A 57,671-nucleotide genomic window follows, 5' to 3' on the forward strand; every position below is an offset into this window, starting at 1 on the left:
ATAATATTGACGTTCACCTTGATGCCCGTGTTTGGTGTAAAGTCCTCATCCACCATTTGCTTAATGATCTCCGCCCAATCACGTCCACGTGAGATCCAGACATCCAGCACCTTTTCATTTTTGTACGTATTTCCTATGCCGCTGTAATCCTTTGTAAAAGAACTAAAGAAGTCATACGTCATCGTCCCTACACGGGTATACCAAGGAGCCGCGTCTTTAGGCCATGGCTGATCTTCCGACTTCACTTCAATATAGTCCATTACAATACTCTGCTTCATTAATCCGTTGACCCATAAGCCAAGTGATGACTGCAGGTCCGTAAATTGCTGAAGACGACCTGGAATACTTGAGGTATCCTTCGCCATTTCAAGGAACCGGTCACGTGCTTCATAAAGCGTACTCAGCTCAGAGCTTCCATCAGCAACGCCAAAAGCATACATATCCTGCACAGCATCATCCAACGTCCGCGCCATCAAATGTAAACGTGGCACAAGATTAGGAATGTTCTGCTCCAGCTGCCAATCCCCGTTTGGATCAGGGTTCGTTCCCGTTACCTGCGTGATTTCACGTCCCAAAAGAGACATTTTATGTGTAGTGTTCAGCACAGCTTCAATCATTCCGCCAACGCCCGATACTTGAACTTCCATCCGCAACGTATGCTTACCTTGTTCTAGATAAAAGAAGTACTCTCCATCCTCATTCCCTAGCTTGTTTACTTGCCATTCCGCTTTGTAAGGGAATTTCAAGGCATTCAGCTCTTGGAACGGTACCTCGCCATCAATCATAATCCGGCGTTCCACCGGTATCCCGTTTAGGAACCACTGGCCGTAACGAATTGCGATATTGTAGAGCCCTGACTCAGGAATCTCGAAATCCCATTCCGCCCATTGTCCACCCGTACGCCACCCGACACCCCCAAAACTATTAAGCACAATAGCATCTTTGTTAAAAGGTTCGGTGAGTGGCTCCCGATCCTCGATCCGCTTCAGCGTTGGATCTGAACGAAGGGAGGATTCTTCTGCCTGAATTTTGATCACTTGATTCTGAACAGGCTTGTAACCCTTATTCTCATACTCCTGCTTCACTTCCGCATAAGTCGGGAGCGGTTCTGGAGAAAATATTCTCAGTTCACTAAGTGCAGCCGGTTCCCGGATGGCTTCCAGCTTCACCGTATGCTCCCCTTTGGTCAGATAAAAGCGAAAGGGATCCGCAGTTCTGGCCTCGGCATCTCGAAACTCCCGATATTGCCAGCCTGTTACCTCTTCCCGCTTGGGATTAAATTCATTCCCTTGATTGTCCAGCCATGGCTCTGCACTTTCCTTCCACATCCGCTGGAATTCCATTTTTTTTACTTGAGAGAATAAATACTCCCCATCAATCTTTACGCTTCGAATGATCGAGGATCGTTTACCAGGAAGGGCATAATACTCCATCCCCATCTGATACAACCCATCTGCCGGAACCGTAAATTTATATTCCACCCAGCTATCCTCTGCTTTAAGCGCTAGTACCTTGCCGGGTTTTCCACCAAGATCCGTCATTACCTCTGTACCTTCAGAACTAATGGCCTTATAATCCCCCGAAGGAATAGCAAGCGTAAAATCCGATGAGTCCTTTGCTCCATCCTGCTGTTTTTCCTCGTAATAGCTTAAGTAAGAGGCTTCGAGTTTTGAATTCACACTATCGCTTTCTAAAATAGAGCTTTCATCAACATCCGCATAAACGGGGATGCCATCCATCGCTGAATTATCAAACCCTCGTGATTGATTCCACCACACTAGGGAGACTCCTAAAAGTACCAGTAACAACAAACTAATCTTATATTTTCGCAGTATGCGTAACACGCATCGGTCTCCTCCCATCTTTACGGGCCTCTCGGACTTAAGTGAATACAAGCAGGGCAGCTCTGGCAATTGCAGGCTGCCCCTCCTGTTATTAGATTTCCTTACGGCTGCATTCCCATTGCCTTTTTAAAGGCAGCAATTTCTTTGGAAGCTTGCTTCAAGACATCATCACCAATTTTTTGAATAGCCGTCTTGGAATCTGTATTCTTAGCCAGTGCATCACCGATCGCCGTTATAAAGATTTCCCAGCCCTTGTTATCTACTGGTGTAAGGTGTTTGACAGGAATATCATTGCTTAATTGTTCATATAGTTTAAATTCCTCTTGCCCACCCAGATATTCATTTTTAGTGTTTGCGTACCAATCAAGACTGGAAATATCCTTGTAACCCGGCTGAATGGAATGTTTTGTCCAAATTTTCCAAGCATTTTCACTTCTCATGCTCCACTGAATGTAAGCCCATGCCGCTTCTTTATTTTTGCTTTGCGAAGGGATAACAAAGCTTGATCCGCCCATTCCCACGTTAATTCCTATTGGCAAACGGGTTACCTTCCATTTTCCGGAAAGCTCAGGGAATGTTTCCTGAAGTCCGCGCGCTCCGAATGAACCCGATACGACACCAACCAAATCACCTTTTAGAACTAGCTGTTTACCTTCGTCTGAGCCATAACCGATATGTGGTGCCCAGCCCAGCTGTTGTCCACGTTTTGTAATATCGAGAACCTTCACCATTTTGTCCGTATTACGTGTCCAGTTCATATCCTTATCAAAGTAACCGACTTCATCTCCTGCCCATACGATCGGGCCATCGCTCCACTCCATAAAATATTTACCGTTAGCTTTCAAAATTTGAGCCAAGTTCAAGAGATTCTCTTCATCTTGCATGTATTCACCGAGCTCAGCAGGATCACTTGGCAATCCAAGCTCTTCAAAAATGTCTGCACGGTAGTAATAAACCCCCGGGGTCATATCCCAAGGCATACCAAGCAGCTGTGAGCTGTCCGGTGTCATCCAACGTTCCCAGTTATACGGAACAACCAGATCTTTATATTTTCCAGCGTTATAAGGCTCTTCCAAAAGATTCTCCAAAACATTTCCCGCCATATAACGGTTCAACTGGTACATCTCTACTTCTGCTACGTCCGGTGCCCCGCTACCTGCGGCGATTGTGGTTTGCAGCTTGTCATGCAGGTCGCCAAAGGGCATAACTACCGTCTTCAGCTTAATACCAGGATATTCAGCCATAAATGCAGCGCCGACTTCATCAAATACTTTTTCATTAAAGGCCCAAACCGTAACTTCACCTTGAATGTCTTTGCTTGGCAGGTCGTTGGCAGGATCTGTTGCTTCCGTGCCCTCTGTAGCTGTTGCATTGGTTGGCTCACTAGCATTATTGGTTTTTTCAGTGTTCGTTTTTACGTTGTTAGATGCATTTTGATTCGTCGTTGAGCTTCCAGCGCTGCTACAGGCTGACAGAATAAGCACAAAAACCATTAACATACATACGACTAAACTGCTCGTTTTTCTTTGCGAAATCATAACCTAACCTCCCTATTAAATTGAACAAATAAATGCCTGTTTATAGTGAAGGAGTGAACTCCCTCCGTGACCAGCTATTTGCCCCCTTCCTTTAGTCTTAACACGGTCACGGAATATTTCGGGAATTCAAACTCCAGACTACCTTTGTCTACACTTATCTTTTGAGTTACAGGTGCCACCTTGTCAGGTTCAGCGAAGCTATTCTCAGCATTTAAATCGTCCGACTGAAGTACGGTAGCTGTTCCTCCCAGGCTTGATGTGGCAAGTCCGGCAAAAGAAACATCCGTGCGCTGAGCAGTGTCACCCGCATTAACGACTTTAACGATCAGCTCACCTGTGGCAAGATCACGACTCGCAGTTTGGAACAGCGGCCCTGCCGGACTTTCATCGTTCACCTCTTGTATAAGCTCATCGTCGAGATAGAGCCGGATATTAGCACCTGATAATTCAATGCGGATATCGTACAATTTCCCAGTCTCAATCCTTACAGGAACCGTTCTTCCGATGACTGCTCTTGTTCCACCTACTGATTTTTCAATCGCGCTCTGCGTATTTCCCCAGCCGCCAAGATTCCACCAATAGAAGTTGCCCTCATCTTTAGAGCCGAACATAATGAGCATGCCTTCTGCTCCGCCAGTCTTTTTCGCCTTAAGAGAAAGTGTATAATCACTCCATGAAGCCTCACCGGCAACTGCACGAATATCAATATCATTAGAAGTCTGCTTAAAAGTACCCTTGGATTGTTCCCAGTCCCCATTGTTTAGAGTCCAGGCTCCGGAATCCTTCTTGAAATGATCTTCAAAAAGAACGTCATCACCTTTCGCTACTCGTACATCGCTGTACTCTACCTGGGTGGCCCAAGTCCCCAAACCAATTCCACCTTGAATGGATTGCTTACCGGAGGTTTCTTCTTGTCCTAGAGCCACAAGTGAGGTTGGAAGAACTACATCCCCCTTATTGCTTCCGAACATCTGCTGCACATGATAAGAAGGTGTTCCGTAGCTAGTCGATGAATCAAACACAATAGCATCCGGGTTCCAAGTACGATCCTTCGTATTCACAAACAATGGAGCATAGGAGGACATTTTCACGATATCAGAATTCCGTTCCATGCCCATCATAAAAGCGGCCTCGCCGATTGCAGCGTTCAGATTGCCTTCTCCGGCACCCTTGGTCACCGCATACTCACCAACATAAATCTCAGGACCACTCCGGTCATAAGTATCGTATCTGTTCGAGTTGCTGAGGAACCATTCAGAGGTTTCATAGTAATGCTCATCAACCATTTCGATAGGTTCTCCTTCAACTGCCGCATTAGCAATGAGATGAATCTCTGGATACTGCTCTTTAATTGCCTTATAAAACAAGCCATAACGCTTAATATATTCACTCATCTGGAAATTGTTTTCGTTACCAATCTCTACATATTTCATATTAAAAGGCTCTGGATGACCATTGGCGGCTCTTTGTGCCCCCCATTTGCTAGTAACCGGTCCGTTTGCATATTCAATGGCGTCCAGCGCATCTTGTATCCACGGCTGAATTTCACTGACTGGAACGGTATTCTGCTTGGCTATAGGATCTCCGTTATGTGAAATCCCGATATAAGCTACATATAATGGTTCCGCTTTCAGATCTTCAGCCCATTGCAGATATTCGTGGAAGCCCAGCCCATCTGAGGAGCGATAATCCCAATATCCCTTATGACCGGGACGCGTCTCAATCGGTCCAATGGTATTCTTCCATTGATAAGCATCTGTTGGCGTTTTTCCTTCCACAAAACATCCCCCCGGAAAACGAACGAATGCGGGTTTCATCGCAGCTACCTTTTCAGCCAAATCGATGCGAAGTCCATTCTCTCTGTTGTTCCAAGTCTCAGGAAACAAAGACACCATATCGAGATAAACAGTACCTACATTTGCAGCAGAGATTACAATTCGTGCGTTTGCTACAGTACCTGTAGAAGTCAGTGTGTATGTATATGGATTCCATCCTTCTTTTAACTTATCAACGGTCTGTTCCGCATATAGCTCTTTGCCATCTGGGCTCTCTAACGTTATACGCAGTGGCATATTGTCCCCTGGCTCTGGCCGCGCATAGAAAGACAACTTGTAACTGGCATCCTTCGTCAAAGCAATCCCCCAGTAACCATTATTCACAGCAGATACCGAACCACCCTCGGCAGCAGATGATACTGTTAAAGCCATTGCCTGGGTCTGAGCCTCGTTCAAAAGCTTAGTGCTGGTCAGAGCAAGCTTCCCTTTACTCCCTCCTTTTTCATCAATCCACCAATTGAACAGTGTGACCGAACTATCCTCAAAGGAACGATTGGAAATCAGCTCTGCATATAGCCCTCCATCTCCCGCATGATTAATCTCTTCGAAAAAGGCTCCATACAACATCGGGCTGATCTTAGCTCCCGGATTGGCCGTATCCACAGTCAACGTATATGCGGTTCCACTACTTGTGTTAGCTGCTGTCGCCGTTGGAAGAATTTCCTTTCCCGATTCCCCCGTTGCTTCTTTGGCAGACTCCTGAGACAGTGTTGCTGGATTTTCGTCCTTAGAAGCCCAATAATACGTCAGCCCGCCAATCACAATCACGAAAATCAGCACCGTAAGCCATAGCTTCCGTCCATATTTATTCAAAAATAATTACCCCCAACCTTTTATTAGCGTTTTCATTTTTATGAAGTGAATAGACACTTCCATTCGCATTAACTTAAAATCATTCCACAAAACCTAAATGAATCCGTTTCCATTGATAAAATACCATACTAAAATCTGGTTGTAAATAAATTAAACTAAACCTTTTTATACTTTTATGAATATAATTTCCAATAGATTTGCAAGAAATTAAGAGATTTATTAGTTTTTTTAAAATAAATTCCCTCTTTTCATCTCACCATCTTTATATTCCTCTAAAATAAACGGGGGTTTACAGCTATAAGTAAGTTTATTTTTCATTTTTTCCTCCATTTATTTTACTGTTTTATTTTTCCATTCAAATAATAATGAAATTAAAATTAATTTTATTCTCACCAAAAAATCATATAAAAAAAGCTCCCCTTTGCCTAAACTCGGGCAAAGGAAAGCTATAGTTATATCTCAACTAAATTTAATTCCGCCACTTCATAAACTTGTAATCAAGAAAATCAACAAGCAAGAAGAGAATAAAACCGACCAAGCTGAACAACATAATTCCCGCATACATCTCCGGATAATCTAATCTTAACCACGCATCCATGATGAAAAAGCCCATGCCGTGCTCTGTTCCATAAATCTCCGTAAAAAACAGTACAGATATCGCTGTCCCTAGCGAAATACGAATCGTACTCAAAATCACTGACAATGCACCCGGCAGTGTCACATGCCAGAACTTCTGCACAGCGCTGGCACCTATACTAGTTAAGACATCATAGGTATTGTCCGGAATAGCCTTAACCCCATCCCTTACAGAGATGATGATCTGAAACAATAGAATCAGCATGATCATTAGGATTTTGGACGTTTCCCCAAGCCCGAAGAACAGCATCACTACTGGAAGCAGGGCAATTTTGGGAACCGGATAGGTCAAGTAAACCACAGGGTCCAGCAGTTTGTTCCAGGTCAACGAACGTCCCATTAGAAGACCTATAAGCAGTCCAATAATTAACGCCATTACCACACCTGCAAAAATTCTGAACAAGCTATACCCTACATTTATAGCAATATCCTGCGCCCCTAACTGAAACATCGCTTTATATACAGCAAAGGGACTTGGCAAAATCGAATGATTCATAAGTAAAAATGCGATATACCAGACTACATTCATACAGACAAATACAAATAGAAGCCTTACTAGATGATGAAGTCGACGTTTGTTTACCATATCTCCTGCATTACCTTTCTAATCCGCTTAGTCTGCTCAAAGAAATCTACACTGTCCCGCTTATCCTCATGCTTCATATGAAACACCAACTGATTATCAATAATCTCAGGTTTAGTTTCTTTGTTGGAAGGCATGACAATAATCTTTTGCCCCAGCAGAATCGCTTCTTCCACATCATGAGTGACAAATAACGTAGTCGTAGGGTTAGCCAGCCAGTTATCTAAAAAGAGGACCTGCAGCGTTTCCCTTGTTATCGCATCGAGTGCAGAGAATGGCTCGTCCAGCAACAGAATAGTAGGCAAAATGGCAAAAGCTCTGGCAATCGCCACTCTTTGCTGCTGGCCTCCACTAAGGGATAAGGGATAACGTTCTGCTAAATCAGAGATCGCCATCGACGAAAGCCACTGCTTAATCTGCGTCTCCCGTTCTTGCTTGGATGAACTTGCCGTATGCGTAATCTTCATCGCTATCTGAATATTATCATGTACAGTCTTCCAAGGAAGAAGCCCGTAGTTCTGCGGCACCAGCCCGATTACCGTTTCTTTCCCATGCACAGATTTCTCATTAAAAAGAATGTGTCCCTGATAGCTAGGCAGCAAGCCCGCAATCGCCCGTAATAAAGTTGATTTTCCGCTGCCGGAGGGTCCGATAATGGTGTAAATCCCGTGCTCCGGCAAAGTTAAATCTACCTGACCCAAGGCCAATTGTCCGCTCTTATATTCTACTTTCAGATCCTTTATAACGAGTCCTTTATTTCTTGAATTGGACATCAGAAATCACATCTTCAGCCGAGATATTTTTGCTGAGCAAACCTTTTTCCCGTGCCCAAGCAAATGCGGCCTCTACTTCCTTCACATCCACTTGATAAGCTGGTACATAATCTGGTACCTTGATTTCATCTTTTAATGTTTCCGGATATCCTACTTCTTTGATTACAAGATCGATATATTCGGATTGCTCATGGGATTTCATATAAGCTACTGCTTCATCATATGCAGCATACATACTGCGGATAGCCTCTGCTTTGGCATCAATTGCAGTTTGCGGGAAAGCTAAAACGAACGGATTTACTCCCGCAGTTAGCGTTGAGCTCAGTACACGCAGCCCTGAGGTTTTGCCCATAGTTACAAAAGGTTCCGGCAAAATAGCCGCATCCGCCTTATTATTCTTAAGCAATTCTAAACGGGTCGGAATCTGTGGAACCTCTGTGACTGTAATATCATCTTCGGTCAGGCCCGCTTGTTTCAGCATCATTGCCACTGTATATTGTGTGGAGGTATTTTTGGACAAAATCACGGTTTTACCCTTCAAATCCTTCACATCCTGGATGGATTCATTTCCAGTCAGCAAATCAAACTCTCCAAAAGTTGTACTGGCGATCTTCACATCCAGTCCAGCCTCATTGTAAATGGAGATCGCAACCAGGTCAGCGCTTAGACCATCCAGCTTGCCTGCTTGAAAAGCTACATCCCGATCTTTGGCGCTTTTAAATGTTTGGATATCCAGCTCCACACCGTGGTTTTTATCGAAACCTTGTTCATGTGCGATGATAAAAGGAATAGCATCAATCGAGGGCAATAAACCTAGCGACAAGGAGGTAACTTCTTTTGCAGCCTCTGGAGCAGCTGCCTCTGACGATTCTGTATTTGTATTATTTTTCGAACCACAGCCGACTGCAAGTGCAGCGATGACAACAACCATCATAGATAACAACAACATTCTCTTTAGACCTTTATTCTTCATTTAACTCTCCTGCCTCCATTATTCTTTCTATAGTGTAATTCTCTGTAATATTCTTTGCTCACTCATAAATGTGCATGCAAAAAAATCCTTAAGCTCTACAAAAAAAGCTTTAGGCATGTTAAGTTTACCACCAATCTTTATATTTTGTATATTTATAAATTTAGATATAAGTAAATAGAAGCGACGCAAAAAAAGCTGACAGCGGAATGGTTCCGCTACCAGCCTCAATCTCAATGTTATGGAGTTAGTAGATTTGTGTGGATTTTAATGACAGCCTTTTTAATCTGCTGCCCCGGTTGACCCATACCCGGTCTGTGAACATCATGAGGGAAAAAGACCGCGAACATGCCAGGCTTCAAAGATAACAATATTTCATCTGCTGATGGGGGATAAAGCGCATATTCTCCTTCGGCATCGTAAGGCTTAATGGGTTCGATCCCTTCTTGCAGGGTTGCCCAGCCAATCGTTTCTTCACCTTCGATCAGATAATGCACATCAATATAGGCCTCATGCTTCTCTGCGACTTGTTCCTCCAGCGATTTTGCCTCAAGAGCCATAATCGAAGCATACATTTCGTTCCCGCGAATTTCGATTCGTCCAAGATCAGGATCATGTTGTAAGATTACTTTCAATTCCTCGATAGCCTCAACAAAGACAGGATTCTCATACTTGATATGCTCTTCCCAAGATGACAAAGAACCTAAGATCATAGCTTTCCATTCCCCTCACATCTTAATGTACTAAACCAGTTTCTCACTGACTGCTGAAGCTGTTGTTTCTTTATTAATTATGGATTGCTCACTAGTCTTCTTGAAATATTCTACATATAAAATATCAAGCAGATAGAGCTGCGATATCTTTGCAGATAATGAACCCCCTTGCAGCGGTCCTTCATTAGCACCACATAGCAGGGTCAGATCGGAGTACGAGGTTAGCGGTGACTTTTCAAACCTAGTAATGGATATTACTTTGGCTCCTCTTTCCTTTGCTTTTCTCGCAACCTCAATGCTATCCTTGGTCGAGCCGGAATAAGAAATCACAACAGCGACATCCCGGTTAGACATCAGTGCTGCCGACATCATCTGCAGATGTGAATCCATTAAACATTCCGTTTTGTTCGTAATGCGCATAAATTTAATTTTGGCTTCCATAGCTGTGACTAGAGAAGAGCCCACACCGAAAAATAATACACGTTCTGCATTAATCAAATACTCAATAGCCTCACTGATCTTCTGTATATCAATTAAATTATAGGTCTCGTTGAGTGCACTTACATTCGTGGTCAGCACTTTAGAAGCAACAGCTTCAATCGTATCATCCATCAGAATTTGATCGGTAAGCTGCGGGATCTCATTCTCCACAGTGATGCTATGTGCCAGTGCAATCTTGAACTCTTGATACCCTTTATAACTTAAAGATTTGCAAAATCGAAATATACTTGACTCCCCAACATCACATGCATCTGCAAGATCAGTAATCGACATGTAGACTACACTTCTCGTGTTCTCCAGTACGTAGTCCGCTACCTTCTTCTCCGTATTCGTCAAATTATTGTATTTAGAATGAATTGAAGAAAAAATACTGATTGTCCGCAAAAAAGCCCCTCCTTTTCAATAAATTAATGTACGAATAAGGAGGAAGCTCCCAGCAGACCTGCCTTATTCCCTAATGAGGCTTTAACAATTCTCACTCCCGCAAAGCTTTCCATAAGCAAAGACTTCGTTCGTTCTTCTACCCTTCGAACCAAATCTTCTTGTTCCATTACGCCGCCACCAATAATAATCGCGGATGGATTGAAGATATGCGTGATAGAAGCTAAACCAACAGCCACTTCAGTAATCCATAGATCTAAAATACGTTCAAGCTGCTCATTTCCGCTCTGTATTTTATCAAATAAGGCTTTTCCATCCGTGCATTCGGGATCTGCCAGTTGAGCCATCTTGACTAAAGCTGTGGTTGAAGCGTGTTTTTCATAATATGGCAGTCCTTCTACTCCGGATGTGGCCGACAATGGGTGAGTAAAGATATGGCCAAATTCAGCCGCTACCCCATTAGCCCCTTTGTAGATTTGGCGATTAATGACGATTGCACCGCCAATGCCTGTGCCAAAGGTTAGACATAAGAAATTGTTAAAGCTCTGAGCAGCTCCATAATAAGCTTCGCCTAATGCAGCTGAATTCACATCGTTCTCTACCATAACAGGTTTATGAAAATGATGGGTGACAATATCCTTAATTTTCATTCCAGTATATCTAGGTATATTTTCGTTAGCATAGACAATAAATCCTTCTTCTGCATTAACTTGGCCCGCGGTGCTTATGGCAATGGCATCAAAATGATCGTATTCTGCAATCTTCTCCAGCGTTCTTGAGATTACATGAGGTCCCCCCAAGTAGCTTTCTGTTGCATACTCCTTGAAGTCATGTACATTCCCCTGTTTATCGCATATACACATCTTGGTATTGGTACCGCCAACATCTACGGCTACAATCCTCATTTCCATCTACCCTCTCTGGCGTTCTACTGAATAGCGTTCACAAACCGTTTCGTAATCTCCATCGGTCTCGTGATCGCAGAGCCAACCACTGCTGAATACACACCTAAATCAAACATGGTCTTTAATTCTTCAGGAGTGGAAACCCCACCTTCAGCTATAACGGGAACAGAGAAGTTGTTGACGATTTGTTGAACCAATTCAAAATCTGGCAAGTTGCGGCCTTTAGTAGCCTCTGTATAACCGCTCAAGGTAGTTCCAATCAGATCAAATCCCAGCTCAACAGCCTTCGCAGCTTCCGCAAATGTAGAACAATCCGCCATAAACAGTTGATCTTTGTAGGTCTCTTTTAAAAGTGGAAAAAGTTCAGAAATAGTAGATCCGTCCGGGCGAATACGGTCTGTAGCATCCATAGCAATGATATCTACCCCTTCGCGGTACAGCTCATCGACTTCCTTTTGAGTGGGTGTAATAAAGACTTCAGAGCCTTCATACACCTTTTTGATTATCCCAATGATCGGCAGATCCACTTGCTTTTTGATTTCTTGAATATCCGCTACGCTGTTTGCCCGAATTCCAGAAGCCCCGCCTAAGTAAGCAGCATAAGCCATTCTCCCCATAATAAACGGGCTATGCAGCGGTTCTTCTGGTAAGGCTTGACTGGAGACGACTAATTTATGTTTTATTTTTTTAAGTACATTATTTTCAGTATTCATCAGTAACCCACTCCACATTTTTATTTATTCTTTAACTGCTCCTGCCGTAATCCCATTGGTGAAGAACCGTTGGAATAACATGAACACTAGCAACATCGGAATTGCAGCGATGGTAGCTCCGGCCATTTTATAAGCGAAATTAGGATTCAAATCCTGCATTAAGGTCGCAGTACCAACCATTAATGTTTTCATTTTGTTCTCTTGGCCTATAACCAGCTGCCACAAATAATCATTCCAGACTTGCACGAAATTTAGAATAAATAAGGCTCCAATACCAGGTTTGACAATAGGCAACATGATGCGCGTGAAGATTCTCCATTCATTTGCACCATCTATTCTCCCGGCTTCTCTTAAGGCATTAGGGGTTAAGTCGAAGAATCCCTTTAATAGGAACACTCCAAATGCACCCGCCACGTTCGGCCAAATCATACCGTTATAACTATTTACCATTCCAAATTGTTGGGTGATCCGGAATAAGGGTACAATCATAATTTCTTTAGGAATCATCAAGCTTGATATAAAGATAATGAAGATTATATTTTTACCTTTAAAATTAATCTTTGAGAATGCATAGGCGGCCATAGAGCCTACAACAATAACCAAAATAGTAGAAACACCTGATACATAAATACTATTAAACGTCCATCTTAAAGCCGGCTGGTTCTGAAATACATCCACATAGTTGGAGAATGTAATCGATTTGGGCCACCAGTCTGGAGGCATCTTCACAACATCCGAGCTGTTCTTGAGTGAACTTGTGAATAACCAATATAGTGGAAAAAGATTAAGGAGTGCGAAGAGGATAATGATCACATTCGATATCACATCAAACTTCTCTCTCTTTTTCTTGTTTTTAATCTTCGACATGTTGTATTCCCCCTCACTTCACCTTAATCATGCTTCGTAGCTGTGGCACAGACAATATCAATGTAATCACGAACATGATAACCCCTACCGCAGAAGCTACGCCGAGTTGGTTATATTTAAAGGCATTATTATAAAGGTAGTACATCAGTGTTACGGAGGAATTGTTCGGTCCGCCACCGGTCAGTAACTGAATGACTACAAAGATTTTTAATACGGCAATAATATTGATAATCGTAATATAAGTTGTTGTAGGTCCTACCGAAGGAATCAGGATCTTTGATATCACTTGCCATCTGCTAGCACCGTCGATTTCGGCTGCTTCAAAAAGCTCTTTCGAGACACCAATCATCGCAGCTATATACAGAATAATTGCCTGGCCCACGTTAGTTGCGAAGGTTACAAATATCACGACTGGCAGAACCGTCTTTGGATTTCCCAGCAGATTAATCGTCCCTAGCCCCATATCTTTATATAGATAAGAGATAAGTCCGTTAGCCGGATTCAGCAAAAAGCTCCAGACCATACTCATAACCACCATGGACACCATTACCGGGATATAATAACTTCCTCTAATAAAGGAAACGTACTTAGCATTCTTATCAAATACCGCAGAGGCTACGAACAATGCAAACCCCACTGTAAGTAGAACGATAAATATTACGAACACAACGGTGTTGATGGTAGCCTTAAAAAATACCGGATCATTAAACAATGTGGTGTAATTGGCAAAACCCACAAATTTCTCACTGTCATAATTAATCTGGTATAGACTCAGCCGCATCCCTTCTAAGATCGGATAGACAAGAAAGGCTAAGAATACTATCATCTGAGGTAAAATAAACAGATAACCTGTAATATTCTCTTTTAGGTAATTACTACGTAGTTTCATATCGTTTACCTTTCTAATTAACAGCCCCAGAGTCTCTTCAGACCCTAAAGGCTGTCAATCGTGTATTGTTTATCTGGTCTTAGATTATTGGAAAATTACAGAGCCAGCTTTATTGGTCTCAATCACCTTGTTGCCACTTGCCTGATAATCTTGCACAAACTGTTCCGGTGTCTTAGCTCCCATGTAAAGTGCTTGTAGCTCTGGATATAAAACCTCTCTTAATTGGCTGTATCCTGGAACGTTGCCTGTGAAGTTGAACAAATATTTAGAGTTGGCATCGTAAGCTGCAAACAGTGGATTCTCCGCTTTAAGTGCTTCGGCTACAGAACTTCTTACAGGAATACCATTCTTAGAGGATTTAACTAACTCAGGATCGCTTGAGAAGAACTTCACGAAATCCTTAGCTACTTCAGTCTTCTTAGCATCTTTGGACTTGAATACACTAGCGCCTACTACATAAGTAAAGGATAGAGGATCTCCGCTTTCCGACGGAATATTAGCAAGTCTCATATCAAATTTCGCCGCCGTACCATCCGCCATATTAGCTTTCGTACCATTAAACAGAATCGGGTTAGTGAAACTGATCGCTAATTGCTGATTTTGGAACATAGCATTGGCATCATTAGAAGAAACAGATTCTGCTCCTGGATTTGTATATCCGCCGTCATATAGGTTTTTCAGCCAAGTTGCAGCTTTAACTCCGTTCTCATCGTTCAGGACAATGTTGCCTTGATCATCAAAGAACTTATTGCCGAACATTCTCATATAGGCAAGGTTCCATGTATCGCCCTGATTATTTACAGCGAATAATGCCATTGGATATGCATTCGAATACTTATCCTTCGGCAGATTGTTTTTCAGACCCTCAAGAATTTGTTGATATTCATCCAAGTTCCAAGTTTTGATTTCGGATTCTTCACCCACAAACTTTTCTAAGCCTGCTGCTTTAAACATGTCCGCGTTGTAAACCAAGGTGCCTGGGTTGTGCTGGAATGGATAGAAATAAATATCTTCTCCGAACGTTACAGCGTCCCAGTAGTTTTGAGCAATATCGCTTTTCGCGTCTTCATCAATGATGTCGGTCAAAGGAACCAATGCTCCACGGTGAACGTAATCCCCCATCGGGAATACACTCTCAAAGAACACATCTGGAGGTGTTCCTCCGCTTAAGTTAACGTTAAGCAATTGATCGCGCTGATCTCCAGCAATGACCTCTATTTGAATATCCGCATCATATTTATCATATTGTGCTTTGAATTTCTCAGCGGCGTGCTTTAGGAAGCTATCATAGTCCGCGCCTGCCTCCGTGGCATCCACAACACCCTTCCACTGTGGAGTCAGCCATACTCTGATCCCCACTTTTTCCTTCCCAGATGCAGAAGAATTATCGGATGTATTAGAGCTCGCAGCATTGTTACCTGAGCAACCTGAAATTAAAGAAATAATCACCATTAGCGCAAGCATTGTCGAGAGTAAACGTTTTTTCTTCATTTATAAACCTCCCTAAAAGTTTTGTAAGCATTAACTTCTCTGAATCGCGTCGTACAAAACTCGCTTCGAAAGCATACGCTTAAAGTTTTGTAAGCATTAACTTCTCTGAATCGCGTCGTACAAAACTCACTTCGAAAGCATAGAACCCTTAATTTAAAATCCGTTTGGTATGGTATTGCACTAAATCGGCCATGCTGCGATGTCCTTGCGGATCAAGATGCATATAATCAATTTCATTCATCGATACATGATCTCTGGAGTCTATAAAGTGGATGCCAGTTTCCGTTAGTAAAGCTGCAAGATGCTCAGCGAGCTCCATAGACTTCTCACTACATCCGCTACCCATTGGTTTGCCAATAGGGGTATGAATATACTCTGCTCCAATCGGAGGGGGCGCGATTACTAGAACCTCTGGAGCCTTCCCCTCGGGTCCTGCACCGCTATCTTTAGCTTTAAGAGCCAACCTAACAATACCTTGTGCGATGTTATAAGAAGTTAGTCCAAATCTTTCTTTTGTATCATTGGTCCCAAGCATGATCACAACCAAGTCTAATGGCGAATGTGACATCAGGCAGGGATAAATATAGGAGATTCCAGAAAGTCCTTCAAATAGAGGGTCCTCACTGACACTTGTTCTGCCGGGAAGCCCTTCTTCGATCATTCGGTAGGCGTCACCCAATTCTGTATGAAGAATTCCCGTCCAACGAATATCATCCTTAAATCTGCGGTCTGTCTCTGCGTCGTAGCCCCAAGTATTAGAATCGCCAAAGCATACGATGGATTTCTTCATTATCTTAACCGCAATATCTTTCAATAGCTTGATCAATCAATTTCATAATGTCTGCGATCGGACCAGCATCCTCAGCGGCTACTGCCTCAAGCGGTGCTCTTACGCTGCCAATGTTTACGCCTCTTAATTTTAGAATCTCTTTTATTCCGGCATACATGGCACCTTTCAGCGAACAAAGGGCGATGATAATATCGTTGATATCGCTTTGAATTTGTCCAGCTTCTTCGAACTTACCAGCCTTAACAAATTCATTAGCTTGCAGGAACAGCTCAGGCATAACCGCATAGGTTCCACCGATTCCCGCATCCGCTCCCATGATTCTTCCCGCAACATATTGTTCATCCGGTCCATTAAATACCACTACATCTTTTCCACCCACTCTTTTGAATCTTTCAATATCCATAGTCGGCATGGAGGAGTTCTTCACACCAATCACCTTTTTGTTCGCAAGCAGCTTCTCAAATAAGGAAGGAGTCAGTGTATATCCAGTAGTCTGAGGGATGTTGTAGATAATGAAGCTAAGAGGGGTTGCCTCCATAATCTCGCTCCAATATTTATAGACCGCACTATCAGGTAACTTGAAATATATAGGCGGGATTGCGGATAATGCATCGTATCCTAAGGTTGCAGCATGTTTCGCTAACTCAATGCTATCTCTAGTCGAAGGGGCACCCACGTGGGCAATCAGTGTCATTTTACCTTTCAGGTTACTAGCTACGTAGCTTAGTACCGCTTTGCGTTCGTCGAGACTCTGGTAAATACATTCTCCTGAGCTGCCTCCCACATATACACCTTGAACTCCTTTTTCAAATAAGTAATCACATAAAGCATGCGTCCGGGATTCCGAAATATTTCCTTGATCGTCATAGCAGGCATAAAAGGCAGGTATAATTCCGTGGAACTTTGTGAGTGTCATTGTTAATCCCCCTTAAGTTGTGAGCGGTTTCTTTTCTACATAACCAAAATATCATTATATTTTGGTTTTGTAAATTATTTTCTCTATTTTTAGAAAAATAAAATTTATTTCCACCAATCCTATTTATGATTAGCAAAATAATGGTTTTCAGTGCAACTCGCAGCTAATAATCATTTATTTTTCCATATTCATTAGAAAATAATCCTGTAAATATTCCACCCTAAATTTATTTCTTCAGGGTAGTATTTGTTGGATATACGGATGTAAAAAAATTTAAAAAAGTGGTACTAATGAGTATCCTTTCAGCTTCACTAAAAATGTCTCCTACAGGGAGACACTTCTCTCCAGATGAAGCACAAAACCTAAATAACACACAATGTTCACTGAATAATCTGTGTTTTTCAGACGGACACACCTTTTAAAAAATGGAGTTTAGGATTATAATGAAAGCGTAAACAAAGAACTACAAAATCTATTTTGTTTCTTCGCCAAAGGAGGCTGGAGGAAATGCTAGCAGGACTTAAGGAACTTAAAAATTGGGTGACAGAAAACTGGAATCCAACATTGAATACAGGTAATGAGGACTACCGGAAAATGGAGTACTCCGTGGAGCGTCATCTCCACACTCCGCAATCTCCGAAACCACTTAGCTATGAAGAAGAGGCTCGCATCAAGACCGTTAAATTTCATTAACTAACCCTTCAGATAAAGATTGATTCATAACGAAGACATCAGACCGCCAGTTCTGGAAGCAACTCCAGTGGATGCGGTCTTTTATTATGCCTTGTAGTTGTATACCGAAAAAACCTCCTCCACCCTAAAGGGTGAAGAAGGCTAATAGGTTACATTCAAGGACATGGCAGTAGGTTATCAACCCAAACGCCTTGTTTAGTTCATCCTTCGATAAACCTCAGCGCGCGTTCCGATTGATAATCAGCTAGGCCTTGGGCGAATTGTTGGTCAGGAAATCCTCTATGTAGCAGCTTTAATCCACCTGAAGTTAAGGAGATATGATGGTGGAATTGATAAAATAACAGCCTATCATGATCCAGAGCATCGTTCTTTAAGTACCGATAGAAATCCCCAAAACGCATCTGCAAAAAACTATGCTCATGCTCAATATCATAAAACATTGCCCCTTCGATATCGATCAAAAAGGGTTCCAGTTTATCATTAACCATAACATGGTCAGGACCCAGTTCCCCGTGAATAAACCCATATTGCTGTCTGGGTTGAATTTTTGATTCAAGCTCGTACAACTTATCGAGCAGTTTGCTTTGATTAGACCTGATCTTCTCAATATGTTGGGAGGCATAGGCTAGCTGCACTTTCGCATTTTCCATTTGTAATAAATGACATTCGCTCATGCTGCTCTCGTTAGCATTTGCTTTCCCAAAAACATGCCTCTCGTTGGTATGCATAGCAGTAAGCATTTCCCCCACACGCTGAAAAACTTTATCTTGAACACGTGAATCGGGATGATGAAAATAGGTTTCTGCCATTCTTCCATCTATATATTCAACCAGAGCATAATCGAAAGAGTAACGATCTCTTGCCTTATTCAGATCATAAAGAGCAGGGGTCTGAATTCCATGTTGTGTTAAGTACCTGTTATTTAATTCGAATAAATGACTTCCATAGGATTGTTCATTTATATCTTCATTTGCTTTTTCTTCTTTAAAATAATTCATCGAAAGATCCCACACATACAAAACGCAGGAAAATCCATTACTGCACTCAATCTTGTAGACCACCTTTTGTGCACCGCCATGCATGCGCGAAACACGAGCAACGAAATAACTGCTGCCAAAAACCCTACTAATATAATCCTGTAAGTCAGCCTTATCGAGATGACAAGTAACGTCCATTAACAACACTCCATTTATTAGGTTTTGCCGGCTTCACAATAGTAAATAAAATCCAGCCGAAAGTATAGACTTATTCTTTCCGATCAATTATGATGTTGAATAAGGTCTTGAAAAAAACAAGCATACAAAAAGCCGTTGGAATCAATTTCAACGGCTTTTTTTTATGAAATATCTAAACAAATATAGAGGAGTACTTTCACAACATGTTCAAACGACTAACTGCACTATTTTCGATTCCCTCTTATGGCTTACTCTTTTTATGTATGTTACTGCAGGGGATGGGGATTTCACTCAGCGCACCCTTTTTATCCATTTATTTTACGGAACAGCTTGGAGTATCTGTCGGGCTGTTTGGTGTTTTTCTGGCCACCACGTTAATTGCCGGAATATGGATCAGTACACTAATCGGGAGACGCTCTGACCTTGGCTTAAATCGAAGAAACATTTACCTTGTCTCCACGCTCTGTAATGCCCTTGCTTATAGCGGATACTTGCTCATTGGGGATTTTACGATCTTATTCATTTACATGATTGTGTTCACCGCACTCGGTGCACCAGGGATGCCTCAATTGTTCGCCATAGCTAGAGAAGCAGTGAATAAGAGCGATTTTACAGATACTGCGTTTGCAAATTCTACCTTGCGTTCTGCTTTCTCTCTCGGCTTTATTACAGGTCCTTTAATCGGTACTCTGCTAATTGCTGCTGTTGGGTTTAAGGGGATTTTCTCGGGCACCATCGGAGTATTCCTGCTGGTTGCCTTACTTATTTCACTATTCCTGAAATCAAATACAGAAGTGAAAAGCAGTACTGCAGAAGTAAAAGTAAAAAGTTTCCGGTTGTGTCAGAACCGTAATGTTCTGCTTCCTTTTCTGATTATGATACTCATGTATGTAGCCCACTGGACGAGTAGCATCAATACTGCCCTCTTTATCACCAACAATCTAGGGGGAACAACAAGCGATGTCGGTTTAGTCAGCAGTATTTGTGCTGCGCTGGAAATTCCTTTTATGATCATGCTGGGACTACTTAGTGCGAAATACAGTAACCGCATCCTGATGATGTGCGGAGCCATTTTCGGAGGAGCTTATTATCTCGTTGTCATTACTTCAGGCGCGATGTGGCAAATGCTTGCAGCCCAAATTTTGCTTGCCTTTTTTGTTGCCGTTATTTCAGCGATTGGCATTAGCTACATTCAGGATCTGCTTCCAAACATGCCTGGGTATGCATCCACGCTCTACTCTAACTCATCCACGATTGGCAGACTGATTGGCAGTCTTGTTGGCGGGTTATTAGCTAGTGTTGTTGGGTACCGGTATTCATTTGTGCTCTGTTTCATACTCGTCATTATTTCTACAATCATGCTTGCGGTAAGCGGACGTTACTCTGTAGATGATCCACAAAAACTAGCGATTTAATCTAGCGGTTTAATCCGCTTTTTCGGGTTTAATCCGCTTTTTCGGGCTTCATTCAGCCCTTGAAACTTCTCCATATCTTCTCGCGACTAACTAACATATCCTCAAAAAAAAGGTGGGGGTTAGATGTTAAAAACTATTGCAAGAATGGTCATGTTGATGTATTTAATCTTTCTGGCAGCATGTGCAGGGGACGTTAAACCAATCGAGGAGCCGAGCACAGGAGCAAATACGCCAACCCAAAGTCCAGTGATTAATACGCAGAAGCCGCAAAACACAGAACCCAAGCAGCCAAATGAAACCAGCTTTAAGGCAGAATTGTTGATAAATCTGAAATCATATGCAGATCAATTGACAGAGAATGATCTCCCCGCACTTGAAGTGCTGGAAAAAAACCTAACTGCTTTAGTTGAGCATGACCACACAATTTATCAATCCGGGTTCGTAAACAAAAAACTAGCAGAGGCTATGGAGCCTTATTATGACGAACAATATCAGTACAAATTCACAGACATCGAAAGCATCGATTCCATGTTACCCAACGAACATCAGGTGAATATAACGGTAATCGGACAACGCTTGGATATGGCAGCAAAGACCGTTGAAAATGTAAAAATGCTATACGCTATTCGGCCAAACGATCAAGGGGAATGGGTCATTTATATCATTGATTGATGGATTGATTGATTGATTGATTAATTAGCTTATGAAAATCGCCGTCCGATTCCCGACAGGGAATTCGAACGGCGATTTTTTTGTGAAAAAAACCAATTTCTCACCTTGCTAGCTCAGTTACACATTAATCGTTCGGAAGAGCACCGTGAAATGCCTTCCCATTATGCGAAGGATACCCTGCTACTAGCTACAGACAGCAAAAGTAATCTTCATCCTTTGCGAGATGCGGAGAATGGAATCATGTTTGTGGTAACCTTCTAGCTACCTACCCGATCTAATATTTAAGTAACGTTACGAACATCCTAAGACTTCTAGTCAAGAAAGCAGGTAAATCTTTGCATATAGATCCTATTGTCGTCAAAGCCAAAGCTGGGGACCCTGAAGCATTCGTGAAGTTGATGCAGGAGATAGAGTTACCTTTATACAGAACTGCAAGGTCCATCGTCAACAAAGAAGAAGATTGTGCAGATGCCCTGCAGGAGACGATGCTAAAAGCCTTTAAGAACATCCATACACTCAGAGAGCCCGCATTTTTCAAAACGTGGATCTTCCGGATTCTGATTAATGAATGCAATAAAATGCTCAAAAACAACGCAAGAACCCTCCCGTATGGAGAACTTCCCGAAGTCCCTTCCACTTCCAAGGATTATGAGAAAATCGAATTATGGGATGCCGTTCAACATCTTGAGGAGAACCTCCGGATTGTCATTCACCTTCATTACCTACAGGACATGCCGATCAATCAAATTTCCGACATTCTCGAAATTTCTACGGTAGCCGTGAAGACCCGGCTGCATCGCGCCCGCAAAAAGCTAAAGCATTCATCTCAATTCAATCAAGAAATGAGGTTGCGACATGGTAAACACTAAGTTAGAAAAACAATTAAAGAACTGCCAAAGCTTACTTCCCGATCAGTTATCGGATATTGCCCGCTCCAAGCTGAATGAGACTTACCAAATCATCAGGGAGACCGATAATTCTATTTCCCCCATTCAGAGAAAGATAGATGTATCAAGAACTTTTAATAAATGGTGGGTTTCCACTGCAGCCGCTGCAATCCTGGGAGTTACACTCCTTGCTTCCGGCTTTGTATCGCCCGCAATAGCTGATGCACTCAAGCAAATTCCGGTTCTGGGACAAATCTATTCATTATGGGGCGAAAAAAACTTAGATCCCGGTGTTCAACAAGCCGAGGATTTCATCACAAACGTAAACCAAAGCGTGACCCATGGCGATGTGACGATGAATATCCCAACATTGTTATTTGACGGAACCCGAATTCTTATGAACCTAACCACTCCTGGAAACCGTCTGGCTTCGGAGCCCAATTCGCCGCCTTCCGATGCCAATAAAGGGGCGGTGGATAAGTTTGAGGTTCTCTATAAAGGCCAACCTCTGCTCTGGAGTTACGAACACATGGATGGTGAGACTGCTTCCAGCATAATGGTTCAGGTTTTGAACACTTATTATGAGCCGAGCACAACAACACAGACTGTCCAGTTCCCTGATCAGTTTGACTTGACTGTAAATATAACGTTAAAGGGTTACGATGTCCCGTTCGAATTCGTTCTGCCTGTTACCACATCAACGCCTGTTACCGCCCTAACTTCAGAGGAGACCAAGCATCACGATAACATTAACTTGCAGATCAGTAAGGTAGAAATCACCCCAATCACAACGCAGGTATCCATTGAGTACAAAACCAAACCGGGCCAGAGCGTAGAAGAAATGCTCGCTTCTATCCCTTCGAAATATAAGGGTGCTAACGGGGGCGTCATCGCTCTTCAATTTGACATTGTGGATGAACGTGGCGTTCAACTGAAGCCTGTCGGTGCTCACCCCGTAAGCGAATCTTATAATGTTCATTTTGAACCCTTCAAGACTATACCGAGTACCGTAACCATCAAACCGTACTTAGTCGTTTCCGAAGGTCAAGCCCCAGCTGGGACTAAAGGACTGTGGGAAGACAACAATATGGTCAAGGAATATATCCCTGAGCTGGAGACTGTACTTTCGGTCCAATAGTTCATTTGTAACAGGGACCTTATTTTCTAGGATGAAAAGGGCATGCAAAACTACAAAAGACGAAGCCATAATAGGCTTCGCCTTTTTATTTAAATGACTTCAGGTAGGTTCAATCCAATAAGGTTATTTTGATGAAGCCAGCTTCGATAATTTGTCGGCAATATCTTCAGCTTGTAACAAGGAGGAGTATGAATCTGCTGCAAAATATTTTTCCATATCAATCTCAATAATTCGATTGTTTTTGACCGCATCCAACATCTTCCACGTTTTGTCAAATGATAGGTGGCTTGTCGAACACATTTGAATGGATCAAATCTGATGCCCCCGGAGAGTCTCCAACCAAGTCGATATAGCCAAGCCACCTCAGCTCTTATCTGCGGGATTTATCCCGTACATTTCACCGTCCCAGCCACTTCAGCTCTTTTCTACGGGATTTATACCGTACATTCCAGCATCTCAACCACCTCAACTCATTTGTACGGGATTTATACCGTACATTCCAGCATACTAGCTACTCCAGCTCTTTTCTACGGGATTTATACCGTACATTTCACTATTCCAGCCACCTCAGCTCTTTTCTACGGGATTTATACCGTACATTCCACTATTCCAGCCACCTCAGCTCTTTTCTACGGGATTTATACCGTACATTCCAGCATCTCAGCCACCTCAACTCATTTCTACGGGATTTATCCCGTACATTCCAGCATCTCAGCCACCTCAACTCATTTCTACGGGATTTATCCCGTACATTTCACTATTCCAGCTACCTCAGCTCTTATCTGCGGGATTTATACCGTACATTCCAGCATCTCAGCTACTCATGCAAAATAATTGTGAAGTAGGCACGCTACTCCAGTTTTCGTTGCTCTATATAATAAATTCGGCCTCTTGAATGGGAGTCCATTCCCATAGATAACCTACGCAAATTATCTATACCGAAAAGATTTAGGGCCATCCTTTTATAGGATGGCCCTCTCATTGATTAAGTTGCAATTTTGCTTACCTTAATACTCTCCTTTAATTACAAAAAACGAACCCCGAATTGTTCCAGCTAGCTTGGACTTCTGCCTAGCAAACTTAAACTTCTCTTCTAGCTCCTTTGGGATTTCCATCCCCTCAGAAAGCTTAAAACCAACGGCCCGCTTCTTAGGGTCATCAACCGTATACATAACGTTGACCGCAAGGCCATCCTCATAAAAGACATAGGCATATTTAATATTTTCCACTTGAAAACGCGACGTTTCTAAAAGATTGGCCGCAAACTCAATATCACGTTCTTCTTTTAAAATTCGGTTCACATAATCAAGGGTCTCCTGGCTTTCGCTGGCTTGTACAACCGTAAATTCATGCTTGTATTTGTTCATAAAGTAACGGGCCTCATTAGCACGCAGACCAGCAAGCGCATCTACTACAGGTGAAGATTCTAACCCAACCGTAGACACATTTTTAAAATCAACGATATAGGACATTTCCATCTCTCCTTTTCTCTCATTATTCCCAAAAAAAACTTATCGTTACTTAGGATACAGTTCGCGTGCTGTCTGTAACGGCAAGTTTCTGTGTTAACTGGTGTGCTCTTTTTCTATTAAAGTGACCATCTCACGCTTCCACTTTTCTCGCTCCTCTGGCGGGATCGGCTCTCCTTTGGCATACAGAAATCTAATCATATAGAACCCATCCTTCGTAAGCAGGCTGGTAACAAGTTCATGCTCTAATACATTATTGTTCATCAGCTGCGTCTCCACTATAGAGCTATTATCAGTCTGATGCAGTACTTGAGCGGTCAACAAGGTCTCTTGGGAGATATAATCCGCTGTATGCTTCTCTACAGAAGTTGCCTCTATCTTATCAAAATAATTAATCGTGAACGTATGCGAAGGTTCGTACCGATGATATTCTCCCAGCGGATAATATCCGATAAATTGACTGTTAGTGTAGACATGGAAGGTTGCAGGTACATAGCTATCAAGCTGAAAATACGGGATGAATCGCGCAATGCCTGAATTGATCTCTTCTCCAGGAGGAATGACCGCATCCACACCACTAAGGAAATCACCCTTCTTATCTACAAAAATCGTGCTATAAGGGCTGTACCTCGTAATCCAAATTGAACCATTCTCCTTCACAGCCTCAACGTAATAACTGATAATTTGATTTCTTTTTTCCTCACGTTCATCGGCGGGGTTGATACAGGTATGAATATGCTTCCGAGTGTATGTAAAGACTGCTTTAGTAGCATCCATTGACAGCAATTCAAATTCGAGAATTTCAGATTTTATATTATAGATTTGAAATGTCATCATTAATTGAAAGTGATTTAAAAAGGACATTCCCCTCTTATCTGGATGAAATCTTTTGCTCAAACCTTCTTCATCCTTATCCATATAAGCCTGCTCCAAGCCTTCAACCAGGGCCTGCAGTTCCTCTTTTGTGATGCCTTTATTTTTCTTAAAGAAAAACATGTCTTCTCTCCCCTCATCATCAGTCTACTTCCAATTACTTACTCCTATTTATTATACGGGCACACCTGTGTACTTTTCTAGGTATTAAAAAAACCATACCTGACAAAGGAATGGTTTCTTTGAGTAGGTATACCTTACAGTCATCCCTACATTTTAAAATGTTCACGAACTAACCTAAATTGTTCTTCTACGCTCATATTTAGTGTTCTTTCTATGGTTTTGATGCCCAGCTTAGTGCAAGCGCTCTTTATTTCATTGGAGAACTTAATCATAGATTTATTACTGTGTTTAATTGTTTCTTCTGGATTTAACGTATAAGCGTTAATGCAGTCCAGAATCATCTTATGGTCTTCTCTAAAGTAATATAATCTCTCTATCTCCGCATCGGACGTATAAAAACATATCATTCTCTTTTCCGGGATAAACGGTATCTCTTCGACCACTTGAAATAACCATTGGCAATGTTCATCTACAGGTTTATTAAACCACTTATTCCAATCTAAACTAGGATTAGGGAATTGAAGGGCAGGATATTCCATAGGGCTAGAGAATGGTCTATATTTTAAGAGATCATCCCCTAATGTTTGAAAACCTAATTCCTCTACAAACTTCTTGGTCATAGTAGTCTTTCCAGCACAAGGTCCACCATTTAGCCAATATACATGTTTTAATTGTTCTTTCAAATAATTATTATTTATCTTTATCCAACACACCCCATTTATATTTCAAAAAGCTTACTCTGACACGTTGGTTGTGAGGGGTTGGCGGATTCTTATCTTTCTAGACAAAAAAAGCCTTCCCCACCTAAAAGGGTGAAGAAAGCTTAAATGTGTATCCCCAAAATATGGGTAGCTATATTAGGTTTTCGTACCCGAGGGTGTCTTAGCCAACTGCTCCTCCAGCCACCTTATCGCCTCAGCCTCTCCGGAGAAAGCACCTCCGGGGCAGCCGTAGGTTCTTTTAGTGGACAACGCTGTAACTGGCTTGTAGACAGCAAGCAACTTAGCATTCTGCATTACGACCGCGATGCCTGAACAATATTGGGCGATTTCCCGCTTGTTCATCTTGCACCAGTTCATATACAGCTGTGTAACCGCACGCTCTGGACGTGTGTTTTTCTCAGCAGAATGCACCATCAGCAGGCCGAAGGCAGATCGGCGCGCGAGCAGCTCTTCCCAATAAGCGATATATTCTTCTACTGTCTCCTGATCAAACGCCTCCCCCAAACTAAGGCTTATGATCGGCCAAGTGGATTCATCCTTTGTTATAGGCATACGTTTCCCTCCTAAAATGTGCTGAGCATTGCCTAAGATGTGATGCGGAATCCAACGGACTGCTGTTGCAGCTTCCAGAGCCGGTCGTACAATCCGCCGCGCAGCAGTAAGGCATCATGTCGTCCCTGCTCTACCAGCTGACCGTCTTCCAGTACGATAATGTTGTCCGCACCGCGTATGGTTTTCAGCCGGTGAGCGATAACAATGACGGTCCTGCCCGTAATCAACGCATCAATTCCTTTCTGGATTTCGGCCTCATTCTGCGGGTCAAGCGATGCAGTAGCTTCATCCAACAGCACAATTGGAGCGTTCTTGAGAATCGCACGGGCAATGGAGATCCGCTGCTTCTCCCCTCCGGAGAGCGTGCTTCCGCCTTCGCCTACCGGCGTATCATAACCAAGCGGTAATTTCATGATGAAACCATGGCAGTGAGCCATTTCCGCTGCCTGCTGAATATCCCGCTGCGACGCCCCCGGCCGCCCAAAAGCAATATTGTTCCCAATGGTATCTTGAAACAGGTACACATCCTGAAACACCACCGATACGGATCCTAGCAGATGTTCTGGATCAATCTCCTTGATGTTGCGCCCACCTAGCAGAACACTCCCTTCTTCAGGATCATAGAAACGTGAGATCAGGCGCAGCACTGTACTCTTGCCGCTGCCTGACGGACCCACAATTGCAGTCAGTGAACCTTGCGGCATTTCCAGACTTAAATTTTTGAGAACAGGCTCTCCTCCATAGCTGAAGGTTACATTGTCAAACCTAATGGTGCTGCTTTTAGGAAGAGGACTCGTAGCACCTGTCATTACCGGCTGGCGCAGCAGGTCTACTATACGTTCACCCGCTTGTTCGTTGTAGCGGAATTCGGCATAATTGGCTAGCGCCGTGGTCAATGGATCATAGATTCGTGTGCCGACAATAAGGAATACTGCCAACTGCAAAATACCGAGCTCCCCGCCTAATAATAGATGAACACCTACGTATATCATTAAGGTCAGCCCCGCACGGAGAAGAGCCATAGCGGTTAGAATAACCGGACCGAACATCCCTTCCAGCTTCACACTTTCCTTCATCAAAGTTTTAAAAGAGTTATCCAGACGGACAAATCGTTCTCCCGTCAGATTATAGGCCTTCATCACCCGTATGCCGTTCAAGTATTCTTGCAATCGGTTCGCAGCGTTCAGCTTGGCCTTCATATGATCCGCTCCGAGTCTCCGCCGAAGCTTGCCCGATATATACATGATCAGAAGAGCAACCGGCAGCGCTACGAACATGGAAATCGCCATCCGCCAGTCCAGAAACAGTAAACCAGCAAGTGCAAATATCGGCAGTACAAAAGCCCCCGCAAGCTGTGGCAGCAGATGTGAAATGCCCGTCTCAACGAGCGTGAAATCGCCCATCATCATATTGGCTAAATCACCTGGGTCCCGGCGAGTCAGGTAACCCAGCGGAAGCTTCCGCAGATGTTCTGCTAATTCCGCACGTCCCTGTGCAGCAACATTGTATGCCCCGCGGTAAGCGGTGCGATAGGCGGGGATCTCACTCAGGAACATCAGCACCATGACGGCGACAAGCCCTGCGCAGATCCACCAAAGGCGTTCTGTCTGAAGTTCTGCGCCCACAGTAATATAAGGAGCAAAAATCAACCGCACCGCCTCAATTACAAGCGCGAACGGCAGCACACTAACTAGATTAGCCAGCAAGGAAAAAAGTACAGGCTTCAGCAACTGCTGCGGTTTGCCGGCAGTAATATTATGCAATACCTTCATAGCTGATCCCCTCCTTTTTCCATATGCCAATCTCCGGCGTCACTGTAGGCATGCCACATTTTGGCGTAAAGCCCGTCCGCCTCAATCAAACCTGCGTGCTCTCCACGTTCCACGATTTCTCCATCCCTCAGCACCAGAATTTGTGCAGCTTCACGTATAGAGGAGAGTCGGTGAGCAATGACAATAACCGTCTTGCCGCGCATAAGCTCCGTAAGTGCTAACTGCATATGAAACTCATTTTCCGGGTCGGCAAAAGCAGTCGCTTCGTCGAGCACGAGCACTGGTGCATTTTTGAGAATAGCCCGAGCTACCGCAATGCGCTGCTCCTCACCACCCGAGAGATAGACACCGCCTTCACCAATTAACGTATCGTATCCCTGCGGCAGCCGAGTAATGAACTCGTCGCATTGTGCCGCTCTGGCTGCAGCCTGGACTTCCTCCAGAGTCGCTCCCGGTTTGCCGACAGCAATATTCTCATACAAAGTGTCATAGAACAGGAAGGTTTCCTGAAATACAAAAGCAACTGTATTCATTAATTCATGGATTGCCATATGGCGAATATCGACTCCACCGATACGGATCGTACCCACTTGCGGGTCCCAGAACCGCGGCACCAAGCTGGCCACCGTCGATTTTCCCGAACCTGACGGCCCTACCAGCGCTGTAACCTTCCCTTGTTCCGCACGGAATGAGACTTCGCTGAGCGCCGCTGCAGTCCCTGCATCTTCACTGTAGGAGAAGGTTACATCCACAAATTCAACGTCAAAAGTATGCGGGGATAGCGGTTCTGCTATTTCTGGTACAGGCTGCTGTGCCAAGAGACGGTCCATCCGCTCCACGCCTTCGCCAATATCCCGAGTGCTTGAAGCCAGCAGAAGTAGCTTGTAGAGCGGAGATGAAACGCCGGGCGCCATAATTAGAAAGAACAGCAGCACAAGCGCAAAAGACATGGAATCCGGTCGACCGCTTAGCATGAAGATGCCCACCGGCAAAATAAAGGTAAACGGTGACGCCAGCAATGTTTTGAATAAGATATAACCTGTTTGATAACGGTCCGTATACTCCAGACAATAATCGCGGTAGCTGGTCATATCACTGTAGAACTTTCTGAAAGAATGCACCGTCTGCCCGAACACCTTAACCGCCGGCATCCCCCGTACATACTGCACCGCCGAAGTATTGATCTGCTCCAACGAATCATGATACTGCTTCACACTGGCCTTGCCTCTGCTGCTCATCATAAGCGCTGACTGCACACCTAATCCTATAATTATCGGCAGCAGGCAAGCTACCGCCAACGGCGGACTAAGCCAAAACATCGCCACGATCATCAGCACCGTAGAAGCCAGCACGCTGACTAAATCGGGAAGCTGATGCGCTACGAAATTTTCCACCTTGTCGACATTCTGCTCTAGCGTTTTCTTGACCACGCCAGTTGATGTCCCATTCAGGAAACCGAGCGGCAATCTGCCCAAATGCTCGGTCATTCGCACACGCAAATTATATTGAATTCGAAAAGCCGCAATATGCGAGCACATAATACCACAATACGAAGTCACCAGCCCTCCGATTAACCCTCCAAGTGCAATCCACCCCCAGCGGATCATATACGTACCGTCGACCTGTCCAGGCGATGAAGCATGGCGCAGCAGCTCTGCCAAAATGAAATAAACAGACAAAAACGGAATCAGCATTAATACAGCGCTGACAGATGACAATATTCCGGACAAGAGCAGCAAACCTCGCTTCTCTCCGGCGATCTCCAGCAGCCTTGGCATGCCGGTTTTGGTTTTACTCACAGCTGTTCCCCCACTCTTGGTAATTACGCGCAAAAAAAAGTGCACTGAGAATGATTCTCAGTGCACTAGTGTATAGGAACGTTGTTCACGATTGCTACCGTTTAAGGGATTATAATTAACCAAAACAGGAGCATCTGTGCAGGAGGATACGGACTTACAACTTAATACCGAAGAGACGCTGCCTGCCGCTGATCAGATATTCTCCTGGACGCACACCGAACTTTTTGCGGAAGGCTGCCGAGAAATGACTCACATTACCGTATCCAACCCTGGAAGCTGCTTCACTTACAGTCATACTCCCTTGTTCCAGCAGCTGCTGCGCTCTCTGCATCCGTTGTTCGATAACGTAAGCATGCACGGTATAACCAAACATTTCCTTAAAGCCCTTTTTCAGCTTAAACTCATTGAGGCATATAATGCGAGAAAGGCCTGCAAGCGTTGGCGGGTGCAAATAATCACGCTGCAAAATCTCCTTAGCGAGCCGCAGGCTCTCCATATCCTCTCTGGACAGCTTGACCGAGCACGGAATCCGCTCTGCTTCATATAAAGATTCATTGAGATAGACAGCCATTAGCTCCAGCATTTTGCCCTCCAGATAAAGTTCACGCATGCCATGGCTATAAGAACAATCCGCAATCTGCGACAGAATGAAGCGGATGGATGGTGTGATGTTATTTTTTCCAAAAAACAAACCCGCACCAGCTCCAATGCGAAGCCGTGTATCTTCGGTCAGACCACTGGTCATCCGCTCAAATTGTGCCGGGCTCATATCTATGCTGATGAATCGGTACCCCGCCCCACTCAGGTATGTGCAGTTTTCACTTCTTACCCCGCCATGAAACAACGCAATTTCTCCCGTATCTATAACAAAATAGTCCGATTTCAGCGAAGTCCCCCACTCAATGCCATGCCCTATGCAGAAAGCCAGCTCCGTACGCGGAGTGCTAAAATTGCCCTTTGCTTCGATATCCCGATTAAACCGGAGATTAAAATCTGTCATCTGGATATACCCATGGCTAAGCAGGCTGCGGCAACTGCCTTCCCCTATTTCGACTGGGGGTTTAATCTCAAAATGAGCCCCATTAAAACGGTAATTATAATCTACCCCTTCACATGTAAGCGTCTTATGGGCATCAATCGTTTCTGCTTCTTTCAGTCCATTGCTTCGCTCCATGCTCATCCCTGCTTCCTCTTACTTTGGGTTAATTATATATGCAATGAGAATGATTATCAATTAAACATTACAATTTCCTCTTCGTTCAAACTGAGCAGTTGGGCAAATAAGCTGGAATATAAACAAAAAACCTTCCCCACCCCGAAGGGTGAAAAAGGCTTACACGCATCACTTCCGAAGACATATCTAGCATTCCTAGCTATTCTCGTTTCTTGCCAACTGCACCAAGATAGATAACAAATTCTTCATCGCCGTCTAATTCTAAAATCTCATCTATCAACTTTTGATCATAGATTCCAATCGCGCAAGCACCTGCACCGATGGATTCGCTGGCTAAATATAGGTTCTGGCAGACATGTCCAACATCGATGAGGATTTTTTTGTGAGCAGAAATATCGTACTTCCATTCGGAGCGGTAGGGTGTGGTACTCCAGGCAAACAATACAGAAGCCTTTTTGGCAAAGTTAGGGACAAAGGGCTGATCCAAAGTAATAGCATCAATCTTTTGTTCAAGTTGATCTAATTCAAACATAAATAAGAGCTTATGTTCCACAGGCAGATATCTGTAGATCCCTTGCCCAATACCCTCTACACGCATAATCATTAAATAGGTTTCAAAGGTGTGCGTCGCCCCACTGCAGGGTACAGTCCGCAGCGTAAGTCCGTTCTTATTCATACCGCTAATCCCTTGGGTAGCCCATAATAAATAGGATAACTCCTCCAGACTCATAGTTTCCTCAGAATAGAACCGTGTACTTCTTCTTTGATCTATACAATCAAAAATATTTTCTTTACTCACAACGTCTTTGCTGACCTTGGGCAAATCAATAATTCGTGAATCTGAATCAAATAGCTTAACAATTGGCGGTTGTGCAATTCCCTTGATCTTATCTGTTTTGATATGTTTGAATTCATGAAAATTGGATTTCAGAAAATTTCTTTGTTGTTCATATCTGGTCATAACAGATCCTCCTGGACTACCTTAATATCTCTAATTTATCATGTCATAAAAATCATACGGTGATCTATCTCACTCTTCAGTTGTTTTGGTGAGTAAACAAAAAACCTCCCTTTGCCCCGAAGGGCAAAAGAAGGCTTAAACGCGTCACTTCCGAAGACATGGCCAGCTATATTTTCAGCTCCCCAAGCTTGATCAGCTCGACAACCGCTTGTGAACGGCCTTTAACGTTTAGTTTTTGCATTACATTCGTGGTGTGTTTTGAAATACACCGAAGAAAGTGATAATAATTGAAGCGCTTCAATAGTACCATGAATTAATCTAAACATAACCCTTCCTTAGAACAAAGCATAACGCTATCTTTCAATATACGTTTTTAAAGCATTATGATCAATGAAAAAGTGTTCCCCAAAACAATTACGGATAATTCCTTGATTTTCTCTATACCATTTCTCTATATCTTCTAATCCATTTTCAGCATTTTGAATATATTCATCTAAAATCATGTTATAGACCCACTTTTCCTTACAATAGAATATAACCTTTTGATTTTCTTTCCCCCATTGTACCCATTTCATTAATAAATCGTTATGAGTTTCTATACTCCAGATAAATCCTCTATGAATGCCAGTATCATCATCAACAATAACCTTACCTTCTACATTCAACTTTAATTCACCGAAGAAATCTTTTATGTTTTTTTTTGTAGCGCTAAAATTATTGCCTTTATTTGAACATAAGCCTAACTTTTTATCTTTTGCAGAAGTATATGTCGAACTATAAGTATAGTAATCATTCGGATAATATATTTGATAGATATCCGTAGTCCATCCTCTTATAGGCATATAATTAATTGCCTTCATTAGTAATCTATCATCATTAACATCTAATTTCATTTTATCACCGCCTATGATCCAGTCGCAAATCACCTGTTCGAACTTACTATCTATAAATAAATCATTTAGAGTATTTGGTAATATATTCCCTTGTTCATAACAAAAGTTATCTGTATACGCCCTCCACCGTATCGTTAATTCTTCAAAATATAAAGGTTTCAAGTCATATCCTAAATAACTTAATTTATTAAATAAATCTGCTAAAATTTCTTTCTTACTTGTCTTATCTCGAAGAATATCTGATAGGAACTTTTTATAACTTATCAGTAGTCTATTTTGACTATCCAATAAATTATTCATTAATCCATTAATATAAGGGAGGTTTTCAAAAGATTCAAGTTCTTCTTTATCATTTGAATAATTTCTTTCCTGTTCATTTTCTAGTACTTTATTTAATTCAGCATTACTTGATCTATGTACCCCAATATTATATTGTCCGTCCAACTCTTTATTCAGTCTTATGATTGAATAAAGATAGGCTAGCTTGCTATTGTTAGCGTTGTCGATAAAACTATCGATATCCGAATAATATTTCGGAATACAAAAGGCACTATACTTTGTATACCATATACTTTTATCTTTATCAAAATGCGCCATATTATTTTCTGTCAAATTGTTATTTAATAATTTCTTAATTAATCTCAGATAAGGGAACAACACCTTAGGAGACTTCTCACAATTCGAAATGTATGCCCAAATAACTACATCGTTTTTTGCAGACTCCTTAAACTGGGGTTTACAAAAGTTAATTAAAAACATCTTCAGCATAGCTCCATAATGACTATCTGCTAAATTCCAAAATACACCTTCAACATTATTTACGTCCTGATTCCAGAATCGGTCTGTCCGATCTCCGAATGAATAATTAACACAATTCATTTTTGAATCACTTAAATCCAGTTCAAGCATATTATTAATAATTAATTCCAATCTCTTAATATGTTTTCTTCCTATCCAGTCCACATTACCTTTTTTATAGCCCTCGTCTGTGCCTCTTTCTTCAATCCACATCATTCTAAGACAAAATTGAACAAATCTTATTTCTACCTCTTCTTCGCTGAGCATCCTTGGTTTGCTTGACTTTTCTCCAGGCTCTATAATCTCCGTTATGTATGTAGAAAAAAATCTAAGCAATTTATTATCTATCATTAATGCAAATTTTTTAAATCCTTCTTCATTACATTTTCTTACTTGATAAAAAAGTTCTGATTTAAATATTTCATATTCTTTCAAATCCAAACCATCATTTAAATCAATAAAAAATTGCTCCGCATCTTCAACTTTTTTAACAGGCACAACATCAAATACAATATGTTCATACAAGTATTTAAAACCTATTATTTTTTCAAAACTCGAATATCCATACTTCTCTATCCATCTATCCTCACTAAATTGACGAAGTAATTTTTCGAGAGAAAAGGTAGTGAAATCAACAACATTTAGGCGATTTTCTTTTTTTTGAATTAAACCTTTTAAATATAAATTAGCTTCCTCACGATCCATAAACTCAAACTTGCTTAAAAATTCCTCCTCACTTTGAGCCTCTTCATAGGAAGCACATAAATATACGAGGCTTGCCAGTCTCTGTTGACCATCATAGACATAAAAAGTATTCGTTGCACTATCGACATATCCCATAATTACACTAAATTTAAATCCCTTTTTGGGATGCATTGCTTCTTGATATTTTGCATTGCATATTGACTGTAATAACTTCGTTAACTTTTCCCCACCGCTCCCCATCACATAATCTCTTTGAATGTCTGGAATAACTATTTTATCGTATTTTGAAAGAAGTGTTGCTAGACTATGCTCAGTTCTATTGTTAAGCATCTTTATTTCTCCTGTTCACTATATTTCTCATTAATGTACTCTTTATAATATTTGTTGAAATCATCAAAATCACTTTTTGCTGAATATAGCCAGTTTACTTGATCATTTTTCCATTCATTAGACAATATCAACTCTTTAAAATCATTTATTTCCATTTTTTCAAACTTCATCTGTGATTGAATAAAACAGTTTTTCAAGTACGATGATTTTTTTGCAATGAAGTCCAATAGAACTTGTTCTAGATTTTTTCTCAGTGTTTCTTCTTTATAATCTTTATCAAATAAATCAAAAAATCTTTGACCGTTAATAGAATGTATATAGTTAAACCCATTGTATGAATTCCAATTATCAAATTTTAAGTCTTTACAAATACTATTTATTATCTCTTTATAATATTCTAACCTGTTATACTCAGGAATGGATTCATATCCCAGTTTACTTGTTTCCTCATAACGATCACAAAATAAAACCTTTAGTCTATTTTCAAATCCATCTCCATCAACATCTTCTTTAACGTCATAACCTTGTTTGACTAGATTCCAGATATTTTCTTGTGCAAACAAATTATTCGATAAATTCTTGAATAGGTCCAATGTATCTCCTCTTGAATAATTAACTACCTGTTCAGTAGCATCAATCATAAGATTCGCTTTTATATGATCATTAATACCAAATCTGGTTTTATTTTTGTTGATGTTCAGAAATTCATCTATTGGTTCTGATTCACTGAAGTGAATAAGTATATGGGTTTGGTTCAATATGTAATTGATAAATCCCTCTCTGTGTTCAGGGGTAAAACGATACTTTTCTAAAACCTCTCCGTTTTCATCATTCTTAGTCAATTTACATTTAATTGCTTCAAAATTTTCTTCAAACCTTCGTATGTCCGTGTAAATCCTATTCTCATCTCTATCGGTAGTACCAATGTTCATTAAGTACCTTGATCTTGTAACGACACTTTCATCAACCCCCTCATCTCTTTCAAAAGAAAAGTTGAAATAATGTTTTTCAGGAGCCAGGTATTTCAATATCAACGTTAGAGTAATTATCCTTTGCTGACCATCAATTAATTGGAATGTGTTACTGTTTTCCTTGTATAAAGTAATCATTCCTATTGTATATTTACTTTTTTTATCTATATAGCTCTTAAATAAACCACATGCTAGTTCTTCAGCAGTTTTTGTACTCCACTTATAATTTCTTTGAATGAGGGGGATATAGATGTTATTCTCTTTATTGAAACAATTGCAAATCAGATTATTTAAACAAATCATTTTGTTGTTTTCTATTTCCACTGCAGTTCCTCCGATACTTTCATTAAATAATTATGTAAAAAACCTTTAAAATTTGTAATCATACTATTCGTTGATTTAAACTTATAAATTGATTCAGCGTCTTTTTCTATGTTCAAATTCTCTTTGCTCCAATCAATATAAGTAAATACTTTATCGACTTTTTTATCATGGGCTTCATCTCCATCTAAACATAATGTGAATTGATCAATATATGTTTTTATAATTTTTAATTGCTGAGTGTTTTCTTCTTCATGTTGGTTAGACAACTGTTTCTCAAACTCTTCATTTAAATATGCGACTGCCTTTTTGAATTCATGTTTGAATATCTCACCATTACTATGGTTACGCACTTCATAGTATTTTTTATAGTATCTGTACAACAAATAAATCAATTCTTCTTCATTAAAACATTCCGATATTTCCTGATTAGGGATACACGATGCGATTACTTCTTGATCCGAGACAGGGGAAAGAATTCTTTGTATTTCAGTAGAACTTTCACCTAAAAAATCTTTCATCCAAATTGTAAGATTGTCTCTTTTCCCATTTCTAACACTACTCATATCTATACAAAAATCAATTCTAGCGTCTTTACATTGATGTCTTACAAATTGTTGTACGGACATATTTTCACCATTAACATTTATTACATTAATATTATTTTTAGGGATAATTTGCAAATTAACAGAAATTTTTCCTTTTTCAATAGATAAGTATTTAAAGAGTACTGTACCGAAGCATTTTGAGTAGGAGTAAAGCCTAACCTTATTAGTTCCTTTATTGATATGTTCACGACACTGTTCAAATATTCTTTTTACTATCTCTACACTATCAGGCGCTCCAAAATAATCTGACTCAATTCTGTCTCTACCTTTGCTTCTATACAATGTAGCTTGGCTCTTCTTGAATTTTGCATTATAGTAATGTCCTAGTCCTAAATACTTTAATTCCTTTAATCGATTATCAAACAAATAATAATCTACGATTTTTTTTCTATCTTCTTCAGCTAGTTCAGAATATTCATTTAATAGCTCTTTAATCAATATGCAATATCGTTGATAAAATATTATAATTTTGAGTTTTTTGTCAGAATTCTGTACTTCAAAATATTTTTCAATCCTAAATACTTTTTTTATTGTTGCTTCGTCAACAAAGTAGTTTGTGTCTTCACATTGTCTATACATTTCCCCCAATATATCAAACGTATCTGTACTTACTTGTCCTTCAAACTCCAAGTGTATTTTCTTCATATTGTCACCTCCGAAATGTATACCTGCCGAACTCTCTTTCATTCATGACTTTTTTGGTGCCGTTCCAGCGTACCATATAATTACAATCACTACACTCTCTTCCTTCAACCTTAAGCAACTATGCTATAGTTAAAGTATGATAAACCAAGCGAGGTGAAGCCGATGAAATGAGGAAAAATTACGGAATTGCACCCAGATAGCTTTGTACTGGTTGAAGTAATCAAGGCATGTATCCAGCGACCGTATGCGACAATTAAAGGATATGGCGGTCATTCAGGAGTACGACAACCGTTTTTGATACAGATACATTAACTGCAATAGGTATTTACATTATTTTATAAATAGACGAGCCAAGCGAATGTATAAAATAGGGGGAACGAGTGAAATTTGTTATGAACAGTAGATTCCCGATTATGCATTGAACATCTTGCTTTGACTGATTTTCCAATTCAGCTTGATTCGATTCAACAGCCTTATAGATTTGACGGAATTATTGGCATTGATTTTATGATAAGAGCCAAATGCAAGGTGAATTTCAAAACCATGACAATTGAATTTGAAAATTAAACCAAGCGATGCCATCATCAGTGGACAGCAATCGCTTGGTTTAATTTTTTCCCCACATCAAAAACTCTCCCCCACCCCAAAGGGCGAAAGAAAGCTTAAATGCGTTACTTCCGAAGACATGTCCAGCTATGTTTTCAGCTCCTCAAGCTTGATCAGCTCGACAACCGCTTGTGAACGGCCCTTAACGTTTAGTTTTTGCATAACATTTCAAGCCAATTCAGTCACTTAAATTTCAAGTTCTCTTAATATGTTCACAACTTCATTTAAATTACATGTTTACGAGAAAGACAATTTATGACATGATTTACCTTGGATTGCCCCCATCTTGTTTATCAAGAGATTCTTAACGGAATATAACTAATTAACAGGGACTAAACTCTCTATTTTTGACCTAGAGCGATCTGGGTAATAATGTAACGACAATTGGGGGCATTCTATTATGATGTGTTGGAGGAAATAATTCATGTCAGACGTAATAAAAAACAGACTTGATCGTTTGTCAGATAAAATCTGGGTTACTAGAAAAGCAAGAATTAATGCAGAAGAACGGCTAAAAGAGTTTGATCTCCTTACTCAGATCCTAATTAATTACTATACCCTTGTAATTGTTGGATTAAGTATATGGACACTTTACGACGCGTCTAATGCTAAATTAATTTCCGTAATCACAATAATTGCTTCAGTATTACTTTTTGGTCTATCTATATTTGTAAATTCCAGAGATTTTAAATTAAGAGCACTCTCTTTTAAAAGTTGCTACATAAAACTCGATGAATTGTACAATGAATGTGAATTGCTCAAGGATTCTCTAGAGAACTTGGACGCCAATGAGATTACAAATATACAAAATCGTCATAACAAAATCATGAACAGTATCGAAAATCATAACCCTATGGACTATTTAAAAGTCCTTAATAACATAAATAAAATTAGTAAAAGTGATTGGTGCTATTATTACTATAAAAAGACATTATCCATTGCATTAATCACCATTATTATACTTATCCCTCTAATATTATCTTATCTTGTAACAAAGGCGTGATATCATGACAGCTTCTAAATTATTCATACGTAAATTCCAAGTTAAAAATATTAAAAAAAGTTATTTTGAAAAAATAGTTTTTAAGTGCTCTCCTGGGATAGATAAGATAAACAGAACCTCATTTGAAAACCGTATTGATGAATATGCAGATATTATTTCAGTAAAAGCTCTAAATGGTAACTACAAATTTATCCCTTATAAAGAAAAACTTATTTCAAAAGGCTATGATAAGCCCCCAAGACAGATATCTATTCCATCAATTAGAGATAAAGTAACTCTCAGTTTGCTTAATGAATGTTTATCAAAAGTGTTTGAAAATAACGTAAATAATAAAATTATTCAAACAATAGTTGATGAACTAAAACAATCTATTCTTTCAGATCATTTTAATTATTTCATAAAAATAGATATTAAGAACTTTTTCCCTTCAATTCCTCATGATAAATTAATGAAGCTAATACGTAAAAAGATTCGTAAAAGAGAAATCTTGACTTTGATTGAAAATTCATTAAAGACACCAACTATACCTTTTCCCACAAAGAATCATTCTCCAAATAAAGTTGGAATCCCACAGGGAATCTCTACTTCAAACATTCTTGCTAATATATATTTATCTGACATTGACATGAGTTTTTCAGTTTCTAGCAATGATTTCAAATATTTTCGATATGTAGATGACATTTTAATTCTTTGCAATAGTACCAATGTAGTAACTATCAAAAATGATATCTTGTCTAAATTAAAAAAATTAGATCTTGAAACAAGTCCCAATAAATATAAAGAAGCAGAAATTTGCGAGGGATTTTCTTATCTGGGGTATTTTTATAAGGAGATAGGAAATGAATTTGGCTTCTCCGTTCGTGATGAATCCATTAAAAAATTTGAAGAATCTATAATAAAAATATTCTCTGAATATAAATTCACCAATAAAAGGGGGACTGAAAAATTCATCTGGAAGCTAAACAAAAAAATTACTGGTTGTGTATTTGAAAATAAAAAATATGGTTGGCTATTTTTCTATTCTCAAATCGATGATCAGAAGTTACTATACCACCTGGACTGGTTTATTCAAAAATTATGTAAACAAATAAATTTAGATTCAAATGTTAGAACAAGAATCAAACGTTTTGTAAGAACATATCATGAGATAGTATTCAATCTAAAAAATACAAACTATATCCCTAACTTCGATGATTTTGATTTAGATGAACAAAGGTCAGTTCTTCAGGATGTTTTTGATATTCGTGATGCTCTAAAACTTACCGAAAATGAAGTAAAAAAGACATTCAAGAAAAATATTTTTAAATTCATTAAAGAACTTGAAAAAGATGTACAGAATATATCATGAGAATTGATACTTTTATATATTTCAAATCTTTGTCTTAAATTCTTAGATCTCTTCAAGGATTTCAAATCAGTTAATTAGAACAGGCCCCAATCATTCGAGCTTTTAAGGAGAAAAGTATAAGAACCATTCCGTTACAACAGAATGGTTTTCACGTAGCTACGGACTCGGTAAATATTCATCAAAGCTGTACATAGCTGTTTGCATCTCATAAGCCCGCTTCCGTAGTTCTGCTTCTGCTTCGGAGGATTGGAGCACATCTGCGGGAGCCAAATCATCGATCACCAGGCTGTAATGTAAAATAGCATCAACCCATAAGTCACCAAAATCGTTCATCGTTTGGTATGTAAAGTCATGGAGGTCTCGATACTTAGGCATTATATCAGCGTAGCTTTCCTCCATTTTCATTTCAAAATCAAATGTCCCCTCATCACCAAGCTGCTGAAGCTTCACCCTTTTCTGTTCAGCGTTTAACACTTCATCAAACACGACAGATAACAGCGTTTCAAATCTTTTCTGAGTCAAATTTTGCATGTGCTGATAATCTTCTAATAAAATAGGGTTTTGCGGTTCGTCAGGGGTTTCTTCCTGAACTACATCTTGAACCTCATTCATAGCAACAAATTCCGAAAACTGTCCACTATCCCCTAGTGGCCAATACTTAACGCTACCGAGGCCTTTAGCATAATATTCGCGATAAAAAATGGAAACTCTGCTGGATATAGATTGGATGACCAAACAATCGTTGAATATCCGCCCTCCCACTGTAACATCCTCTATACCTACCACTTTATATATTGTTTCTGCATCTTTAAAGATAAGGCCACTATAAAGTTCTCCTGGCAGAAATAGTGATGGACTATCTGCCCATTCTGTTTCTCCGTCTGATGCGGAGCCCACCCAAATCAAATCCCCATTTCCTTCCATTAATTGGAAATAAATAGATCTATCTCCGTACATTACTTCGTACACATCTTTGCCTTCTACGTTTTTCTTTCCGCGAAAAGAAATAACCATAGGCCCTTCACCCGTATTAACGGTATAACTGATATCATTGGATTGAATCGGGAAGTAATCAGCAGCCTCATAAACTTCTTGAGTGGCCTCCATTGATTCAACAATTGGAACCGTTTCGGACTTAGTTATTGGAGGTGTAGAAGAGGTTGTTGAGGACTCCATAGAAGTTGTCTCAGTTTTACTGCAAGAAACTAACAATACCGCAAACATACAAAAGACAATGAACAAGCGCAGAGTCATCCCCACCTTCTATCGTAATGACTGCAATATCCATTATCTAGAAAAAACTTTGTGCAGTCAAATCAATTTTTTCACATCTTAGTTATTTAGGCCAAATGGCCTTAACGTAAACATTAGTTCAATATCAAAATCAACAGTGGAATTTGACAAAGCCATAAAAAAAGAATTGGATATTATGGACAACTCACGTCCCCAACTGCCCCAAAGGTGTATAAATCTCCACTTCCCCATCAACGCTCACAACCAACTTGTCAATCAATTTGGATAAGACAAGTCTCATTTCATCCAAACGATCAAAATCAAGTTCAACAAGACTTTCCAATGCTTCTCTAATCTCGTTGTATACTTTTTCCATATTGATTTGTTCTTCTTTGTTCTGAGATGCCTTTGCTAGTTCTGATTGTAGTGAAGCAATTTCTTGTTCGTATTGTTGTTTCTCAAAAAGATATTGTTCTTCATCAATCTCTCCAAGCATATTCTGTTTTCTTAATTCGAATAGCAACTTACGATTCCCTTGAATTGCCTTCTCCAACTTTTTCAGATCCTTGTCCATTTCATTAGATGACTTTCTCTTCAATAGTCTATCTTTGCTTTCACTCGTTGTAGTGTCAACGTTGATAACTTGCTTCAACTTCTTGCTCACTTCATTGATGATGGTATCTCTAAAGTTGTTATACGGTATCCACGCGTTGTTGACACACCCCATCTCTCCTTGCCGTCTCCTAGTTGAGCAAATCAAATATCGATATACTGGACCTTTCTTTCTCGACTTCCCCTTACAACTCACCAGAGACGATCCACAATGTTTACAAAAGATCATGCCAGCAAATACATTCACTCGATTTCTAACGCCCCCACGCCTTCCTCCACCACGTTTCAAACGAATCTCTTGGGCAAGTTCGAATGTTTCTTTATCAATGATCGCTTCGTGAGTTGGTTCGGTAGATCGCTCCCACTTAGTCTTGTCGCGCTGCACTTGTTTTCTACTTCGGTCAGACATATTGTTAATATCGTTGTAAACCTTTTTCACTTCGTATTTCCCAAACACATTCTGCCCTGTGTATACCTCATTAGTGAGAATCCTCTGAATAGTGGTAATTCCCCAGACTCCTCCTTTTGGTGAAGGAATCTCCATCTCTTCGTTGAGATATTTTACGATTGCCTTTTCGCCCATCTTACGGGATACATATAAATGATAGATGAGTTCGACGATATACCTATCATTTTCATCAGGTACAAGTGTCTTTTTATCACCATTCACAATTTTTTTATAACCAAACGGAGCCACACTACCTGTAAAATTTCCTTTTAGAGCCGACTGTCTAATCCCACGTTTAGATGAAAGACTGATCTGTTCGCTAAGCTTCTGGTTCACTGCCGATATAATTTGAAACTTAAGTTCATCATTATCCTTCAGCGAGTCAAAGCCCTCTTCGATAGAAATCAATCGGATACCTAATGCATCAACTAAGATTCTCTTTAAATTAAGTGAGTCAAGCGTATCCCTTGAGAAACGCGATAACGACGCGAATATTATCGTCCCAAAATACTTAGCTTTGGCATCACGGATTAATTTTTGGATTTCTTCCCGTGCGACGATGGACGTTCCTGTATCACGGTCTTCGTAAGAATACTGTACATCCAAATCAAGTATTCTAGCCTTCTCTTCGCAAAGCCCTCTTTGGTGCTCGGGGCTGTCTTTTTGAGAATCCTTCGTGGTTGACACACGTACATATATAGCCGTTACATTAGGATTTATCATTTAAATATCACCTGATTCATCATGGTAGTCTGTCCTTCGAGGTCTCCCTGCTATAGCTTATACCTGGATGTTTAATGAGCACCTTCCGAATGGTATCATCAATCAATTCTTCAATAATCTTCTCAAGTGACTTTTCCTTTTCAATGGACTTAAACACGATCTTGAGCTGCACAGACATCACCTCTAGGTAATGCCTATTACTCAATAAGATTGTCCTATTCCATATAGAATTTTTGACCTTTTGATTTCCAATGCGAAAAGCCCAACTCCTTATGGGAATTAGGCTCTCCTAAGCTTTATTAAGTCATTCGATGTCGTGAACGTTAATTTATGTAAGTAAACGATTAGAATGTACTGTACGAAATTAGATATGCACTCTGCCCATATTGATGTTCGTCCTTCATAAGACCAAGCATATGATTGTAGTAATAATGATATGAGGGAGTGATACACTTGTCCAAATTTTCTGAACAAATTGAACACTTGTTACAGTATAACGGTATTGATGCAGATACATTCTTGGAGGCAGCATTATCACTGCATAGTAATCAAAAAAACACAGGAATCCAAAAATACGCTCTTGAATTAAGACTAATGGATGATCTCACTACTCAGATCAATCAGGCGTTTAGAAACCTCATTATTAAAACAATTACCCAGAATGAAAAAGCAGTTCCCAGTCTCCACACTTATGATACCAGATCATCAAATGACTTCATCAAAGACCTAGAACATAAATATAATGACCTAAATCATAGCTACCAGAATCTCTTGGATAATATATCTACGAACAACAAAATAGTTGCTCAATTAACTGTAATGGTTAAAGAAAATAAAGCATTATTGGAGCAACATGCAATAGCATTAGCAAAATTAGAGGATTATGCTCAAACGAAACCAACAGGTAGAGGCCCGTATAAAAAGAATAAAGCTACTCCGACTGAAATAGCTTCAGATCCCATTCAACATGAAATTTCAAGCAGTGATTCAAGTTCTGAACCAGGGGTAGTAGATGACGATGACTCTGTTCCTTAATTTGATCCAAACCCCTTTTCATTAAAATCATCCCAGTCAGTCTCTTCAAGCATTGGAGCTGAACATATGACTTTTCTACAATATTTAGATGATATTAAGAAACAATTTGGTGTAGATGATATTAAACCACAAAGACAGAAAAAATACGGACCTACCATTGATAAAAGTAAATTAACCATTATTCAGTCAGTTTCTCGAATTGATCACTAAACAACATACACTTAAATAAACAATCATTTACGATTATGCATAGTTCCCTCACAAAGGGACAACATAACATTAGTGATTTAGATGAACTTTTCACAGCAAACGTCAATTCCCTTTTCGGTTATCTCTAATAAATAAGTTGCGAAGGCAGGCTGATGTTTTTCAAGTTGTATTAAATTATAAGTAACTCGATTTAATCGATACTGAAATTCTGTTTCAGCTTCAGTGCGCTCTAACCCTAACACTTGAAGCCGACTCTGAAGCTTCCATAGTACTTCAAGCTTAATGGAGTCGGTTTTCCCATTCTCTAAGTTACTTAAATATGCTGGTGAAACTTCAAGTTCCTTCGCAAATTTATTTAAGCTTATGTTTCTCTGCTCTCTCACTACTCGAATTTGTTGTCCAAAATTTTTCAAATCAAACACCACCTATGAGAGGAATATACAACATGGCTAAAAAGAAACCAACGCAACCACTATCTATGAAATCTGTTCAATTCGTACATGATCCAAAAGCGGCAATGCTTTGGATAGATATGTACTCGGAATTGCTATTAAAGCATTTAAAGTCAAAAATCCATGATCATTAAGGGGAGGAATTAATGTTTTCGGTAAAAAGAACTGTAGCTTATATGCGAAATTCCGCTGATATTTATCAGGATAACTCCATCCAACTTCAAAAAGACCAGGCATACATCTGTGCAACAAAGAACTCGCTCACCATTGATGAAATTTACAATGATTCTGATACTTCTGCCAGAAAAAAATCAATTGAAAATAGAGAAGCTTTATCTAGATTACTTTCTGATATTAAAGTTGGGCTTATCGGAAGCTTGATTGTCTATAAAAGAGATCGACTTGCAAGAAGAACTGAAGAATACATGGAAATTTATGAAGTTTTCAAACAACATCAAGTCACTGTATACTTTAGCGCATCCAATGAGTTTCCAATGCTCTTTACACCCCAAGCTTTCACAATTGAATATTTATTAGCATCTTTTGCTGAACATGAAGATATTCAATTAAAGCAGCGGCTTGCTGATACCAATGCATCTAAATTTAGTGAAGGCACATTAATTCCCTCGGTACTCCCCTTTGGTTATAAAAGACATGAATCAGATATTTCAAAGCCTGATAAGTTCGGTAAAGTAAAAAAAACAGTAACGATTAAGCTAAATCCACCTGCTGTCAAAGTTGTGGAGCAAATCTACAACGAACTATTAACAAACTCGTTTAAAACGATGAAGCAATTCAAAAATCACTTGGCAAAACTTAACCTTACTAGAAGTAAGAAGGGTAAACCTATGGGACCTGAAGATATTAAACAGCTTATTCGGCAACCTCTATACAAAGGACTCCTCCAGAGACAGTATCAATTTCATGAGCGCCCCAGCACTAGATACTCACCTGACTTGATAATCATCTCCGAGGAAAACTGGAACGTAGCGCAAAGTGCATTAGAACAACTGATTCCAGATAAGCCAGTTCCTAATGAAATTAAGTTATTAAAAAAGGATTTTTTTCTTAGCAACATATTAAAATGTGATCAATGCCTAAATGATTCAGATGAAAGCCCCCTCTTGGAACCTAACATCCAGAAATGCTGCTATGTTTGTAAGAAGCATAAAATTAGTGTAGATAAACAACAAATTGAACAACTCATCGTTGACCATTGTATAAAATTTTTCACTGAACTGATTAAGGGAAAGCCATATTTAAAGAATATTCAGAAGTTACATGTCAAACTTCGAAAGGTTTATAGCGCAGGGCTTAATGAAAGATTTAACAATCTTACAAATAATTTTTCGAATTTAACAAAACAATTCATTAATGCGCAAGATCCCTCTGTTAAAAGCGATCTCCTCCTGCAGTGTAATGAAGCCCGTGGTGCATTGATACGCATTAAAGAGAAATTGAATGCATCAAACGCTAAGCTTGAAATTGAAGGTAATCTATTACATTCAATGGAAGAAAATAAAGATCTACTCCACACATTCACAGAATTAGTTCCTGAAGCCAAGTCACGTTTTATTGAGGATATCATTGACACCATTGTTGTAGATTGCGATGAGAAACCAGTTGTGATATTAAAAATCCCGAATTTACTTAGCGAAAAATATATAGGAGGAATTTTTGATGACCTTAGGTCTTCAGGAGAAATTACAGAATAAAAAGGGAGTATTTTATGGAAGGGTGTCTTCTCAGGAGCAAGACCTGCAAATGCAGATTGATTCCTGCAAAGGTTTTAGTGAAAGACATAATTGTGATGTAACTATCGATCTCCAAAAATATGTAGAAAAAATATCTGCAACTCGTGTTCCATTGACTAAGCGGGAAGCTTTGATGAAAGTTATAAAAGCTGTTAAGAACAAGGAATATGATTTTATTGTTGTCTATAATCATGATCGACTTGCGCGCGATCCATTAGAACATCTTCGATTGCGTAAATGGTTTGCAGATCTCCAAGTATCTGTATACTTAAGTAGTTCAAATCAAGTTTATAGTAATAAGGATATTCTAAGTAATGCAATAAGAGATAATTACAGTAAAATCGAGGCCGATAATATACGTGTTCGGATGAAAGATAGTATTTATTCTAGAGTTGTATTTCATGGTAAATGGACAGGAGGGAAAACACCTTTTGGCGTTCGTTATCAATATGACGATGTATTAAAAATGAAAGTACTAAATTTCGAAACGGACAAAAAGCAAATCATAAAAGATATATTCAAGCAGTATAAGGGAGGCTTGGGTTTCAGCTCCATTGCTGCTTATTTGAATATTCACCATCCACTTTCGGGACAACAATGGAGCAAAGAACGGACGAAATCTATAATTACAAATCCAATCTATTGTGGCTACCTTAGTATTCATAAACGCAAAAAAGGATCAAGAAATTCCACAACAAATCGTGACGAATGGATTATGGAGAAATCTAAAGAATTAGAACCAATAATTGAGCTTGTAGAGTGGGAATACTGTTACGATTTATACATGAAAAGAAAAACACGTGAAATCACCAATCCAAAATATTTCTCAACACCGTATCTTTTTAAAGATATTATTCAATGTAGACAATGCGGAAAGTTTCTTTTAACTAAAAATCAAGTCAGCGGTCAATCTGGAGATCAAATATACTGTTGCGGTAGAACCTCGGATTGTCATATCCGAATAGTATCAAAAGAATTAGATGATTACCTTTTAAACTACATTAAGAAATCTGAAATGCTAACCACCAACATTGAACAGCGATATTTAATCATAGATAGGATCAAAGAATTCTACATCAACCAGAAACAGGATCTAGAGATTGAAAAGAATTGTTTGTATCAAAAGTTACAAGAACTACGACATGATTATGATGCCGCACAAAATCAATTGCACCCTCTACTCGTAACTCAAAGTGATCGTGTAGCAATAGAGGTATTACAAACCTTATCCTCTATATTAACGAATGATATCACTGATACTCAGCAAAATTTAAAAAGAAATTATGACGCAATAAAAAGATTGGAAAACCTAGAACTTGAATCTAATCACTGGGATCACTTTTTAGGCGATACATTGCCAGTTAATAAAAAACAGTCCCACCAAGTTCGCAAGTTGCTACTTCTCCTTTTTGAGAAAATTGAAATTGACAATGACGGTGGAATTTATATAACAAATAAAATTGACTTGAACAAACGCTAACTCTTCAAGAAATTGTGGAGTTATTATTTTGTTTAAATATCGGTGAATAGGTGGACAACATATTTCAAACTCGGTTTATAGGTAGGATCGGCATGCCGTTCTCACCTACAAACCGAGGTTCGAACGGCGAAATAGCGCTTGTCCCATAAGGAATACGGATTTTTCTATTCATTAGTTTAGACAATCATTTCCGTTCATAAACATTTCTCGGCGAATTGGTGAGCTATTTTTAACTATCTCGGTGAATGGGTGGAGCACATTATGGTTTAATTATTGATATCAAATAATTCAAATACAAAATAGCAGTCCATAATTAGTTAAGAACTGCATTTAGGCTGATTTTTTTAAAATTCAATTTCACCAATTGCTTTTCCGTATATTTCTGTTTTTCATACATACCCTCCTCGAACTTCCAGAAAAAGGATTTTCATTATCCCAACTATAGTGAGATATCCATAAAAAGCAAGTTGTTAAGTGAAATAAAAAAGCACAGCAAGAGGAATTGCCCATGCCATGCTTGCTTTTTGAGATAAATCATGAATATCTATTAAGATATTTTCAATTGAAGGAGACGATAAAGTTACTGGTTCCTCAGTTATTAGGACAAGTTTTTTAATACCCTAGTTTAAGGTACGGAAAGGGATCGCTTACCGAACCTTAGAACCTAGAAAAAGATCTAAAATAGGTTTATCAACTGGACAAATTGAGGGCTTTCCCACTATGTAAAACCTTATGTTAACTCATCTCGGTAATTATATGGATACTTTTTACAATTAATTCTTAGTTCTTGGTAAAGGGGAACATCAGCTAAGAGAACCCTATTCTGATACCAAATTCAAGGCTTAGTTGAATAAATAACGCGACTTTAATCCTTCAAGGGTCATATTCTCTTGAACATCAGTGTGGGGAATAAGAAGATATTGCCACTCTTTTCCTTCATGTTCCCGCTCATGCCTAGAAGCATGTGAACACCATTCCATAACCGCCCGAGCTTTGGCTTGGACCGTTTGATCTTCTATTTCTTTTTCTTTCTTAATTTCGCATATAAACTTACCTGTCTTGGTTTCAACAACAAAGTCAGGTTCATAGATGCTACTGTGATTGTAGTAAATTTTGAAGTGTTCTGCTAGCGGCTTAAACCACTTATCAACGTTCGGGTCATTCTCGCAAATAACTGCAAACTTGCGTTCACTGTCCGAATCGAATTTTTGCTCTGGATAGAGGCATTTAATAAATCCACCAAAAACCATTCTCCGAATGCGTGTTTTGTCTCCCACAGGTTGGCGGAAAGGTCTAACGCCTTCTGCCAATAAGGTCGTGTAGCTGACGGGCTTGAATGTCGTGAAGCCCTTGCTAACAATGACTTCGTAGGCAGACGCAGTCTCATAATAATGACTCTTCATCTGAATATGAATAAGTTCGGCAAGCTTACCGCGATTGTATTGCAGAACAATACGAACAGCATGATCATCTGATAGATAGCTTTGCAAGTGAGCAACCATTTGCTTGCTTAATTTGTATAACAATTCTGCATGATCGTCATACGAGATATCTGAGTAATCCATCAACGCTGAAATTAAATAGTCTTCCAATCTTTCTTCGACTTCCTGACTACCTTTACGTTGAAGAATTTCACGATCATGAGTTCTCAAATGCTGAATTAAGATATGTTCATCAACAGGCTGCAGTCGAACACTCGAAGCTTCCAAATCGAAATCTTGATAGCCCCAGGTCAACTCACCTACAGGTTGAACGAAAATTCTCGGAATATCGATGCTATGCTGTATCGTTTGTTCGACCAATGCTTCAATGACCTGTTCCACCAAGGCATTCGTCTGTTCGGGAAATAAATCTAGTTGGTTCACGAGATACTCCGACCGAACTTCTTCTATCAACTGACGCTTAATTTCTCCCTTGGCCAAATGCTTAGAACTTGGTAGATGCTCGTAGCTCTGGATCTTTCTTTGCGCCAATTCAAATACGCTTCTGATATCCTCCGTTTGAATAGGCTTTGACTCATTATTGGTCGTCTTTACATTAGTGACCTGAGCTTGAACCTCTTCTACAACCGTCTGTTCGAGCTTTGGAACAGAGGTTATAGGTTTTTTCTGCTCTTTGGCAACATCTTTCCCGATGTAGACACCATTCCGAATGATGGAATTCGGGTTGTTCGCTTCATCAATAATGTCTTGAAACTTATCGTGCGCAATAATTGTTAGTCGATCAACCGCTTTAACACCAGTTCTTCTACCATAAGGCAAACGCAAACCTCTACCAATTGATTGTTCAACTAGCGTTTTTGAATTCGCAGCTCGAAGAGGGATAATCGTGTAGAGGTTGGTGACATCCCAGCCTTCTTTAAGCATGTTGACATGAATAACAATATCCGTTTCAGAAGCAGGATTTTCGAGCCTCATTAACTCTTGAATTGTTTCATCTTTCTCCTGACCACTTTGATTGGAGTGAACAGTCATAACCTTGTTCTTATAACGCCCCTCAAAAAAACTGTCTGATTGAATAAGCCCCATAAGCTTTTCCGCATGAACGGTATCTTGCGCTACAATAAGAATGAATGGTTTCACAATTGGTAGATGATTTTGGCGCGCGTATACTTCCATTTCAACTTTCGTTTCCTCATGCACCAGGATTCCATCATCTAGCTTTAAGCGCTCCAACTGATCTTCAGAATATTGGCTTGCGTTAAAATTCTCACGAGTAGCAACGGCTGGCTCTTTAACAAATCCATCTTCCATTGCTTTATGTAATGGATAACTATATATCACATTGTTAAATGGATTTGTTCGATTACCAGACTCAACATGAGGAGTTGCTGTTAATTCTAACCCGAGAATCGGTTTTAACTCATTCAGCACCTTGATTCCAGCTGAAGCGCGATAACGATGAGATTCATCCATCAGCAGCACCAAGTCAGGTAGGGAAACAAGATAGTTAAAATAACTGTCACCAATATATTCTCTAAGTCGCTTGATACGCGGCGCTTTACCGCCGCGTACTTCTGAGTTAATTTTAGATATATTGAAGATATTAATGTGTACTTCATCATTAAAAAGACTGTACTGATTACGATTTCCCTTTCCATCTTCGTAATTGTCACCTGTAATAATAACAGGTGGCATGGTAATAAATTCAGCAATTCCTTTAAAAACATACTTTAGTGTATTAGGAGTGAAGTCTTGTATCAACTTGTTATAAATCGTGAGATTGGGAGCGAGAACAAAGAAGTTTTTGATTCCTTTGCTTAGATATAAATAAGAGATGAATGCTCCCATTAATCGCGTTTTACCCACACCAGTTGCCAGGGAAAAGCATAATGATGGAAACTCACGTTCGAAATCAGATACTGATGGATATAAAGAACTTACTTTATCTAACTCCGTTATCAAGGAATGGCTATCGTAACTGCCTAACTCAATAATATCAACAATTTCCGAAAGAATTTCTAATGATTCTTTCTGTGGTTTCCGAAGGCTAAGTCTAGCGGATATTGATTTTACATTTTTGTTCATAACTCTTCCCCTTCACTGAACAGCTCCATTTGTTCTATCTTTTCAAGTTGAGGAAGCGCTGCAACATTCAAGCTGTAGTCATCTCTGCCGAATTCACATCTATTAAGTATGGAAGATGGGATTTTTTTGAATGTAATATTGGGATAGTCTGATGAATCAGCATTAAATGCTTTACAGCATATCAATAATGTTTCATTTTCACCTAGCGAATCATGAATTTGGGTAGCAATTTCTCTTGTGATCAGCTGGGTTGTTGTATAGATATAATCAGTCTCTGTCGACCATCCCTGCTTCCAATATACTGTTTCATCTGGAGAGTATTTAAACCCATGATGCTTGCACATCGCTTCAGCCAACATTGGAGCATTATATTCTTTATTAATGATCCAATTTCCGAACTTATCTTTCTCCAATAGACTCGGTGCAAGACGATAATATCTAAATCCTCCACCACCTTGCCAATTCACTTCTTTGCTTATACCACCCTTATCTGTGCCATCAATTACTTTTTTTAGACGTGGAATAATATGTGTGTGACAATGTTCGCCCATTTCAATCATTATCCAGCGTCGCCCCATTTTATGGGCTACTGCACCAGTCGTACCTGAACCAGCAAAAGAATCGAGGACTATATCTTTTAACTCGGTAGATATGTTTAATATTCTGGCTATTAAATCTTCTGGCTTAGGTGTATCAAACACTAGGTTTTCTCCAAACAAAGATTTATGGTGCGCCTTTGTTTGTCTAGTTGTATTAAGATCATTCCAAATTGATGGATAAGGTCTTGTTGGATTTTCTGGTGCAAACTCACGAGTATAAGGAACCCATTGTTTGCTGCCATTCACAATTCTTTCTTTCCAAATCAGTTTGCTTTCAGCTACTAACTCATCCACTGTCTGTTTCCCCATTGCCCATCGAGCTTCTCGTCCGTCGTCATGTATAGGATAAACTTCGTTTCCGTTAGGTGAAATTATTGGGAAAAACATCGATGGTCGGTCTATTCTCAAGCTATTCTTTCCGTTCTTTTTCAAGAGCCTATCTCTGTATGGTCTATCTGATTCATTATCTGGAGCATGATACGCCTCCAAGATTGAGTCATCTTTCATTTGCTTAAACCATTTTGCCCCTGGTGTTTTAGAATAACAAAGTACATATTCATGATCTGGGGTAACTGCTACTTTATTATCGTTTGGACTATCTACCTTTTTCCATATAAATGAAGTTACAAAACGGTTCCTTCCAAATAATTCATCACAAAGGACCTTTAAGTAATGTGCTTCATTGTCATCGATAGTAATCCATAACGATCCTTCAGCGCACAATAAATTCCACAAAAGTACTAATCTATCACGCATCATAGATAACCAAATTGAATGCTCAATTCCATCGTCGTAATGAACAAAAGCACTACCAGTATTATATGGAGGGTCAATAAATATGCACTTTACCTTTCCAATATAATCATTTTGTAATGCTTTTAACGCAAGTAAGTTATCCCCATATATAAGCATATTTTCATACTCATCTTTTTGAGTTACCTTGAGTTTTGAGTGATATGACAAATCAGGATTATTCAATAAGATTCTCGGCTCTAATCTCAATCCTTCTTCCTTACCAATCCAAGTCAATTCTAGCTTCGTTTTCTTGCTCATTTCGCACCTCAATTGTTATACTAATTGCCATTTGATCATGAATAAATGCTTCCTACTGATTTTCTGCTCAAGCTTCTTCTCAACATCTTGAAACAGCAGTTCCTTTTGGCGGTCAATCTCATCCTGTGCATCAAATAAATTGCGGCGCAACTCACTTCGTTGCTGCTCACGTTCTCGTATGATTTTGTTAATCTCAAGCTTCTCTACGATTTGTCGTACCAACCTTGCATCCTTTTGAAGTTGTGCGATCTCAATATCAAGTTCTCTTAATTCGAGTTCAAGCTTGTCCTTTAAGTCTTTAGACCATTTATCTAATCTTTCCAGCTCGCGATCAAGAAATTCATTCGTACGCTCTTGAATATCCCACAGAATTGCCGATTCTTGCTGCTGGTTAATTTTGAAAATTTGCTCCGTAACATTTGAATATATAATTTGTTCATGATCATTCAGTTTAATTTCAGTAGCTGGCAGATCAAATAGCTTCTCACAAAGTTCTTGATCCAACTGATTTCCAATCGAGTCAACTGCGGAGAATATCAAATGCTCTTCATTCTCAGCAGCACTTACTTGCAATAAAGATAAAGACAAGTAACCGTTGATACCAATTCTATTTTGAAGAAGACTCACCTTGCCCTCATAATCGCTATAACGGAAGTTAAGTTTCATCATTGGTAATTGACGGCTCTTGGCTTGCTCAATCCAATTTTCAGCCAGCGGATGACCTAATCGATAATGATGGACGTGTTCATTCGTTTCACTTTTCTTCACATGCGATATGAGCTGATACTTATCCTTACTATTCATAAGTTGGAAGCTCAACTGCTCCGAATTAAACTGTGCAAACGAACTCCCTTCATATTCGGTGAGCGCCCATAGAAAACGCTCCATCTTATTCAATTGGAGAGTAGTCTGCTCGTAGTTCGTTCGCAGCTTCTCACACACTTCATCGTCGAAATTCTCGAGCAGGTTCTTCCTTGTCTCCTGCATCTTACATTGGATTTGATCGTCGAGTTCCAACTGCAACTGATTGAAGGCATCTTGAATTTCTTCAGCAGAACGGCAAGTTTGATAGATCTGCTGTATTCTTTTTTCAAAATCGACACCTGACTCCAGCGACCCCAAGACTTCATCAGACGAACCAAATACACCATCAAACAAACTAAACTTCTGAGATAATAGCTCAAACACCCTTTGATCCGCTGCGTTCTTACGGTTTATAAAATTAATGACGACAACATCATACTTCTGTCCATAGCGATGGCATCTGCCAATTCGTTGCTCGATTCGTTGAGGATTCCAAGGTAGATCATAATTGACGACCAGACTGCAGAATTGAAGGTTAATTCCCTCCGCCGCTGATTCCGTCGCAATCATAATGGCAGCGTCATTGCGGAAATATTCAACCAACGCCGCTCTCGTATCTGCTGACTTGGAACCTGAAATCTGATCATCATGCTGATGTCGTTCAAGCCACTCCTGATAAATCTCCTTAATCTCAGGCGAGCTATTCGTACCGTTGAACATGACTATTTTTCCAGAATAACCGTTGTGTTCAAGCATTTCTTTCAAATACTGTTGTGTTCTTCTGGACTCTGTAAAAATAATGGCTTTATCGTTTGCACCAAGCTCACGAAGTGTGGAAAACCCATTTGCAAGGGCAACAAGCAATGCTTTACCCTTTTCATTCTCTGTGATGGAGTTAGCTAATTCGTAATAAGCAAGCAGCTCTTCTCGCTCGCGAAGAATCAGCGCTCGTTCCTGTTTTGAAGCAATAATTCCCTCTGACTGCTCATCGTCATCTGACCATTCTTCTACCGTTGAATCCATCTCATCAATATCATTATAAATATTTTCAATCCCTTGCCCATTTCCTTTTTTCTCCAAAGAAGATTCAAGCCTTGTGACAAGTGATAGAAGGGTATTAGAAATAGCAAAGGATGATGAAGCCAATATCTTACGTACAACTAAGGTCATGAGATTACGTTGACTTCGGGGCAATGCTTGAATATTTTCTCTTTGAAGATATGAGGAGACCTTCTCATACAAATCCCACTCCGCTTCGCTCGATGTAAACTCCTGAACAAGTGGAATTCTCTTCGTGTAGGGAACGTATTCCGTCACCTGACGGCGCAACGTACGATGGCATACGGGGCGCAGCCGATCTTTTAAGTCATGAAAATCAAGTCTGGTCATTTCTTTGGTTCCGCTTCCGAACTGCTTACGAAAAGTTGATTCATCACCAAATAATCTTGGGTCAATGAAACTTACCAGACCGTATAGCTCCATAAGCGAGTTCTGCAATGGTGTAGCAGTTAAAAGTACCTTAGGTGCGCCATCTGTTGCATCTCGGAGTATTCTTGATATTTTATTTGTTTTCTTGTAGACGTTACGAAGTCGGTGGGCTTCATCGATGATGATTAGATCCCAATCGGTTCGTTTAAGATCAGCCGACTTGTTCCGAGCAAACTGATATGAAGTGATGACAACATTGTCCTTCTGCTCAAATGGGAAGCCTTGTCCTGCCTTCACGGATTCATTGTAGTTTTTGCTCTCAATGATGATTGATGGTAGATAGAACTTCTCAATCAGTTCCCGATTCCATTGCTTGCGTAACGGGGGAGGGACAATGATGAGGATTTTTCGTTTCCGTTCTGCCCAGAGCTGACTAATAATCAGACCAGCTTCAATCGTTTTGCCAAGTCCTACTTCATCGGCAAGAATAGCGCCTCGTTCAAGCGGAGCGCGGAATGCAAACAACGCCGCCTCTACTTGATGCGGGTTTAGGTCTACAGTCGCATTAATCAATGATTGGCTAAGGCGACCAACTGTATTAGAAGCACTCTGCTTTGTTAGTTCGTAAGCATAATATTGGCTATGATACGCAGTACTCATATAAATCCGCCACCCTGTTGGTTTCTACTCTAAGTATACAAGAATAGAAACTTATTCGACAGGGTAGGTCTTAATCCCTTGTTTTCAACCAAAAAGATTGGTCAATTTGAAGGTTCTTCCATACCGAATGTCGAATTTAACCTCATCAAAATGTTGCATGGAGGTAACTGTAATGTCTTACAATGGAATGAGATGGTACAAGTGTGATTTTCAAATGCAAACACCTGGTGACCCGAATAACTGGCTACAAGATGATCCTGCGTATTTAAGTAGGGAGTATTCACTAGAAGAACTAATTGCGTCCGTTGATTTATATTTAACTCGATGCCACGAGGTCGGATTAGAAGTAGTATGCATAACCGACCACAACTTCATTGGTATTGATTATCTTCGAATGTTGAAAGGTAGAAATGAACTCATAGCTGATCAATTAAAAAAGCTACCTTTAATTATATTCCCTGGATTTGAGGTAGAAGTGTCTCAGGGATTAGGTATTCATTTGCTATGCATTTTCGAAGAAAATAAATCTTTGCATGATATCGACGATATCGTCACGCAGTTAGGTCTTACCCGATCTGAACGAGTTAAAAACGGTAATATTGTACCTTTGCCGCAAGCTACGTTTGCTCAAATTGAGAGAATTGTACAGGATGATCATAATGGGGTCATTATTGCTGCTCACCCATTATCAGAAAGCGGTCTTTTAAATAATGATTTTATTACTGAATTTTTTCAAAGGGATATGTTTTTGAATCCGAAACTGTTAGCTCTTGAACTACCAAAGCCTCTTGTTGATTTTTCTGCCAATATGCAAAAGCTGATTACAGCAGATGTGGCTTGTC

Annotated in this window: 48 protein-coding genes and 2 pseudogenes (2 of these 50 only partly in view); 13 read left to right on the forward strand and 37 right to left on the reverse strand. The window is 40.0% G+C overall.

All coding sequences use genetic code 11. The features are described 5' to 3' along the window. The 15 genes from MHH86_RS25020 to MHH86_RS25090 form a co-directional block, all read right to left on the reverse strand. Positions 1 to 1,778, reverse strand: partial view of an extracellular solute-binding protein gene (locus MHH86_RS25020; protein ID WP_076099484.1) — the 5' portion only. 1,153 nt of this gene lie to the left of the window's left edge; only the first 1,778 of its 2,931 coding nucleotides appear in the window; the start codon lies at positions 1,776 to 1,778; its stop codon lies off the left edge, out of view. 167 nt (positions 1,779 to 1,945) lie between these two features. After that, a complete protein-coding gene (locus MHH86_RS25025; protein ID WP_076146377.1) occupies positions 1,946 to 3,382 on the reverse strand; it encodes an extracellular solute-binding protein in 1,437 nt (478 codons plus the stop codon). A gap of 74 nt (positions 3,383 to 3,456) precedes the next feature. Next, positions 3,457 to 6,030, reverse strand: coding sequence for an alpha-L-arabinofuranosidase C-terminal domain-containing protein (locus MHH86_RS25030; RefSeq protein WP_081384405.1), 2,574 nt, complete (start codon positions 6,028 to 6,030; stop codon positions 3,457 to 3,459). A gap of 469 nt (positions 6,031 to 6,499) precedes the next feature. Further along, entirely contained in the window at positions 6,500 to 7,252 is a 753-nt protein-coding gene (locus MHH86_RS25035) for an ABC transporter permease (protein ID WP_036679634.1), read from the reverse strand. Continuing rightward, on the reverse strand, positions 7,246 to 8,022 hold the full coding sequence (locus tag MHH86_RS25040) for an ABC transporter ATP-binding protein (RefSeq protein ID WP_076316849.1): 777 nt from the start codon (positions 8,020 to 8,022) through the stop codon (positions 7,246 to 7,248). The genes MHH86_RS25035 and MHH86_RS25040 overlap by 7 nt, the downstream gene beginning before the upstream one ends. After that, entirely contained in the window at positions 8,003 to 8,995 is a 993-nt protein-coding gene (locus tag MHH86_RS25045) for a MetQ/NlpA family ABC transporter substrate-binding protein (RefSeq protein ID WP_143766139.1), read from the reverse strand. The genes MHH86_RS25040 and MHH86_RS25045 overlap by 20 nt, the downstream gene beginning before the upstream one ends. Positions 8,996 to 9,231: 236 nt before the next feature. Then, positions 9,232 to 9,705, reverse strand: a complete 474-nt coding sequence (locus MHH86_RS25050; protein WP_036679640.1) for a YhcH/YjgK/YiaL family protein — start codon at positions 9,703 to 9,705, stop codon at positions 9,232 to 9,234. Positions 9,706 to 9,735: 30 nt separating this feature from the next. Next, a complete protein-coding gene (locus tag MHH86_RS25055; RefSeq protein WP_051491079.1) occupies positions 9,736 to 10,590 on the reverse strand; it encodes a MurR/RpiR family transcriptional regulator in 855 nt (284 codons plus the stop codon). A 23-nt stretch (positions 10,591 to 10,613) separates the two neighbouring features. After that, on the reverse strand, positions 10,614 to 11,492 hold the full coding sequence (locus tag MHH86_RS25060) for an ROK family protein (RefSeq protein WP_036679643.1): 879 nt from the start codon (positions 11,490 to 11,492) through the stop codon (positions 10,614 to 10,616). Between the two features lie 23 nt (positions 11,493 to 11,515). Next, positions 11,516 to 12,205 carry an N-acetylmannosamine-6-phosphate 2-epimerase gene (locus MHH86_RS25065; protein WP_076141531.1) on the reverse strand — a complete coding sequence of 230 codons (690 nt, stop codon included), beginning with the start codon at positions 12,203 to 12,205 and terminating at the stop codon, positions 11,516 to 11,518. Positions 12,206 to 12,229: 24 nt separating this feature from the next. Further along, positions 12,230 to 13,072, reverse strand: coding sequence for a carbohydrate ABC transporter permease (locus MHH86_RS25070; RefSeq protein ID WP_080742596.1), 843 nt, complete (start codon positions 13,070 to 13,072; stop codon positions 12,230 to 12,232). A 13-nt stretch (positions 13,073 to 13,085) separates the two neighbouring features. Then, the gene (locus MHH86_RS25075; RefSeq protein WP_036679648.1) at positions 13,086 to 13,961 is read right to left on the reverse strand and encodes a sugar ABC transporter permease; all 876 of its coding nucleotides are present in this window, start codon (positions 13,959 to 13,961) and stop codon (positions 13,086 to 13,088) included. Positions 13,962 to 14,045: 84 nt separating this feature from the next. Then, positions 14,046 to 15,452 (reverse strand): extracellular solute-binding protein, encoded by a 1,407-nt coding sequence (locus tag MHH86_RS25080; protein WP_076316850.1) that lies wholly within the window; start codon positions 15,450 to 15,452, stop codon positions 14,046 to 14,048. A 148-nt stretch (positions 15,453 to 15,600) separates the two neighbouring features. Then, a complete protein-coding gene (locus MHH86_RS25085) occupies positions 15,601 to 16,278 on the reverse strand; it encodes an SGNH/GDSL hydrolase family protein (protein WP_218640732.1) in 678 nt (225 codons plus the stop codon). Next, positions 16,247 to 17,158: a dihydrodipicolinate synthase family protein gene (locus tag MHH86_RS25090; RefSeq protein ID WP_038573110.1), complete on the reverse strand. Its 912-nt coding sequence runs from the start codon at positions 17,156 to 17,158 to the stop codon at positions 16,247 to 16,249. The genes MHH86_RS25085 and MHH86_RS25090 overlap by 32 nt, the downstream gene beginning before the upstream one ends. A gap of 507 nt (positions 17,159 to 17,665) precedes the next feature. On the opposite strand from MHH86_RS25090, the gene MHH86_RS25095 reads away from it, so the two are divergent. Next, a complete protein-coding gene (locus MHH86_RS25095; protein ID WP_036679656.1) occupies positions 17,666 to 17,851 on the forward strand; it encodes a hypothetical protein in 186 nt (61 codons plus the stop codon). A gap of 200 nt (positions 17,852 to 18,051) precedes the next feature. Here the strand turns inward: MHH86_RS25095 and MHH86_RS25100 are convergent, their stop codons facing one another. Next, entirely contained in the window at positions 18,052 to 18,981 is a 930-nt protein-coding gene (locus MHH86_RS25100; RefSeq protein WP_076316881.1) for a phosphotransferase, read from the reverse strand. A gap of 248 nt (positions 18,982 to 19,229) precedes the next feature. Here MHH86_RS25100 and MHH86_RS25105 point away from each other — a divergent pair, with 248 nt between their 5' ends. From MHH86_RS25105 to MHH86_RS25120, 4 genes are all read left to right on the forward strand, one after another. After that, positions 19,230 to 20,441, forward strand: coding sequence for a sugar efflux transporter (locus MHH86_RS25105; protein WP_076316851.1), 1,212 nt, complete (start codon positions 19,230 to 19,232; stop codon positions 20,439 to 20,441). Positions 20,442 to 20,564: 123 nt separating this feature from the next. Further along, the gene (locus MHH86_RS25110; protein ID WP_076316852.1) at positions 20,565 to 21,113 is read left to right on the forward strand and encodes a hypothetical protein; all 549 of its coding nucleotides are present in this window, start codon (positions 20,565 to 20,567) and stop codon (positions 21,111 to 21,113) included. 335 nt (positions 21,114 to 21,448) lie between these two features. After that, positions 21,449 to 21,982, forward strand: coding sequence for a sigma-70 family RNA polymerase sigma factor (locus MHH86_RS25115; RefSeq protein ID WP_038573112.1), 534 nt, complete (start codon positions 21,449 to 21,451; stop codon positions 21,980 to 21,982). Next, positions 21,969 to 23,138, forward strand: a complete 1,170-nt coding sequence (locus MHH86_RS25120; RefSeq protein WP_038573113.1) for a DUF4179 domain-containing protein — start codon at positions 21,969 to 21,971, stop codon at positions 23,136 to 23,138. Before MHH86_RS25115 ends, MHH86_RS25120 begins: the two co-directional genes overlap by 14 nt. 123 nt (positions 23,139 to 23,261) lie before the next feature. Here MHH86_RS25120 and MHH86_RS25125 read toward each other — a convergent pair whose 3' ends face one another. After that, positions 23,262 to 23,438: a hypothetical protein gene (locus tag MHH86_RS25125; RefSeq protein ID WP_218641681.1), complete on the reverse strand. Its 177-nt coding sequence runs from the start codon at positions 23,436 to 23,438 to the stop codon at positions 23,262 to 23,264. Between MHH86_RS25125 and MHH86_RS25130 the strand changes: the two genes are divergently transcribed. Continuing rightward, complete coding sequence (locus tag MHH86_RS25130; protein ID WP_076316853.1) at positions 23,439 to 23,972, forward strand: hypothetical protein; 534 nt, start codon at positions 23,439 to 23,441, stop codon at positions 23,970 to 23,972. Between the two features lie 173 nt (positions 23,973 to 24,145). Here the strand turns inward: MHH86_RS25130 and MHH86_RS25135 are convergent, their stop codons facing one another. The 13 genes and pseudogenes from MHH86_RS25135 to MHH86_RS25195 form a co-directional block, all read right to left on the reverse strand. Continuing rightward, a complete protein-coding gene (locus MHH86_RS25135; protein ID WP_036679666.1) occupies positions 24,146 to 24,610 on the reverse strand; it encodes a hypothetical protein in 465 nt (154 codons plus the stop codon). Positions 24,611 to 24,703: 93 nt separating this feature from the next. Continuing rightward, positions 24,704 to 25,603: a hypothetical protein gene (locus MHH86_RS25140; RefSeq protein WP_076316854.1), complete on the reverse strand. Its 900-nt coding sequence runs from the start codon at positions 25,601 to 25,603 to the stop codon at positions 24,704 to 24,706. 146 nt (positions 25,604 to 25,749) lie between these two features. After that, positions 25,750 to 26,286 carry a hypothetical protein gene (locus MHH86_RS25145; RefSeq protein WP_143766140.1) on the reverse strand — a complete coding sequence of 179 codons (537 nt, stop codon included), beginning with the start codon at positions 26,284 to 26,286 and terminating at the stop codon, positions 25,750 to 25,752. A gap of 174 nt (positions 26,287 to 26,460) precedes the next feature. After that, positions 26,461 to 26,877 carry a hypothetical protein gene (locus MHH86_RS25150; RefSeq protein WP_081384406.1) on the reverse strand — a complete coding sequence of 139 codons (417 nt, stop codon included), beginning with the start codon at positions 26,875 to 26,877 and terminating at the stop codon, positions 26,461 to 26,463. Positions 26,878 to 26,909: 32 nt separating this feature from the next. Further along, positions 26,910 to 28,649: an ABC transporter ATP-binding protein gene (locus tag MHH86_RS25155; protein WP_076316856.1), complete on the reverse strand. Its 1,740-nt coding sequence runs from the start codon at positions 28,647 to 28,649 to the stop codon at positions 26,910 to 26,912. Further along, positions 28,646 to 30,427 (reverse strand): ABC transporter ATP-binding protein, encoded by a 1,782-nt coding sequence (locus tag MHH86_RS25160; protein WP_076316882.1) that lies wholly within the window; start codon positions 30,425 to 30,427, stop codon positions 28,646 to 28,648. Before MHH86_RS25160 ends, MHH86_RS25155 begins: the two co-directional genes overlap by 4 nt. A 175-nt stretch (positions 30,428 to 30,602) precedes the next feature. After that, positions 30,603 to 31,628: an AraC family transcriptional regulator gene (locus MHH86_RS25165; protein WP_076141525.1), complete on the reverse strand. Its 1,026-nt coding sequence runs from the start codon at positions 31,626 to 31,628 to the stop codon at positions 30,603 to 30,605. Between the two features lie 193 nt (positions 31,629 to 31,821). Next, on the reverse strand, positions 31,822 to 32,583 hold the full coding sequence (locus MHH86_RS25170) for a SagB/ThcOx family dehydrogenase (RefSeq protein ID WP_076316857.1): 762 nt from the start codon (positions 32,581 to 32,583) through the stop codon (positions 31,822 to 31,824). 166 nt (positions 32,584 to 32,749) lie between these two features. Then, positions 32,750 to 32,839: pseudogene (locus MHH86_RS25175) on the reverse strand (DNA-binding response regulator); the annotation flags it as partial. 97 nt (positions 32,840 to 32,936) lie between these two features. Continuing rightward, positions 32,937 to 35,309: a DUF262 domain-containing protein gene (locus MHH86_RS25180; protein WP_076316858.1), complete on the reverse strand. Its 2,373-nt coding sequence runs from the start codon at positions 35,307 to 35,309 to the stop codon at positions 32,937 to 32,939. A 2-nt stretch (positions 35,310 to 35,311) separates the two neighbouring features. Further along, positions 35,312 to 36,604, reverse strand: coding sequence for a DUF262 domain-containing protein (locus MHH86_RS25185; RefSeq protein WP_076316859.1), 1,293 nt, complete (start codon positions 36,602 to 36,604; stop codon positions 35,312 to 35,314). Next, the gene (locus tag MHH86_RS25190) at positions 36,595 to 37,854 is read right to left on the reverse strand and encodes a hypothetical protein (RefSeq protein ID WP_076316860.1); all 1,260 of its coding nucleotides are present in this window, start codon (positions 37,852 to 37,854) and stop codon (positions 36,595 to 36,597) included. The genes MHH86_RS25185 and MHH86_RS25190 overlap by 10 nt, the downstream gene beginning before the upstream one ends. 693 nt (positions 37,855 to 38,547) lie before the next feature. Next, positions 38,548 to 38,628 (reverse strand): annotated as a pseudogene (locus tag MHH86_RS25195) (DNA-binding response regulator); the annotation flags it as partial. A gap of 256 nt (positions 38,629 to 38,884) precedes the next feature. On the opposite strand from MHH86_RS25195, the gene MHH86_RS25200 reads away from it, so the two are divergent. Together MHH86_RS25200 and MHH86_RS25205 are read left to right on the forward strand one after the other, a co-directional pair. Further along, on the forward strand, positions 38,885 to 39,463 hold the full coding sequence (locus tag MHH86_RS25200; RefSeq protein WP_076316861.1) for an SLATT domain-containing protein: 579 nt from the start codon (positions 38,885 to 38,887) through the stop codon (positions 39,461 to 39,463). Positions 39,464 to 39,467: 4 nt separating this feature from the next. After that, positions 39,468 to 40,811 carry a reverse transcriptase domain-containing protein gene (locus MHH86_RS25205; protein WP_076316862.1) on the forward strand — a complete coding sequence of 448 codons (1,344 nt, stop codon included), beginning with the start codon at positions 39,468 to 39,470 and terminating at the stop codon, positions 40,809 to 40,811. Between the two features lie 156 nt (positions 40,812 to 40,967). Here the strand turns inward: MHH86_RS25205 and MHH86_RS25210 are convergent, their stop codons facing one another. From MHH86_RS25210 to MHH86_RS25220, 3 genes are all read right to left on the reverse strand, one after another. Further along, the gene (locus MHH86_RS25210; RefSeq protein ID WP_342479474.1) at positions 40,968 to 41,987 is read right to left on the reverse strand and encodes a hypothetical protein; all 1,020 of its coding nucleotides are present in this window, start codon (positions 41,985 to 41,987) and stop codon (positions 40,968 to 40,970) included. Positions 41,988 to 42,249: 262 nt separating this feature from the next. Beyond that, positions 42,250 to 43,827, reverse strand: coding sequence for a recombinase family protein (locus tag MHH86_RS25215; RefSeq protein WP_076316864.1), 1,578 nt, complete (start codon positions 43,825 to 43,827; stop codon positions 42,250 to 42,252). Between the two features lie 19 nt (positions 43,828 to 43,846). Next, the gene (locus MHH86_RS25220; RefSeq protein WP_342479475.1) at positions 43,847 to 44,032 is read right to left on the reverse strand and encodes a hypothetical protein; all 186 of its coding nucleotides are present in this window, start codon (positions 44,030 to 44,032) and stop codon (positions 43,847 to 43,849) included. A 248-nt stretch (positions 44,033 to 44,280) separates the two neighbouring features. On the opposite strand from MHH86_RS25220, the gene MHH86_RS25225 reads away from it, so the two are divergent. After that, complete coding sequence (locus MHH86_RS25225; RefSeq protein ID WP_076316865.1) at positions 44,281 to 44,862, forward strand: hypothetical protein; 582 nt, start codon at positions 44,281 to 44,283, stop codon at positions 44,860 to 44,862. Positions 44,863 to 44,928: 66 nt separating this feature from the next. Next, positions 44,929 to 45,072: a hypothetical protein gene (locus MHH86_RS25230; protein ID WP_179088425.1), complete on the forward strand. Its 144-nt coding sequence runs from the start codon at positions 44,929 to 44,931 to the stop codon at positions 45,070 to 45,072. Between the two features lie 77 nt (positions 45,073 to 45,149). On the opposite strand, the gene MHH86_RS25235 is transcribed toward MHH86_RS25230, so the two are convergent. Further along, entirely contained in the window at positions 45,150 to 45,485 is a 336-nt protein-coding gene (locus tag MHH86_RS25235; protein WP_076316866.1) for a helix-turn-helix transcriptional regulator, read from the reverse strand. A 185-nt stretch (positions 45,486 to 45,670) separates the two neighbouring features. On the opposite strand from MHH86_RS25235, the gene MHH86_RS25240 reads away from it, so the two are divergent. Beyond that, entirely contained in the window at positions 45,671 to 47,239 is a 1,569-nt protein-coding gene (locus tag MHH86_RS25240) for a recombinase family protein (protein WP_342479476.1), read from the forward strand. Then, entirely contained in the window at positions 47,205 to 48,758 is a 1,554-nt protein-coding gene (locus MHH86_RS25245; RefSeq protein ID WP_076316868.1) for a recombinase family protein, read from the forward strand. Before MHH86_RS25240 ends, MHH86_RS25245 begins: the two co-directional genes overlap by 35 nt. Before the next feature lie 842 nt (positions 48,759 to 49,600). Here the strand turns inward: MHH86_RS25245 and MHH86_RS25250 are convergent. Genes MHH86_RS25250 through MHH86_RS25260 form a run of 3 tightly spaced genes read right to left on the reverse strand, consistent with a single transcriptional unit; the run spans position 49,601 to position 56,829 of the window. Further along, a complete protein-coding gene (locus tag MHH86_RS25250) occupies positions 49,601 to 52,285 on the reverse strand; it encodes a DEAD/DEAH box helicase family protein (RefSeq protein ID WP_076316869.1) in 2,685 nt (894 codons plus the stop codon). Next, positions 52,282 to 53,937, reverse strand: a complete 1,656-nt coding sequence (locus tag MHH86_RS25255) for a site-specific DNA-methyltransferase (protein WP_076316870.1) — start codon at positions 53,935 to 53,937, stop codon at positions 52,282 to 52,284. The genes MHH86_RS25250 and MHH86_RS25255 overlap by 4 nt, the downstream gene beginning before the upstream one ends. Positions 53,938 to 53,952: 15 nt before the next feature. After that, on the reverse strand, positions 53,953 to 56,829 hold the full coding sequence (locus MHH86_RS25260; RefSeq protein WP_076316871.1) for an SNF2-related protein: 2,877 nt from the start codon (positions 56,827 to 56,829) through the stop codon (positions 53,953 to 53,955). A 172-nt stretch (positions 56,830 to 57,001) separates the two neighbouring features. On the opposite strand from MHH86_RS25260, the gene MHH86_RS25265 reads away from it, so the two are divergent. Continuing rightward, on the forward strand, positions 57,002 to 57,671 hold the 5' portion of the coding sequence (locus MHH86_RS25265) for a TrlF family AAA-like ATPase (protein ID WP_076316872.1). 2,102 nt of this gene lie beyond the right edge of the window; 670 of the gene's 2,772 nt are visible here — the first part of the coding sequence; the start codon lies at positions 57,002 to 57,004; its stop codon lies beyond the right edge, outside the window.

Origin of the sequence: Paenibacillus sp. FSL F4-0097, assembly GCF_038593125.1 — a bacterium.
Taxonomy (GTDB): Bacteria; Bacillota; Bacilli; order Paenibacillales; family Paenibacillaceae; genus Paenibacillus_AQ; species Paenibacillus_AQ odorifer.

What these genes read in the sequence shown, in the direction of transcription:
- MHH86_RS25035 (WP_036679634.1), bottom strand. Translation starts at nt 7,252, where the DNA reads ATGGTAAACAAACGTCGACTTCATCATCTAGTAAGGCTTCTATTTGTA.
- MHH86_RS25065 (WP_076141531.1), bottom strand. Translation starts at nt 12,205, where the DNA reads ATGAATACTGAAAATAATGTACTTAAAAAAATAAAACATAAATTAGTC.
- MHH86_RS25255 (WP_076316870.1), bottom strand. Translation starts at nt 53,937, where the DNA reads ATGAGCAAGAAAACGAAGCTAGAATTGACTTGGATTGGTAAGGAAGAA.
- MHH86_RS25140 (WP_076316854.1), bottom strand. Translation starts at nt 25,603, where the DNA reads ATGTTTTTCTTTAAGAAAAATAAAGGCATCACAAAAGAGGAACTGCAG.
- MHH86_RS25075 (WP_036679648.1), bottom strand. Translation starts at nt 13,961, where the DNA reads ATGAAACTACGTAGTAATTACCTAAAAGAGAATATTACAGGTTATCTG.
- MHH86_RS25200 (WP_076316861.1), top strand. Translation starts at nt 38,885, where the DNA reads ATGTCAGACGTAATAAAAAACAGACTTGATCGTTTGTCAGATAAAATC.
- MHH86_RS25155 (WP_076316856.1), bottom strand. Translation starts at nt 28,649, where the DNA reads ATGAAGGTATTGCATAATATTACTGCCGGCAAACCGCAGCAGTTGCTG.
- MHH86_RS25095 (WP_036679656.1), top strand. Translation starts at nt 17,666, where the DNA reads ATGCTAGCAGGACTTAAGGAACTTAAAAATTGGGTGACAGAAAACTGG.
- MHH86_RS25230 (WP_179088425.1), top strand. Translation starts at nt 44,929, where the DNA reads ATGACTTTTCTACAATATTTAGATGATATTAAGAAACAATTTGGTGTA.
- MHH86_RS25240 (WP_342479476.1), top strand. Translation starts at nt 45,671, where the DNA reads ATGTTTTCGGTAAAAAGAACTGTAGCTTATATGCGAAATTCCGCTGAT.
- MHH86_RS25050 (WP_036679640.1), bottom strand. Translation starts at nt 9,705, where the DNA reads ATGATCTTAGGTTCTTTGTCATCTTGGGAAGAGCATATCAAGTATGAG.
- MHH86_RS25215 (WP_076316864.1), bottom strand. Translation starts at nt 43,827, where the DNA reads ATGATAAATCCTAATGTAACGGCTATATATGTACGTGTGTCAACCACG.
- MHH86_RS25260 (WP_076316871.1), bottom strand. Translation starts at nt 56,829, where the DNA reads ATGAGTACTGCGTATCATAGCCAATATTATGCTTACGAACTAACAAAG.
- MHH86_RS25210 (WP_342479474.1), bottom strand. Translation starts at nt 41,987, where the DNA reads ATGGAGTCCTCAACAACCTCTTCTACACCTCCAATAACTAAGTCCGAA.
- MHH86_RS25245 (WP_076316868.1), top strand. Translation starts at nt 47,205, where the DNA reads ATGACCTTAGGTCTTCAGGAGAAATTACAGAATAAAAAGGGAGTATTT.
- MHH86_RS25125 (WP_218641681.1), bottom strand. Translation starts at nt 23,438, where the DNA reads ATGTGTTCGACAAGCCACCTATCATTTGACAAAACGTGGAAGATGTTG.
- MHH86_RS25045 (WP_143766139.1), bottom strand. Translation starts at nt 8,995, where the DNA reads ATGAAGAATAAAGGTCTAAAGAGAATGTTGTTGTTATCTATGATGGTT.
- MHH86_RS25090 (WP_038573110.1), bottom strand. Translation starts at nt 17,158, where the DNA reads ATGACACTCACAAAGTTCCACGGAATTATACCTGCCTTTTATGCCTGC.
- MHH86_RS25110 (WP_076316852.1), top strand. Translation starts at nt 20,565, where the DNA reads ATGTTAAAAACTATTGCAAGAATGGTCATGTTGATGTATTTAATCTTT.
- MHH86_RS25040 (WP_076316849.1), bottom strand. Translation starts at nt 8,022, where the DNA reads ATGTCCAATTCAAGAAATAAAGGACTCGTTATAAAGGATCTGAAAGTA.
- MHH86_RS25070 (WP_080742596.1), bottom strand. Translation starts at nt 13,072, where the DNA reads ATGTCGAAGATTAAAAACAAGAAAAAGAGAGAGAAGTTTGATGTGATA.
- MHH86_RS25135 (WP_036679666.1), bottom strand. Translation starts at nt 24,610, where the DNA reads ATGTCCTATATCGTTGATTTTAAAAATGTGTCTACGGTTGGGTTAGAA.
- MHH86_RS25165 (WP_076141525.1), bottom strand. Translation starts at nt 31,628, where the DNA reads ATGAGCATGGAGCGAAGCAATGGACTGAAAGAAGCAGAAACGATTGAT.
- MHH86_RS25180 (WP_076316858.1), bottom strand. Translation starts at nt 35,309, where the DNA reads ATGCTTAACAATAGAACTGAGCATAGTCTAGCAACACTTCTTTCAAAA.
- MHH86_RS25025 (WP_076146377.1), bottom strand. Translation starts at nt 3,382, where the DNA reads ATGATTTCGCAAAGAAAAACGAGCAGTTTAGTCGTATGTATGTTAATG.
- MHH86_RS25205 (WP_076316862.1), top strand. Translation starts at nt 39,468, where the DNA reads ATGACAGCTTCTAAATTATTCATACGTAAATTCCAAGTTAAAAATATT.
- MHH86_RS25170 (WP_076316857.1), bottom strand. Translation starts at nt 32,583, where the DNA reads ATGACCAGATATGAACAACAAAGAAATTTTCTGAAATCCAATTTTCAT.
- MHH86_RS25190 (WP_076316860.1), bottom strand. Translation starts at nt 37,854, where the DNA reads ATGAAGAAAATACACTTGGAGTTTGAAGGACAAGTAAGTACAGATACG.
- MHH86_RS25160 (WP_076316882.1), bottom strand. Translation starts at nt 30,427, where the DNA reads ATGCCAAGGCTGCTGGAGATCGCCGGAGAGAAGCGAGGTTTGCTGCTC.
- MHH86_RS25080 (WP_076316850.1), bottom strand. Translation starts at nt 15,452, where the DNA reads ATGAAGAAAAAACGTTTACTCTCGACAATGCTTGCGCTAATGGTGATT.
- MHH86_RS25060 (WP_036679643.1), bottom strand. Translation starts at nt 11,492, where the DNA reads ATGAGGATTGTAGCCGTAGATGTTGGCGGTACCAATACCAAGATGTGT.
- MHH86_RS25120 (WP_038573113.1), top strand. Translation starts at nt 21,969, where the DNA reads ATGGTAAACACTAAGTTAGAAAAACAATTAAAGAACTGCCAAAGCTTA.
- MHH86_RS25150 (WP_081384406.1), bottom strand. Translation starts at nt 26,877, where the DNA reads ATGCCTATAACAAAGGATGAATCCACTTGGCCGATCATAAGCCTTAGT.
- MHH86_RS25105 (WP_076316851.1), top strand. Translation starts at nt 19,230, where the DNA reads ATGTTCAAACGACTAACTGCACTATTTTCGATTCCCTCTTATGGCTTA.
- MHH86_RS25250 (WP_076316869.1), bottom strand. Translation starts at nt 52,285, where the DNA reads ATGAACAAAAATGTAAAATCAATATCCGCTAGACTTAGCCTTCGGAAA.